53 protein-coding genes (2 of these 53 only partly in view) are annotated in these 57,671 nt (G+C 39.1%); 18 read left to right on the forward strand and 35 right to left on the reverse strand.

The window, feature by feature from the left end:
* Both RGU12_RS08725 and RGU12_RS08730 read right to left on the reverse strand, forming a co-directional pair.
* Positions 1–1,148 carry the 5' portion of a UDP-glucose dehydrogenase family protein gene (locus RGU12_RS08725; protein ID WP_309535723.1) on the reverse strand. Its footprint begins 178 nt before the window's first position, so only the first 1,148 of its 1,326 coding nucleotides appear in the window; its start codon is at positions 1,146–1,148; its stop codon lies beyond the left edge, outside the window.
* A 598-nt stretch (positions 1,149–1,746) separates the two neighbouring features.
* Positions 1,747–3,111: an MATE family efflux transporter gene (locus RGU12_RS08730; protein ID WP_309535724.1), complete on the reverse strand. Its 1,365-nt coding sequence runs from the start codon at positions 3,109–3,111 to the stop codon at positions 1,747–1,749.
* Positions 3,112–3,277: 166 nt separating this feature from the next.
* On the opposite strand from RGU12_RS08730, the gene RGU12_RS08735 reads away from it, so the two are divergent.
* From RGU12_RS08735 to RGU12_RS08745, 3 genes are all read left to right on the forward strand, one after another.
* Positions 3,278–4,618: an alkaline phosphatase family protein gene (locus RGU12_RS08735; RefSeq protein WP_309535725.1), complete on the forward strand. Its 1,341-nt coding sequence runs from the start codon at positions 3,278–3,280 to the stop codon at positions 4,616–4,618.
* 110 nt (positions 4,619–4,728) lie between these two features.
* Entirely contained in the window at positions 4,729–5,982 is a 1,254-nt protein-coding gene (locus tag RGU12_RS08740) for an MFS transporter (protein WP_309535726.1), read from the forward strand.
* 42 nt (positions 5,983–6,024) lie between these two features.
* A complete protein-coding gene (locus RGU12_RS08745; RefSeq protein ID WP_309535727.1) occupies positions 6,025–6,201 on the forward strand; it encodes an SE1832 family protein in 177 nt (58 codons plus the stop codon).
* A gap of 35 nt (positions 6,202–6,236) precedes the next feature.
* Here RGU12_RS08745 and RGU12_RS08750 read toward each other — a convergent pair whose 3' ends face one another.
* Complete coding sequence (locus RGU12_RS08750) at positions 6,237–7,595, reverse strand: TolB family protein (RefSeq protein WP_396232316.1); 1,359 nt, start codon at positions 7,593–7,595, stop codon at positions 6,237–6,239.
* Positions 7,596–7,753: 158 nt separating this feature from the next.
* Between RGU12_RS08750 and RGU12_RS08755 the strand changes: the two genes are divergently transcribed.
* A complete protein-coding gene (locus RGU12_RS08755; RefSeq protein ID WP_309535729.1) occupies positions 7,754–8,119 on the forward strand; it encodes a DoxX family protein in 366 nt (121 codons plus the stop codon).
* Between the two features lie 206 nt (positions 8,120–8,325).
* Positions 8,326–9,819 carry a peptide MFS transporter gene (locus RGU12_RS08760; protein WP_309535730.1) on the forward strand — a complete coding sequence of 498 codons (1,494 nt, stop codon included), beginning with the start codon at positions 8,326–8,328 and terminating at the stop codon, positions 9,817–9,819.
* 183 nt (positions 9,820–10,002) lie between these two features.
* On the opposite strand, the gene RGU12_RS08765 is transcribed toward RGU12_RS08760, so the two are convergent.
* Positions 10,003–11,169 carry a TraB/GumN family protein gene (locus RGU12_RS08765; RefSeq protein WP_309535731.1) on the reverse strand — a complete coding sequence of 389 codons (1,167 nt, stop codon included), beginning with the start codon at positions 11,167–11,169 and terminating at the stop codon, positions 10,003–10,005.
* A 174-nt stretch (positions 11,170–11,343) separates the two neighbouring features.
* On the opposite strand from RGU12_RS08765, the gene RGU12_RS08770 reads away from it, so the two are divergent.
* A complete protein-coding gene (locus RGU12_RS08770) occupies positions 11,344–12,171 on the forward strand; it encodes a DegV family protein (RefSeq protein ID WP_309535732.1) in 828 nt (275 codons plus the stop codon).
* Between the two features lie 42 nt (positions 12,172–12,213).
* On the opposite strand, the gene RGU12_RS08775 is transcribed toward RGU12_RS08770, so the two are convergent.
* Together RGU12_RS08775 and RGU12_RS08780 are read right to left on the reverse strand one after the other, a co-directional pair.
* Positions 12,214–13,704, reverse strand: coding sequence for an alanine/glycine:cation symporter family protein (locus RGU12_RS08775; RefSeq protein ID WP_505307729.1), 1,491 nt, complete (start codon positions 13,702–13,704; stop codon positions 12,214–12,216).
* Positions 13,705–13,875: 171 nt separating this feature from the next.
* Positions 13,876–15,858 carry an LTA synthase family protein gene (locus RGU12_RS08780; protein ID WP_309535733.1) on the reverse strand — a complete coding sequence of 661 codons (1,983 nt, stop codon included), beginning with the start codon at positions 15,856–15,858 and terminating at the stop codon, positions 13,876–13,878.
* Positions 15,859–16,051: 193 nt separating this feature from the next.
* Between RGU12_RS08780 and RGU12_RS08785 the strand changes: the two genes are divergently transcribed.
* The gene (locus RGU12_RS08785) at positions 16,052–16,393 is read left to right on the forward strand and encodes a cupin domain-containing protein (RefSeq protein ID WP_309535734.1); all 342 of its coding nucleotides are present in this window, start codon (positions 16,052–16,054) and stop codon (positions 16,391–16,393) included.
* Positions 16,394–16,432: 39 nt separating this feature from the next.
* Here RGU12_RS08785 and RGU12_RS08790 read toward each other — a convergent pair whose 3' ends face one another.
* On the reverse strand, positions 16,433–17,590 hold the full coding sequence (locus tag RGU12_RS08790) for an ABC transporter permease (protein ID WP_309535735.1): 1,158 nt from the start codon (positions 17,588–17,590) through the stop codon (positions 16,433–16,435).
* Entirely contained in the window at positions 17,580–18,332 is a 753-nt protein-coding gene (locus RGU12_RS08795; RefSeq protein ID WP_309535736.1) for an ABC transporter ATP-binding protein, read from the reverse strand. Before RGU12_RS08795 ends, RGU12_RS08790 begins: the two co-directional genes overlap by 11 nt.
* Positions 18,333–18,522: 190 nt before the next feature.
* Here RGU12_RS08795 and RGU12_RS08800 point away from each other — a divergent pair, with 190 nt between their 5' ends.
* On the forward strand, positions 18,523–19,221 hold the full coding sequence (locus RGU12_RS08800; protein WP_309535737.1) for a LytR/AlgR family response regulator transcription factor: 699 nt from the start codon (positions 18,523–18,525) through the stop codon (positions 19,219–19,221).
* A 287-nt stretch (positions 19,222–19,508) separates the two neighbouring features.
* Positions 19,509–20,255 carry a sensor histidine kinase gene (locus tag RGU12_RS08805; RefSeq protein WP_309535738.1) on the forward strand — a complete coding sequence of 249 codons (747 nt, stop codon included), beginning with the start codon at positions 19,509–19,511 and terminating at the stop codon, positions 20,253–20,255.
* Between the two features lie 37 nt (positions 20,256–20,292).
* Here the strand turns inward: RGU12_RS08805 and RGU12_RS08810 are convergent, their stop codons facing one another.
* Both RGU12_RS08810 and glsA read right to left on the reverse strand, forming a co-directional pair.
* Positions 20,293–21,795 (reverse strand): DHA2 family efflux MFS transporter permease subunit, encoded by a 1,503-nt coding sequence (locus RGU12_RS08810; protein WP_309535739.1) that lies wholly within the window; start codon positions 21,793–21,795, stop codon positions 20,293–20,295.
* Between the two features lie 122 nt (positions 21,796–21,917).
* Entirely contained in the window at positions 21,918–22,847 is a 930-nt protein-coding gene (gene glsA / locus RGU12_RS08815) for a glutaminase A (RefSeq protein WP_309535740.1), read from the reverse strand.
* 81 nt (positions 22,848–22,928) lie between these two features.
* Between glsA and RGU12_RS08820 the strand changes: the two genes are divergently transcribed.
* Both RGU12_RS08820 and RGU12_RS08825 read left to right on the forward strand, forming a co-directional pair.
* Positions 22,929–23,063 (forward strand): hypothetical protein, encoded by a 135-nt coding sequence (locus RGU12_RS08820; protein ID WP_309535741.1) that lies wholly within the window; start codon positions 22,929–22,931, stop codon positions 23,061–23,063.
* 306 nt (positions 23,064–23,369) lie between these two features.
* Positions 23,370–23,642, forward strand: a complete 273-nt coding sequence (locus RGU12_RS08825) for a hypothetical protein (protein ID WP_309535742.1) — start codon at positions 23,370–23,372, stop codon at positions 23,640–23,642.
* A 205-nt stretch (positions 23,643–23,847) separates the two neighbouring features.
* Here the strand turns inward: RGU12_RS08825 and RGU12_RS08830 are convergent, their stop codons facing one another.
* The 22 genes from RGU12_RS08830 to RGU12_RS08930 all read right to left on the reverse strand — a co-directional run bounded on the left by RGU12_RS08830 (position 23,848) and on the right by RGU12_RS08930 (position 44,054).
* Entirely contained in the window at positions 23,848–25,017 is a 1,170-nt protein-coding gene (locus RGU12_RS08830; protein ID WP_309535743.1) for an IS256 family transposase, read from the reverse strand.
* 408 nt (positions 25,018–25,425) lie between these two features.
* A complete protein-coding gene (locus RGU12_RS08835) occupies positions 25,426–26,124 on the reverse strand; it encodes an ABC transporter ATP-binding protein (protein WP_116352795.1) in 699 nt (232 codons plus the stop codon).
* Positions 26,117–26,881, reverse strand: coding sequence for an ABC transporter ATP-binding protein (locus RGU12_RS08840; RefSeq protein ID WP_116352794.1), 765 nt, complete (start codon positions 26,879–26,881; stop codon positions 26,117–26,119). The genes RGU12_RS08835 and RGU12_RS08840 overlap by 8 nt, the downstream gene beginning before the upstream one ends.
* Positions 26,882–26,892: 11 nt before the next feature.
* Positions 26,893–27,906 (reverse strand): branched-chain amino acid ABC transporter permease, encoded by a 1,014-nt coding sequence (locus tag RGU12_RS08845; RefSeq protein WP_309535744.1) that lies wholly within the window; start codon positions 27,904–27,906, stop codon positions 26,893–26,895.
* Positions 27,907–28,770, reverse strand: a complete 864-nt coding sequence (locus RGU12_RS08850; RefSeq protein ID WP_116352792.1) for a branched-chain amino acid ABC transporter permease — start codon at positions 28,768–28,770, stop codon at positions 27,907–27,909. It abuts the gene before it with no gap.
* A 70-nt stretch (positions 28,771–28,840) separates the two neighbouring features.
* Positions 28,841–30,079 carry an ABC transporter substrate-binding protein gene (locus RGU12_RS08855; protein ID WP_309535745.1) on the reverse strand — a complete coding sequence of 413 codons (1,239 nt, stop codon included), beginning with the start codon at positions 30,077–30,079 and terminating at the stop codon, positions 28,841–28,843.
* Positions 30,080–30,468: 389 nt separating this feature from the next.
* Positions 30,469–32,043: a benzoate-CoA ligase family protein gene (locus RGU12_RS08860; RefSeq protein WP_309535746.1), complete on the reverse strand. Its 1,575-nt coding sequence runs from the start codon at positions 32,041–32,043 to the stop codon at positions 30,469–30,471.
* Positions 32,044–32,354: 311 nt separating this feature from the next.
* Positions 32,355–33,149, reverse strand: a complete 795-nt coding sequence (locus RGU12_RS08865; protein ID WP_116352789.1) for an enoyl-CoA hydratase/isomerase family protein — start codon at positions 33,147–33,149, stop codon at positions 32,355–32,357.
* A gap of 44 nt (positions 33,150–33,193) precedes the next feature.
* Complete coding sequence (locus RGU12_RS08870) at positions 33,194–34,678, reverse strand: aldehyde dehydrogenase family protein (RefSeq protein ID WP_309535747.1); 1,485 nt, start codon at positions 34,676–34,678, stop codon at positions 33,194–33,196.
* A 17-nt stretch (positions 34,679–34,695) separates the two neighbouring features.
* The gene (locus RGU12_RS08875) at positions 34,696–35,895 is read right to left on the reverse strand and encodes a thiolase family protein (RefSeq protein WP_309536289.1); all 1,200 of its coding nucleotides are present in this window, start codon (positions 35,893–35,895) and stop codon (positions 34,696–34,698) included.
* A complete protein-coding gene (locus RGU12_RS08880) occupies positions 35,892–36,638 on the reverse strand; it encodes a 3-hydroxyacyl-CoA dehydrogenase family protein (RefSeq protein WP_309535748.1) in 747 nt (248 codons plus the stop codon). The genes RGU12_RS08875 and RGU12_RS08880 overlap by 4 nt, the downstream gene beginning before the upstream one ends.
* The gene (locus tag RGU12_RS08885) at positions 36,628–37,485 is read right to left on the reverse strand and encodes a 3-hydroxyacyl-CoA dehydrogenase NAD-binding domain-containing protein (RefSeq protein ID WP_309535749.1); all 858 of its coding nucleotides are present in this window, start codon (positions 37,483–37,485) and stop codon (positions 36,628–36,630) included. The genes RGU12_RS08880 and RGU12_RS08885 overlap by 11 nt, the downstream gene beginning before the upstream one ends.
* Positions 37,486–37,763: 278 nt before the next feature.
* Complete coding sequence (locus tag RGU12_RS23835) at positions 37,764–37,970, reverse strand: PaaD-like zinc ribbon domain-containing protein (RefSeq protein ID WP_483867249.1); 207 nt, start codon at positions 37,968–37,970, stop codon at positions 37,764–37,766.
* The gene (locus RGU12_RS08890; protein WP_309535750.1) at positions 37,918–38,547 is read right to left on the reverse strand and encodes a Phenylacetic acid catabolic protein; all 630 of its coding nucleotides are present in this window, start codon (positions 38,545–38,547) and stop codon (positions 37,918–37,920) included. Before RGU12_RS08890 ends, RGU12_RS23835 begins: the two co-directional genes overlap by 53 nt.
* A gap of 5 nt (positions 38,548–38,552) precedes the next feature.
* Entirely contained in the window at positions 38,553–38,777 is a 225-nt protein-coding gene (locus RGU12_RS08895; protein ID WP_309535751.1) for a hypothetical protein, read from the reverse strand.
* Positions 38,774–39,106 (reverse strand): metal-sulfur cluster assembly factor, encoded by a 333-nt coding sequence (locus RGU12_RS08900; protein WP_309535752.1) that lies wholly within the window; start codon positions 39,104–39,106, stop codon positions 38,774–38,776. The genes RGU12_RS08895 and RGU12_RS08900 overlap by 4 nt, the downstream gene beginning before the upstream one ends.
* A gap of 2 nt (positions 39,107–39,108) precedes the next feature.
* Positions 39,109–40,050 carry a Phenylacetic acid catabolic protein gene (locus tag RGU12_RS08905; RefSeq protein WP_396232317.1) on the reverse strand — a complete coding sequence of 314 codons (942 nt, stop codon included), beginning with the start codon at positions 40,048–40,050 and terminating at the stop codon, positions 39,109–39,111.
* Between the two features lie 443 nt (positions 40,051–40,493).
* Positions 40,494–40,664 (reverse strand): hypothetical protein, encoded by a 171-nt coding sequence (locus tag RGU12_RS08910; RefSeq protein ID WP_309535753.1) that lies wholly within the window; start codon positions 40,662–40,664, stop codon positions 40,494–40,496.
* Between the two features lie 109 nt (positions 40,665–40,773).
* Entirely contained in the window at positions 40,774–41,742 is a 969-nt protein-coding gene (locus RGU12_RS08915) for an MBL fold metallo-hydrolase (RefSeq protein WP_309535754.1), read from the reverse strand.
* A gap of 12 nt (positions 41,743–41,754) precedes the next feature.
* On the reverse strand, positions 41,755–42,627 hold the full coding sequence (locus RGU12_RS08920) for a PaaX family transcriptional regulator (RefSeq protein WP_309535755.1): 873 nt from the start codon (positions 42,625–42,627) through the stop codon (positions 41,755–41,757).
* A gap of 72 nt (positions 42,628–42,699) precedes the next feature.
* Positions 42,700–43,149 carry an acyl-CoA thioesterase gene (locus RGU12_RS08925; protein ID WP_116352780.1) on the reverse strand — a complete coding sequence of 150 codons (450 nt, stop codon included), beginning with the start codon at positions 43,147–43,149 and terminating at the stop codon, positions 42,700–42,702.
* A gap of 107 nt (positions 43,150–43,256) precedes the next feature.
* Complete coding sequence (locus RGU12_RS08930) at positions 43,257–44,054, reverse strand: enoyl-CoA hydratase/isomerase family protein (RefSeq protein ID WP_309535756.1); 798 nt, start codon at positions 44,052–44,054, stop codon at positions 43,257–43,259.
* A 271-nt stretch (positions 44,055–44,325) separates the two neighbouring features.
* Between RGU12_RS08930 and RGU12_RS08935 the strand changes: the two genes are divergently transcribed.
* Together RGU12_RS08935 and RGU12_RS08940 are read left to right on the forward strand one after the other, a co-directional pair.
* Positions 44,326–45,555, forward strand: coding sequence for a benzoate/H(+) symporter BenE family transporter (locus RGU12_RS08935; protein WP_309535757.1), 1,230 nt, complete (start codon positions 44,326–44,328; stop codon positions 45,553–45,555).
* Between the two features lie 73 nt (positions 45,556–45,628).
* Positions 45,629–45,922: a hypothetical protein gene (locus RGU12_RS08940; protein ID WP_116352777.1), complete on the forward strand. Its 294-nt coding sequence runs from the start codon at positions 45,629–45,631 to the stop codon at positions 45,920–45,922.
* Positions 45,923–45,960: 38 nt separating this feature from the next.
* On the opposite strand, the gene RGU12_RS08945 is transcribed toward RGU12_RS08940, so the two are convergent.
* A complete protein-coding gene (locus RGU12_RS08945; protein ID WP_309535758.1) occupies positions 45,961–48,558 on the reverse strand; it encodes a putative bifunctional diguanylate cyclase/phosphodiesterase in 2,598 nt (865 codons plus the stop codon).
* A gap of 278 nt (positions 48,559–48,836) precedes the next feature.
* On the opposite strand from RGU12_RS08945, the gene RGU12_RS08950 reads away from it, so the two are divergent.
* Positions 48,837–50,372 (forward strand): glycine betaine uptake BCCT transporter, encoded by a 1,536-nt coding sequence (locus RGU12_RS08950; protein ID WP_309535759.1) that lies wholly within the window; start codon positions 48,837–48,839, stop codon positions 50,370–50,372.
* 46 nt (positions 50,373–50,418) lie between these two features.
* Here RGU12_RS08950 and RGU12_RS08955 read toward each other — a convergent pair whose 3' ends face one another.
* Complete coding sequence (locus tag RGU12_RS08955; protein ID WP_309535760.1) at positions 50,419–51,387, reverse strand: cation diffusion facilitator family transporter; 969 nt, start codon at positions 51,385–51,387, stop codon at positions 50,419–50,421.
* Between the two features lie 157 nt (positions 51,388–51,544).
* Positions 51,545–52,915: a 23S rRNA (uracil(1939)-C(5))-methyltransferase RlmD gene (rlmD, locus tag RGU12_RS08960; RefSeq protein ID WP_396232337.1), complete on the reverse strand. Its 1,371-nt coding sequence runs from the start codon at positions 52,913–52,915 to the stop codon at positions 51,545–51,547.
* Between the two features lie 420 nt (positions 52,916–53,335).
* Between rlmD and RGU12_RS08965 the strand changes: the two genes are divergently transcribed.
* The 4 genes from RGU12_RS08965 to RGU12_RS08980 form a co-directional block, all read left to right on the forward strand.
* The gene (locus RGU12_RS08965) at positions 53,336–54,859 is read left to right on the forward strand and encodes a spore germination protein (RefSeq protein WP_309535762.1); all 1,524 of its coding nucleotides are present in this window, start codon (positions 53,336–53,338) and stop codon (positions 54,857–54,859) included.
* Positions 54,860–54,884: 25 nt separating this feature from the next.
* Positions 54,885–55,976 carry a Ger(x)C family spore germination protein gene (locus RGU12_RS08970; RefSeq protein WP_309535763.1) on the forward strand — a complete coding sequence of 364 codons (1,092 nt, stop codon included), beginning with the start codon at positions 54,885–54,887 and terminating at the stop codon, positions 55,974–55,976.
* Positions 55,977–55,996: 20 nt separating this feature from the next.
* On the forward strand, positions 55,997–57,100 hold the full coding sequence (locus tag RGU12_RS08975; protein WP_309535764.1) for a GerAB/ArcD/ProY family transporter: 1,104 nt from the start codon (positions 55,997–55,999) through the stop codon (positions 57,098–57,100).
* Positions 57,101–57,243: 143 nt separating this feature from the next.
* A protein-coding gene (locus RGU12_RS08980; RefSeq protein WP_309535765.1) for a PH domain-containing protein crosses the window boundary here: on the forward strand, positions 57,244–57,671 show its 5' portion. 187 nt of this gene lie beyond the right edge of the window; the window shows 428 of its 615 coding nt (coding positions 1–428); its start codon is at positions 57,244–57,246; its stop codon lies off the right edge, out of view.

The raw sequence follows: 57,671 nt of genomic DNA on the forward strand, positions 1-57,671 counted from the left end.
GTAATAATGGTTAGGTCTGCATGATAAATGGCTGTTTGGATTTCATCTGTATAGTCAATGGAATCCCCAAATAGTTCTTTTACATTTTTAATAGCGATCGGGTCATAAGCGGTGACACTTGCCCCCTCCTGTAGGAGCTCTTTAATGACCGTGATGGAAGCTGCTTCCCGTATGTCATCTGTATTTGGTTTAAAAGAAAGTCCTAATACGGCAACCTTCTTACCTTTTAATGAAGGCATAATCTCCTTTGCCTTTACTACAGGAAACGATTTTTGACGGTTGTTGACTTTAATAACCGCCTCAAGTAGTTCAAAATGATGTCCCAAACTACCTGAAGTATGCATGAGTGCTCTCGTATCTTTCGGAAAACAAGAACCCCCATAGCCAAGCCCTGCTTTTAAAAAGTAGGGTCCAATTCGTTGGTCCTTCCCAATCCCGTATGTGACATCATCAATGTTAGCCCCTACTTTTTCACACATTCTTGCAATTTCATTCACAAAGCTTATCTTTGTGGCAAGAAAGGCATTTGAGGCGTATTTAATCATTTCAGCACTTTTAACATCCGTTTTAATGATTGGAATTTTTAGAGGTTGATAGATGTTTTCAAGCACTCTAGCACTTTCTTCGTTCTCTGCCCCAATGACAATGCGATCTCCATAAAAGAAATCAACTACAGCGGATCCTTCACGTAAGAATTCGGGGTTTGACACGATTTCCACGCGAAGTTGCGGAAGCTTTTTTGAATCAATCATTCGTTTGATTTTTTCATTCGTTCCCACAGGGACTGTGCTTTTTGTACAAATAATCACATCATTTTCAATATGTACAGCGATTGTTTCTATGACGTCATAGACATAATCAAGATTTGCAGTACCATCTACATGCTGTGGAGTACCGACTGCGATAAAAATGACATCTGCATGTGTATACGCGTATCGTGGGTTTGTCGTGAAATAAAGTCTGCCTTCTATCAGGTTTTTCTGTAAAAGTGGCTCTAATTCCGGTTCATAGATTGGAGAATACCCTTCTTGTAGCTGTTCAATTTTTTCAGATTGGATATCAATGCAAATGACTTCATGACCGAGTTCAGCTAAACAAACACTTGTAACTAGTCCGACATAGCCTGCACCCGCAACCGTAATCTTCATCTAACCCCTCCATCGCCTTTTACTACATCCTATCGAAAAATTGCGAATATTTTCTTTAGCTACTGTAAAAGAATTGTTAAGTTTTGGTATAGAGGAATGAAAAAAAGGAAGGGTGGCCCCTTCCTTTTTCGCTATTCTGTAGTTATTGATGAGTATCAAAGACATTTCACGACATGTGTGGTTTCGTTTTGTCTCTGAGAGCAGGTCTCGAAGACATTTCACGATTTGCGAGGTCTGGTTTTGTCCACGAGAGCTAGTATCAAAGACGTTTCATGACATGTGTGGTTTCGTTTTGTCTCTGAGAGCAGGTCTCAAAGACATTTCACGATTTGCAAGATCTGATTTTGTCTAAGAGAGCAGGTCTCAAAGACATTTCATGACTTGCGAGGTCTGGTTTTGTCTCTGAGAGCAGGTCTCGAAGACATTTCACGGCTTGCAAGGTCTGATTTTGTCTACGAGAGCAGGTCTCAAAGACATTTCACGGCTTGCAAGATCTGATTTTGTCTACGAGAGCTAGTATCAAAGACATTTTAAAGTGAAAGTTCGCCCAATTGTCTTTGAGAACGAAATCCTAGCATTAGGAAGCCCTTATCGAAGCCTAGCCCACCATCTTCTCTTCTGAAAACCGTGTGCGTTGTATATGAATGAGTCTTGCCGATAATCCGACACCTGCTGCAAGTAGACCAAATGACAGTCCAAGCCAGTAACCGGCTGCCCCCAAATCTGTGAAGTGAGCAAGCCCCCAACCGGCTGGTAAGCAGATGAGCCAGTAGGCAATCAATGTCATTACAAATGCGATATTGACATCTTTATATCCTCTTAAAGCAGCCTGTGCCGTTGCTTGAATGGCATCTGAAACTTGGAAAAATAAAGCGTAAATCAAGAATTGTGCGGTTAATGTGATAACTGCCGTTTCAGTTGAATATAGGCCCGCCACTTCAAAGCGGAAGAGAATTACAAATAACCCCGTTACAAGTGCGATAATCATTGAAAGTGCAATCCCTAGCCATGAGTAGACTTTCGCATCCTTATAGCGACGCGCACCTACCTCATATCCGACTAAAACCGTCAATGCCATTGAAATGCTCACCGGAATCATATATAGGAACGAAACGATGTTTAAGGCGGATTGATACGCCGCAACGGTTGTAACTGAAAACTTACTAATTAAAATGGTTACAACTGCAAACATGCTTGTTTCAAAAAAGGTGGATAGGCCCATAGGGATACCAATTTTTAAAATCTCCTTACTTTCTTTAAAAGTAAATCCTTTAAGACCGACGAAGACTTTATAAGATGAAAACGGTTCTTTCGCAATCACGATAAAAGCTGTAATGACCACGACCACCCAATACGTTATCGAGGTAGCAAGCCCTGCTCCCCCACCGCCGAGCGCTGGAAAACCCCATGCTCCAAAAATCAACACATAATTTAATAGGAGATTAATAGGCACAGATACTAATAATACAAACATAACCACTCTCGTAATTCCTAACGCATAAATAAATGAACGCAATACATTAAAAATAAACAGTGGAATAATTCCAAAACTCAAGCCTACTAAATAGTCATGCGCCGTTTGGTGAACACTTTCCGGAAGGTTCATCATGTTTAACAATGGATTTAAAAAGATGACTCCCGCTAAGATGACCACTGCCCCAATAATGAAACTTAAATAAATTCCACTCGATACAACTGTTGATACCTCATTGCTCCTCTTTTCACCAAATCTTTGGGCAGCAATGGGTGATACCGCTAGTAAAATAGCACTAAGCCCTGTGAAAATCGGATTCCATATCGAAGAACCGATGGCTACCCCGGCTAAGTCTGAAGAATTAAATCGACCCGTCATGATCGTATTAAAAAAGACCATGGAAAACATACTGAGCTGAGTGATTAAAATCGGGATTAGCATCACAAAAATCAATTTTATTTTTTCTCTAATGGTGTGTGTTTCGTACATGATACGTTCTCCTTCATAATAAATCGAACATAACCATTATTATATGCCATCTCACATTGAAATGAATACTTTTTTACCTTCCCTTTACACTAATTTCATATTTTAATTGCCAATTTTCTGTTATATTAAAAGTAGATTATAAGACTTTTGGAGGATGAACATCCCTATGTCTCGACTTACAGATCATTTACTCGTCATTTCATTTGACTGTCTATCTTCACTCGATTTTCCAATCATCGAAAAGCTTCCCAATTTTAAGAAGCTATTAGAACATGCGTCGTATTGCCGGAATGTTGAAACGATCTATCCTTCAGTTACATATCCATGCCATGCGACGATTGTCACAGGTAAGTTTCCGAGGAATCATGGGATCGTGAACAATACATTTCTTCAGCCTGGTCAGAGTTCACCGGATTGGTATTGGCATCGTCGTCATGTAAAAAGTACAACCTTATATGATGAAGCTAAAAAAGCCGGTATGAAGACAGCAGCACTTCTGTGGCCTGTTACGGCTAAGGCAAATATCGATTACAATATGCCAGAGATTTTCGCAAATCGACCTTGGCAAAACCAAATTTTTGTTTCCTTATTTAATGGAAGTCCACTTTACCAGTTGGAGATGAATCGTAAATTTGGTCACATACGAAATGGGCTTAATCAGCCTGAACTTGATGATTTCGTCCTAGAGTCGACGGTTGAAACGATTAAGACGAAACAGCCAAACTTAACGCTTGTCCATTTTGTCGATTTAGATTCACAACGCCATTATCATGGGTTCTCCTCGGAAGAAGCAATGGCTGCCCTTCTTCGCCACGACGAAAGACTTGGCAGAATTATGAATGCTCTTAAAGAAAGTGGAATCTACGACAAAACGACGATCATCGCATTAGGCGACCATAGTGCATTAGATGAATCCAAGGCAGTAAAACCAAATGTTCTATTAAAACAGGCTGGACTTATTTCCGTCAACCATGAGGGGAAAGTGATAGATTGGAAGGCCTACTGCAAAAGCTGTGACGGCTCCGCATATATTTATCTAAAAGATATAAATGATACTAAAACAAAAGAACAGGTAAGAGCTCTTTTAACAGATTTAAGAGAACATGGAGAGAATGGAATTGAACGCATTCTTTCTAGTAGTGAAGCTAAGGACAAAGGCGCTGATGACAATGCGACATTTATGATAGAAGCGCGCCTTGGCTTCTATTTCAAGGAGAATCTTGAAGGTGAGTATATCGATGAAATCAACGCTGAAGATGTCCGCGAAAAGCGCTATACGCTTGCAAGTCACGGCTACTCACCGGAAAAAGAGAACTACACCACTGTGCTCATCGCATCTGGAAAAGGAATTCGACCAAACATTGAAATTCCAGCCATGCATCTAGTAGACGAAGGCCCAACCTTCGCTCGCCTACTAGGCCTCGACCTCGGAAAAACCGACGGTCATGTTATCGAAGAGCTATTATCGGACGGGGGCCATGGGGGCGGTTCTCGTGGTTCCGACTAAAATTTAATGAATAAGGGACCAGGAGAACCGTCCCGCTGGTTCTAACTAACTTTATTGAATAAGGGACCAGTGGAACCGCCACTCTGGTTCACTTTTAAGGGGGTTTTGGGATGAAGGGGTTTACGAGAGAGGAATCGAGTTGGATGTATTATGATTGGGCCAATTCGGCGTATTCGATTATTATTACAACAGCTGTTTTTCCGATTTTTTACAAGGCTGCCGCTACGAATGCGGGTGTTGATGCTGCAGATTCAACAGCATATCTTGGTTACACCATTGCCATTTTTACATTTATTTTAGCGATGCTTGGTCCTATTTTAGGAACGATTGCAGATTACCAAGGCTACAAAAAGAAATTTTTCACGTTCTTCTTTGCTTTAGGGGTGTCTGCTACAGCTTTATTGGCGTTTGTGCCAAGTGATAATTGGTTGCTCTTATTGATTGTTTATACGTTTGCTGCACTAGGCTCTACGGGAGCTAATGTTTTCTATGATGCCTTTCTTGTTGATGTCACATCTGAGGAAAAAATGGACCGCGTCTCTGCACGTGGTTATGGGCTCGGCTATATCGGTAGCACGATTCCATTCCTGGTAGCAATCGCGATTATTTTACTTGCACAAAAAGAAATTATACCGATTTCAGCAACAGTTGCCAGCAAGATTGCCTTTCTCATCACAGCCATCTGGTGGGGACTTTTCTCGATCCCGATGTTTAAAAATGTCCATCAGCGCTACTTTATAGAGCGTGAACCAAACCCAGTGGCGAATAGCTTCAAACGACTTGGAACGACCTTTAAAGAAATCAAAAAATACCGTGCCGTGTTTTTGTTCTTAGTAGCCTATTTCTTTTATATCGACGGAGTGGGTACCGTGATTTCAATGTCAACAGCCTATGGAACTGACCTTGGAATTAATGCTACAAATCTATTAATCGTGTTATTTGTGACACAGGTCGTGGCAGCTCCATTTGCGATTCTTTACGGTAGATTGGCACAAAAATTCACGGGTAAAAAGATGCTCTATGTTGGAATTTTTGTTTACATCATTGTTTGCGTATATGCGTATTTCTTAAAAACCACATTAGATTTCTGGATCCTCGCGATGCTTGTCGCAACTTCACAAGGCGGAATCCAAGCATTAAGTCGCTCCTATTTTGCGAAGCTTGTACCAAAACAAAATGCAAATGAGTTCTTTGGTTTTTATAATATCTTTGGAAAATTTGCAGCCATTATGGGTCCGTTATTAGTTGGGGTAACAGCGCAATTAACCGGCAAATCAAACACAGGTGTCTTTAGCCTAGTCATCTTATTCATCATCGGTTTTATCATTCTAACGCGTGTCCCTGAACCAAGCGAGGCAAAATAAAGCATGTTATAATGTAAGAAAAACTTGGAAAGAGGCCAATTAATGGATAAAAAAGAAATAGAATACAAACTGCGCGAGCTAAAATTAGACTATGTCCGCCTTCAAAATGATTTGGAAAAATTAGATTCTGTGAACGGTAATATTTCACCGTTGGAGCGTCAAATTGCAGAGCTCGAGGAAGAAATCAGGTCATTGTCTAAACAACTGCGTGAAAGCTAAAAGGAGTTGCAGCCAAAGAGGTTGCAACTCTTTTTTTATAAAAACGCAATTGTTCTTGCGATTGAACTCAAATGCACTTCATCCGCCCATAATATAAAGTAATTATAGGTTGAACCTTCAATTTTTACAGGGGCAGGATATCTAACGATGGCGGCTGCCTGTCGATTCATTTCTGGGGGTTGATCTGCAGACGGATAAACTAAGCATGCCTCATAACCGTTTATTCTTGTATTGTAAATGCGAGGTGATGAACCATATGGCATCAACTTGTGATAGGCCTCCCCCCTGCACACTTCATGAATATCATCCCCACCACCGATTGCGGAAATTTGAAAAAATCCATTGGTCCCTTCATATCTTTCCTTATCTACCTGCTTCCAGTTTGATGGGTATCGGAATCGCACTTTATAGACTTCATTCGTATAGACCACGTTTATAGGAAGTATCTCCCCTGAAGACCAACTCAGATTTCCCATTACATTTTCTCTTGTGAGCAGGACCGGGGACGGATTCTGTAAATCTATCATCCACATTTCGGTAGCCAAGCCTTGCTCTGAGCAGCCTGATAAATAAGCAATCGAACGGTTATCGGGGGACCATGTAACAGGTGTTGCATAGCATGTAGACTTCGTAAGCATCCGCTCGTTTCCACCGCGTTTTCCAACAATCCGTATTTCATTATAATAGCCAGTCCCTTCAGTATAGGCTGTAGCACTAAAGGCAATTAGCTGTGAATTCGGTGACCATGTTGGGGAGTAATTCTTTGCTTGCCCCCCGCCTTGGATTTCGTAAACTTCTCCTGACGTTAAATCAACAGTACGAATCAGTGAAATACTCGCTCCCGGTGTCGTATAAAGGGCAAATATTCCGTCCGGAGATAGAGAAACATCATGTAACGGTCCTTCTGCATTTCTTGTGATTTGCCTTCTCCCAGAGCCATTTGTATGAATACGGAATAGTTGCATGATGCCTGAAGAGTCGACTCCTTGAAAAAGAAGCTCCCTTCCATTTGGAAACCACTGTGCATCAGATGCATTCGGAGCCGAAATACTTGCTGCTCGGTGTGATAAAACATCATACATCATAATGTGATTTCGCGTTGTGTAAGCTAGTGTTCGATGATTTGGTGACCAATCCAAGGTTAGGTCCTCATTTGGACCGATTTGATCAATGGCAGCAATTCTACCAGTTGAAAGGTAGATAACATATACAATACGATTTTTCCCAACAAAGGCAATCTTACTCTCATCCCCTGACCAAAAAGGCTTTGAAAAAGAATCTGCTAACCCATTCGTAAGCTGTACCCGAGATTCATTTTGAAGATTAAAAAGACAAATATCATATTGTCCTCCTCGACTCGACGTATAGGCAATCACCCCATTATAAAAAGACAAAATACTCATCCTCTCTAAAGATGTCTTTTGCCTATTCTATTCATTGAAAGGAAATGGGTTCGACTTACTACTTTCTATGTATTTATTTTTCCCTAGCCTAGTTGTAAGAATAGTTTGTCCCTCCCGGCATAGTGTTATAGAAAAGGAGGGAAAAAATCATGAAAAAATCGTTTTCTAGCTTAAATCTCATACAATACGCTGTTGGCTATGTGTTTATTACAGCTGGTGCGATGAAGCTGCTTAGCAATGAACTAAGCGCAACCTTTATGAATCTACCATTACCTGCACCAGAATTGGTCATGTATGTTGTCGCCATTCTAGAAATCCTTTGTGGTATTCTCATCGTAATCAATAAGGAAGTGAAAAAAGCAACGATTCCATTACTCGTTATTATGATTGCAGCCATCCTATTAGTAAAAATTCCTATCCTACATACAGGCTTTTTACATTTTGCATTTGCGGCAAGATTAGATATTGTGATGCTGGCATTATTATACATTTTATATAATTCGCACCATAAGTGATTGAAAAAATACCCTTTAATAGAAACTTCAAGCAGATTGTAAGCGCAATCTGCTTATTTTATTGAAAAAATAATATATAAAACCCTTTCAGTCCACCGAAAATTAAAAACCTTATAAAATATGGTGTCAAATCAGAATTTTCTTATGTTTGACATAATGAAATTATTTAGATTATTATATCAACATACTATCTTGGAGGTTATGTTATGTCAGGCTATAATAGACAGAAAATTGTGGACAGTGTTCCTCAAAAGGGATTCTTTGGACATCCTAAAGGACTATTCACTCTTTTCTTCACAGAATTCTGGGAGCGATTCTCATATTATGGTATGAGAGCTATTCTATTATTCTATATGTATTACGAAGTAACTGAAGGCGGTCTTGGACTTAGCCAACATACCGCTATGGCAATCATGTCTATTTATGGATCACTTGTTTATATGTCAGGTATTATTGGTGGTTGGTTAGCAGACCGAATTTTCGGTACTTCAAAAGCCGTGTTCTACGGTGGAATTTTAATCATGCTAGGTCATATCGCATTAGCGATTCCTGGAACCATTTCTTTATTCTTCATCTCAATGGTTCTAATTGTACTTGGTACAGGATTATTAAAACCGAACGTATCTAGTGTTGTCGGTGAGATTTATAGCGAAACAGATTCACGTCGTGATGCTGGATTTAGTATTTTCTATATGGGTATCAACCTTGGTGGCTTCCTTGCTCCATTAATAGTTGGAGAAGTTGGAATGAAGCATAATTTCCACTTAGGTTTCTCGATTGCCGCTGTTGGTATGTTCATTGGATTAGTTATGTTTGTTTTAACAAAGAAAAAGAATCTTGGACTTGCTGGGACAATCGTACCGAACCCATTAGCACCAACTGAAAAGAAAAAAGTTTATACACAGATTGCTATAGGATTAATTGTTGTTGCGATTTTAGTTGCAGTTGGAATTCCTACAGGTATCCTAACATTTGATTCATTTATCGCACTTATTGGTATACTAGGTTTCTTAATTCCAACTATTTATTTTGTTACAATGTACCGTAGTGCAAAAACAACTGATGTTGAGCGTTCAAGAATCTTAGCGTATATTCCTTTATTCTTAGCTGCTGTTATGTTCTGGTCTATTCAAGAACAAGGGGCAACGATTCTTGCCAACTATGCAGATACACGAACACAGTTAAACTTTGCAGGTATGGAAATTTCACCAGCTTGGTTCCAATCATTAAACCCATTATTTATTATTGCCCTTGCACCTGTTTTCGCATGGTTCTGGGTGAAGCTTGGAAATCGTCAACCTTCAGTTCCTAAGAAATTCTCTTTAGGATTGCTGTTTGCTGGTCTTTCATTCCTTGTGATTCTTATACCAGGTTATTTTGCAGGAGCGGATGCATTAGTAAATCCATTATGGCTAGTACTAAGTTATTTCATCGTTGTTCTTGGGGAATTATTAATTTCACCGGTTGGACTATCAGCTACAACAAAATTAGCACCTGCTGCATTTACTGCACAGATGATGAGCTTATGGATGCTTTCAAATGCTGCAGCACAAGCTCTTAATGCACAGCTTGTTAAGTTCTATACACCTGAAACGGAAATGGCTTATTTCGGAATCATTGGTGGAGCATCTATCGTTTTAGGTATTATCCTATTATTCGTTTCACCTAAGATTCAAAAGTTCATGAAGGGTGTTAACTAATAATTTGTTTTGTAAGTTTAAAAAGATAATACAGAAAAACAAAAAGCGTGAGACTGGACTCACGCTTTTTGTTTTTCATTTAGGATATGCATTTGGGCTGTTCCTGCTCATGCTTTCAGAGTAGGCCATGTTTTTGGACTAGAAGATGGGATTTTTATGCCCGTGAACAGGCCCTTTTTTATATCATAAATTCTTTATAAACAATCGCACAACATCTGCTCCGCCAATAAATAAGCCAAGTGTTGTACCTAGGTTACATAGAACAATAATCAGTAAGATGCGTGTAACTTTGTTATGCCAGAATCCTTTTACACTATAGACATCGGTTGAAAGTGTTTCAAAGTCCTTCACACTTGGGCGGCGTAAAAAAGCTTGGACAAAGCCTGCTATCCATCCAGCTGCAATTAATGGATGCATGACTCCTATTGGAGCTGCAAAAAAAGCAGTCACAATCGTCAGTGGATGTCCTAAAGCAATCGCAGCACCAATTGCTGAAAACGAACCAGTCCACAAAACTAAGCTTAAGGTTTGCTGTAGGCCTGCTTCTGGATTGGCAATAAAAGTATAAGCAATGATCGCCACAATTAAAATTGGAATTGCCCAACCAATCATTTTTGGCACTTTCGATTTTGGAGGAAGCTGGGTAAGCTTCATTAAATCATGTTCCTTTTTGATTTCTTCCTTGATTCCCGGAACATGCGCTGCCCCAAGTACGGCTACTATTTTTTCTCCAGGGGCATGTTTGATTTTTTGAGCTAAATACTGATCACGCTCATCGATGAGAGGCGTTTTTAATTTTGGAAAGCTTGTCGAAAATTCAGTCAGCATTGAATTCAGCATATCCTGTGACTTCATTTTTTCGAGCTCTTCCTCGGTGATCGTTTCGTTGCTAAATATACTATAGATAATCGACATTAATAATTTCATTTTACCGGTGAAGCCAACAGCATTCCAAATGCGTGAGAATGTTACTTGAATGTTGCGGTCCGCTAAAACGAGCTCGGCTCCGACCTCTTTTGCCGATTCTATCCCTTGTAGCATTTCTTGACCGGCATTGATTCCAAATTGGCTTGCCATTCGTTTTTGAAAGGAGGAAATCGCTAGGTTCATAAGGAGCAATGTGGCTTTTTTCTCCTTGATGACCTTAAAGATGTCCATTTCCTTCCACTTGTTACCTTCCATCATCGACTGATATCTCTGTTCATCCAGTTCGATACAGACTGAATCTGGTTGCTCTGCTTCAATCACTTCTTTAACTTGTTCAGCACTGTGCTTCGAAACATGTGCTGTACCAATTAATATGTATTCCTTACCATCTAGTTCGATCCTCGTAATATTTTCTTCAGACATAGTAAACCTTCCTTATACATGCTCAATTTGTGTATATATTCAATTTTAAACTAGAATGGCATAGATTTGAATTCTTTTATCAAATTAAACCGCTCTGAGTGTTGAAAAACGTTTATTTCATGCGGAAATGATATACTTAAAATAATTGATAGTTAAAATTGTGAGGGATTTAAGATGATTAAACTTGTAACAGATAGCTCAGCGGATCTCCCAATTGAGCTACTTCAAAAATATGATATTACGGTTGTGCCCATGAATGTTTCGATTGAGGGGAAGGATTTCAGAGAAGGTGTGGATTTAACGCCACAGGAATTCTTTAAGAAAATGTTTGCTTCAGCTGAACTGCCAAAGACTTCTCAGCCATCCCCCGCTACTTTTGCAGAAGCATATTCTAAGCTTCAAGCTGATTCAGAGATTCTTTGTTTGACGATTTCATCTGGATTAAGCGGTACCTACCAATCTGCAACCATGGGAAAGGACCTTACAGAAAATACAGTCACCGTTTTTGATACATTGGCAGGCTCTCTAGGTCACGGCATGCAAATTTTAAGAGCAGCTGAACTTGCGGAAAAAGGGCATTCAATGGATGAAATTATTACAAATCTCACTGAATACCGTGAAAACATGAACATTTATATCCTCCTTGATACACTTGAAAATATCGTAAAAGGTGGCCGTTTAAGCAAATTTCAAGGCTCTCTTGCAAAGCTCCTCAATATAAAAGTATTATTGCAACGAGGAAATGGTGGCACCGTTGAAATTTTTGAAAAAATCCGTGGAAAGAAAAAGTCACAAAAAAGATTATTAGAGGTTATCAAGCAATCTAAATCGGATTTTTCTGAGACCATTTTTGGCATCACCCATACAGGTAACATCGAAGAAGCAGAGGCACTTAAAAAGGAAATCATTGCTCAATGTCATCCGAAAGATGTTATGCTTAATTATATGGGAGCCACAATGGGGACCTACGCAGGCAAGGGTGGAATGATTATATCATACTAATAAAAAAGGGACCGTGACTTAAGTCGACGGTCCCTTCCCCATTTATCCTGGGAATGACTTATCCTTATCAGCTAGTGAACCTGATGGGTTATCATCGTGAACATAATCATTCACCCAATAATCCGCATTTTTAATTCCTAGCTTTTCCGGATCAAAGACTGGATCAACTCCTGCCTTACGCTGTTTCTCGTAGTCCTTCAATGTTATTAATGCCGGTTTCGCTAAAATGAGAATAGCAATGACGTTCAGCCAAACCATTAAACCTAATCCAATATCACCGAATGCCCATGCAAGCTTTGCCTCATTCACTGTTCCGTAAGTCATTGATGCTAATAACACAATTTTGAGAATCAACATGGCTACCCGACTGTCCCTACCTCGTATTAAATAGGCGATATTCGTTTCAGCCATATAGTAGTAAGCCATAATGGTTGTGAAGGCAAAGAAGAATAAGGCGATTGCTGTAAATCCGGCACCAAATCCAGGGAGTGCCGTTTCAACGGCAGCCTGAGTAAACGCTGGTCCTGCCTCAACTGTTTCGCCTAAATTGCTTACAATATAGGACTCATCTGGTGCTTGAACATTGTACATCCCCGTGAATAAAATCATGAAGGCAGTGGCAGAACACACTAATAATGTATCAATATATACAGCTGATGCCTGAACCAAACCTTGTTTAGCCGGATGTGATACTTCAGCCGCCGCAGCTGCGTGTGGACCTGTTCCTTGACCTGCTTCATTTGAGTAAATACCACGCTTTACTCCCCATGAAATCGCCATCCCAATAATTCCACCAAATGCCTGCTCTGCCCCAAAAGCACTCTTAAAAATTAAGGCAATGACAGCTGGAAACTGATCAATATTCATAATCATAATAATAATTGCCATTAAAATATAACCTAATGCCATAAAAGGTACTACAAACTGTGCAACATTTGCAATCCTTTTGATACCCCCAAAAATAATTGCACCAATTAAGGCCACCAGAATGGCTGCAGTTACCCATTTGTTAATACCGAAAGCATTGTCAAGTCCAGCGGCAATGGAGTTCGATTGGATCCCTGGCATTAGGAATGCCATTGCGAGAAGGGTTGCAATCGCAAAAACAATACCATACCACTTCCAACCAATTCCTTTTTCTATGTAATACGCTGGTCCCCCTCGATATTGACCGTCTTGCTTTTCTTTATAAATCTGAGCTAATGTTGATTCAATAAAAGACGTAGATGCGCCGATAAAAGCAATGGCCCACATCCAAAAAACAGCACCAGGACCACCAAACGCAATGGCCGTTGCAGTACCCGCAATATTCCCTGTTCCAACGCGGCCGGATAAAGAAACAGCCAACGCCTGGAACGAAGAAACCCCTGCATCAGAGCTTTTCCCTTTGAACATAAGGGTTGTCATATCCTTGATGTGCCTTACCTGTAAAAATCGAGTTAAAATTGAAAATAAAAGTCCTACTCCTAGCATTCCATAAATCATCACCGGGCTCCAAAGGATCCCATTTACCCAATCTGTAAACGCTTGCACACACATTCCTCCTTTTTGTTTTGGAATATTCCGTATATTGAGAATTATAGTCCATTCATATAGACAACTCAATATTATTGTTGAATAACACCCAACTATCCAGAGATAGTAAAAAAGAAATGAGCCCCATTTTAACATATTTGGTCCCACTTCCTATTTAATCGATATTTTTTATTCATTCCCATATACTCTTCGATAATAGTCTAGCTCTAATATTTTCGCAGAGTAATAGAACATTTCCTGAACACGCTGAAGTATGTTCTGGACATCCTCCTCTTTCACAACTTCTCCTGCATTTGGAGTAAACTCATTGGTGATCGCGTTGTAACTTCCATTACCAGTAATGAAGCTTTGATTTTGAAAAATGACAAGCGGATTGGCATCTGAGAAAATATCTCTTCCCATCAATAACCTTGAGTCAAATTCAAGCCCAAGTAAATTAGAAAGAGTTGGGAGAATATCTAAACTAGAAGCAGGTTTTTCAATGACGACTGGCTTCATTCCTTTTGTATACAGGATAAATGTACTTTTATAGAGTTCAAAATTTTCCTCAACCTTATGACCTACAAGTTCGTCAATCGTTTCCTTCTCAAGCCCATATGGATAGTGGTCAGCACTTAAGGCAATCAATGTGCGCTCAGCGATCCCTTTTTTCTCAAGTTCAACCATCAGTGTTTCCAGCGCCCGGTCTAACTCAATTTGTGTTGCCAAATACGCCTTTGCCTGTTCAGAGTAAGGAAGCTCTTCCACAAGCTGTTTATTTTTATTTGCGATAAAGTTTCCCATAAATGAGTATTGCATATGACCACTAACAGTCATGTAATACGTATGAAAAGGCTCGTTTTCTATATAATATGGAATTGTTTTTTCTACCATCTCAAGGTCTGATTCTGGCCATGTCTTTTTTATATCCAAACCATTTCCAAGACCATAATAGTCATAACCCATATTCGGATGTGAGATGTCCCTTCCATAATACGTATAGGTATGATTATGATATGCGGTTGTTTTGTATCCTTGTTTCTTCAATTGATTTCCCATAACATACGGTAAGAGATTACTTCCCGAATGTTTAAAGCTCCAAACCCCACTTTTCGGTATTAAACTATTTAAAGCAACATATTCTCCATCTGACGTACTAACTCCCCAAATCGGATTATAAAAATTTGTAAATCGATAGCCTTCATTGACTAGCTTATAAAGGGTAGGCGTTACCTCCTTATGAACAGCATATGGTGAAAAGCCTTCAGCAGTAATCAGGATAAGGTTATATCCCTTGTATTTACCGGTGTACGCATTCTTCTCAGTGGGTGCAACTGAAGTAAAGTAACGATGCATGTTTCGGATTTCCTCATTTGCTTCGTTTGCAATTAATTCATCAAAGTCTATCACTAGTTTGTTATATTTTATGGGCTTTTGTTCTATTTTTTCTGGCGTTTTTTTTACAATAGACTCCCTTTGTGGTAGTGGTTTATGACTGACTGGTTTAGACGTATTAGGTACCTCGACTTTAGGCGACCACCCTACAAGCAGTCGTTGAAGATCAATGCGCATTTCTGTTAAGATGCCAAACCGCTCAACAGAAAGGTGTGGAAGATTGCTATTGTAATATAAATCATATGCTGAATGAGATCCCTTCCCTCCTGCGTAAATTGTTGCTATTCCAGTAAATTGAAAGAGAATGATGCAAAAAACAACAATTAGTCGATTTAACCAGCCAATTCTTACAAATGTAATCCACTTCTTTTTTAAAAAGACCAAACCAATAACGGGTAGAAAAAATAAAATAAGGAAAATCACGTTTTCAACAATTACATTGAATATATCACTTCTAAATTCCATGATTTGACCTGTATTTCCAAGTGAGTAAATAATGTAATACGATTTAAAAAACTTATAATAAATAATCTGGGATGAATAAATCAGTGAGGCTATACCTAAAAGCAAAATTGCAATAATAAAGTTAAATGTACCATTGAAAAAACTGCAAATTAAAAAGAGGACTAAACAAATGGGAAGTAGAAAAACGAGAGACCTACCATAATCCACAGTAAATAAAACTTCAGCTGTAATAATCCTAAAAATCGTTTCCATAAAGAGAAATGATCCAAAAAAGTAAAATAATAAAGACTCATTTTTCATTAATCGCTTCATTAAAACACCCTTTCGAACAAGTTCAGACCATACTACTTTAGTCGTATTACTACCATTATACTGAAGTTTCCTTTAACTTAGATGTGGTTTATTCTTGTTTCAACAAAAAGATGATATATATCACAGTAATGCTTTTAATCCTACTCTATAATGGGTATAGATGGACGGAGAAAATGATTAGGGAGCGATTCAAATGAAAAAGGAAATGCTCGACAATTTTATTGAATATAATGAGGAAAGACTTACAAAACGCATCATTTTTAAAGAAGGCGGCAGTACTGTTTTCGTGTTAAATTTTATGCCAAAACAAATACTACCTGCTCACAAACATCCAGGTTCAAACGTATATCTGCATGTTCTTACAGGCACTGGTACCTTTACAATTGATGAGCAAGAAGTAAAAGTAAAGAAGAATGATGTCATCGTTATTAATGGTGATGAGATCCTAAGTTTTCTTAATGATGGATCTGAAAATGTGAGTCTGTATGTCACACTTACAAAGATTCCAGATGATAAATACGCACAAGACGTTTGATAAGAAACGGCCAACCCTAATCGGTTAGCCGTTTTTTCGTTAGTTCATCACCCATTTGTCTTTCATAAACATGATTCTACCAACAACAAAGAAGATAATCATACAAGCGATGTAGCTACCAAATGCGAGTAAAATATGTTCATAGTTAATGATTCCGAACATCAATTCTTTTAATAAAGTAAACAAATTCATAATAGGTACAGCGAAATGATAAGTTGTAAGTTCATTCACTCCAATCCCTACTATTATCATGGCAGGGAACATTGCAATCATCATGACAGGACTGCTATAGCTTCCCGCTTCTTTAATCGTCTTCGCAGCAATACTTGTAATCATGATTAATGATGCGGTGAATGCTGCATAAATAATTGAAAGTAAAATCGCGATTCCGATGATTAAATAAGCGTCATCTCCAAATGATACAGCATTTTTTAGATTTTCAGTAAACAAACTAATCTCCAATGCAACTACACCCAATGTAATAATAGCTATCACTGACCCAATTGTTGCAATCGTTAGCCATTTTGCTAATAGCAAGGTCGATCTTTTAACTGGTGTCATTAAGAGAGCTTCCATTGTTTTTTTCTCTTTTTCTCCTGCAAATAAGTCTGATGCAGAAGGTCCAGAACCAACCCCAATTGCAACTGATAAGATTAAGGGAATTAAAAATGCAAGCATTTCAACATTCGGATTCTCATTTGTAAGCTCAATTTGTTCAACTGCAAATGGCTGCATTACAGACGGATTGACTCCGACTTCCTGAAGATTCTCAGCTACAACTGTTTTTTCAAAAACCGCCAAAGCATTCATGATAATCGTATTTAATTGAGTAGACTTTGTACTGAAGGAATCCCCAACAAGAGTTACTGTTGCTTCTTCCCCATTCTGAGTAGCCTCAATGAAATTTGGTGTTAATTGTAATCCGCCCTGTGCATCCCCGTCTTGAATGGATTGTTCCAGATTGGAAGATTTAATAAGGTCTACATTCTCTACTCCTGATAGGATTCGTTCCCCTTCATCCATGGAAGACTCTTCGATTGCAAGCTGATACGTTTCGCCTTCCCCATCTGACATCATATTTTCATAGAAAAACGTCATTCCTGACATCATAAGAATTGGTAATAAGACAGTAAGTATTAGTGTCCGACGATCTCTAAAGCAATCTTTTAATTCCTTAATATATATTTTACGAAGCATAGGTTTCGTTCCCCCTCACAAGTTTACTCATGAATATATAGTTTAAATCCTGACTTCTTTCTGTTTTATAAAGCTCCTCTAAATCACCATGGTAGACAAGCTCCCCCTTGTGCATCATCGCAACGGAATCACAAAGCAAGGAGACCTCCTCCATGATATGGCTTGAGAAAATGATTGTCTTTCCATCTCGTTTGAGTTGATGAACAAGCTGTCTAAACACATTGGAAGATGTAATGTCCAAGCCTGTCGTTGGTTCATCAAAAAGAATAATTTCTGGATTATGAATGAGTGTTCTAGCAATCGCTACCTTTTGTCTCATCCCTTTAGAGAACCCGCCGACCTTTCGATTCAAGTAATCTCGCATTCCAAACATTCGCGCTAGTTCATCAATCCTAACTTTTGTTTCATGTTTGCTTAACCCATAAAGAGCTGCGAAATACTCTAGATTCTCGCGGGCTGTTAAGCGATCATATAATCCTGTTTCACCGCCGAATAAAACCCCAATTCTCTTTTTTACTTCTTCTGGTTTTTTTTGTGTATCGTAACCAGCCACCTTTACATGCCCTTCAGTCGGAGTTAATAGAGTGGCAATTGTTCGAAGGAGGGTCGTTTTCCCTGCCCCATTTTCTCCTAATAATCCAACCACTTGCCCTTTTTCAATCGTAAACTCCACATGCTTTAATGCAGTTATAGAAGTCTTTTTATCTTTGAATCTTTTTGTCACTTCATTGATTTCAATCATTTTTTCCACCTCGTCTTGTTCTTATGTCTATATCATAGCCATATGAATCTACAAAATCTCTAGTTATGTCGCGAATATTCCTTTTTTTGTCGTGAATAGGTCAAATTTCCCTATAAAGGTGTTAAAATAAAAAGATACTATATTTGGAAATTACTATTTGCATGTATTCTTTTGTGAGGTCGATTGCGATATGAAGGTTGGTCTTGTAGATGACCGTTTGATTGATTTGGATAAGTTAAAAGCCATTGTGAGCGGCATTCCTGATGTCGAGATTGTCTTCTCCACTTTGTCTGCCGAGGAAGCCTATGAACAAATTAAAAAAGAAGAAATTGATTTGTTGATCGCTGACATCGAGATGCCAAATTTATCTGGATATGAGCTTGCTGATATTATTCATTCGCATGCGCTCAATATTTCCGTGATTTTCGTAACTGGAAATAGTGGCTATGCTGTCCACGCCTTTGAGCTGAATGTTCATGATTATATTATGAAGCCCTATCCGAAGGAACGATTGGTGAAATCCATTGAGCGATTACTTGAAAAAACAAAGTCAGCTGAGATTCATGGAAGACTTTACTTAAAGCAAAAAAATGAAATACATATTCTGCAGAAAAAGGACATTATTTTTATCGAGCGTTCTGGCCGATCGACAACGATTTATACAAAAACAGGACCGATTAAAACCTACCAAACTCTTAATGATCTGGAGGGAGAGTTGAGAGAACGCGACTTTATTCGATCACACAGGTCGTTTATCATTAATATTCATTATGTAAAAAACTTTTCGCTCTATGCAAAAAACTCGTATATTGTCACATTCGAAGGCATTGACGAACAAGCAATGATTACAAAAGAAAAAGTAGATTTTTTACAAGAAAATTATTTTTAGTGGTTGTTAAAAAGGAGGGGGAAAAAGACCGCGTCGACAAAAACGCCACGTCCTGTGGCATTGTCGACACTAGCACATCCTGTGCGTCGAAAGTTCGAGGCGGCGCAGCTTTGAGTACCGGAGCGTATGCAGCAATACGTGAGGAACGGAAAAGCAAGCCAACGAGCTTCCACAGGATGTGGTGACTTCGACGTTCGACACAGGACGTGTCGGTATTTAGTCGAAGTTCCTCTGCTGATGAGTCATTTTCACCAGACTTTTTAACCTCCTTTAAAGGTGGCGTAATAATGTATTGGGGCATCACATTAGTCTTAGGAATCCTATGCCTTTATTTATTTGTAATGCGATTAACACTTTCAAGAAAAATGAAAATCCTAATGGAAGAGGTAATGCATTTCGATGAGCAGCGTGCTCAATTTAACGAAACCTTCCGCATCGTTCGAAGTGAACGCCATGACTTTTTAAAACATGTATCAGCAATTCATTTTATGCTTGAAACGAACAAAAGCGAGGAAGCCAAACATTATTTGGATGATTTGGTAGAAGGCTATAAGGAGACAAACCTTTCGATTAAAGGGGAACGTGGCGTGGTGGCAGGTATTCTCCATCAAATGTATCGTAAAGCAAGAGCACTGAATATTGAGGTTGTATATGATTTTGATGTGCCTCTTTCGACTTTACCTTTGTCTGACCAACAAATCGTCACGCTAATCGGGAATCTCTTATCAAATAGCATCGATGCTTGTGAAGAATGGCAAAATAAATATAATGAGCAAGCCTTTTTGACGATGCAATTTTATAAGAGAAGTGGTTTATATATTTTACAATGTAAAAATAATTCTCTTCCAATTCCAACGCAGGTCCTTGATCAGCTGTTTGTGAACTTCGGAAAAACGACGAAAGGCGAAGGTCATGAGGGGCTCGGTACAAAACTTATTCAAGATGTCGTCCATGAGGCAAATGGATTTTTAGACTTTGTTCATAAGGATGAGGAATTTACGATTAAAATTAAAATACCAGCTATTAGAGGATAAAAAAGGAGAAATCCATTTTGGTGGATCTCTCCTTTTTTTAATTCTTGGCTAATGTAGGTTTTACGCCTTGTTTCGATTGATTCTTCCCTGTAATATCCTCTTCTTGTTTTGCACGTTTGATAAAGAAGGCAAGAATAAGAGCAAGGAAAATAAGGAAGGTTGACACGAAAAATGTGAAATTAATACCATCAAGCATACCTGTTAATTGAATTTCAGCCATTTGTGTTTCAGTTGGTTGACCTTGAAAATTCTTCAATAAATTTGCTATAGACGATTCTTCTTTTAGTGACATAAGCGTAATTAAAAATCCTGTTCCAATTGCTGCAGAAACTTGGTTCAACGTATTGTTTACCGCCGTACCATGTGGATACAGATTACGTGGTAGCTGATTTAATCCATTTGTCGAAACTGGCATGAAGACCATGGACATCCCAAACATTCTCACCGCATGTAAAATCACAAGATTTGTATAGGTCGTTTCAAATGTTAACTGACTGAAAAGATAGGTAGTAACCGTTGTAATCGCTAATCCCACAGTAGCTAATATACGCCCACCAAACTTGTCAAATAAACGCCCATTAATTGGTGACATAAATGCATTTAAGATAGCCCCAGGCAACAGCATGAGACCTGTATCCATAGGCGATATACGTAAAATCGTTTGAGCATATATCGGTAAAAGTAAAAAGCCTGAAAACATGGCCATATTGACAACCATTGTAATTGCTGAAGCTAACGCAAACATAGGGTAACGATAGACCCCAAAATTAAGCATTGGGATGTCGAGCTTCGATTGACGGATAATAAACCAAGTTAATGAAATAATGCCGATTATAATGGTTCCGTAGACATATGGACTCCCCCAGCCCATATTTCCAGCTGAACTGAATCCATATAATAAGCCGCCAAAACCTATACTTGATAAAACTAAGGAGAAGAAGTCGAGTCTTAAGGTTATTTTTTCCTTTTTATCCTTTAGCATAATAAACCCAAGGATAAATACGACAGCTGCAATTGGAGTGATAAAATGGAAGAGCATTCTCCAGTCATAATGTTCAATAATCCAACCTGATAATGTTGGCCCGATTGCAGGTGCAAACATCAGGATTAATCCGAATACCCCCATCGCGGTTCCCCTTTTTTCAACTGGGAAACTTACTAACATGACGTTCATCAATAGTGGCATCATAATCGCTGATCCAGATGCTTGAATCATACGCCCGGCAAGCAGGATGGAGAAGACATGAGCCGTACCCGACAAAATTGTACCAATGGTAAACAAGCCCATGGCAACTAAAAATAGACGACGTACTGTAAATTTTTCGATTAAAAATGCTGTCGTTGGAATCAGGATTCCGTTGACTAGCATGAAGCCCGTTGTTAACCATTGAACGGTTGAAGGATCAACCTTTAATTCCGTCATAATGGAGGGCAAAGCAACATTTAGTAACGTATTATTTAAAAATGAAATAAAGGCTCCAACCATCAAGACGGTAAGAATACCGTAATTAGGGCGGATATGTTTATCGGAAAAATCCATTTATATTCCCCCTTTTTTAGACGTACAGTTCATTTTTTATACCAGTGTTTTATGTAGGCATAAGCTATAATATATCATGTTCTTCAAGTTTGCAATGAAATTGTATCCACGATGGTTTCGTTTTAGAACATACTTAGGTTATACGTTTTTGACAGAAGTTCCAGTAGTTTTATTCCTGCAATACTATTTCCTTTATCATCTAAAGCTGGACCAAAAATACCGATTCCAAATTTTCCAGGGACGGCCCCCATAATCCCGCCGGACACACCACTCTTTGCGGGTATGCCAATTTTTATCGCGAACTCCCCAGAGGCATTGTACATCCCACAGGTCACCATAAAGGTTTTACAAATGCGCGCTATTTTCATGGGCATGATTTGTTTTCCTGTTTGCGGATCAATCCCATCTAATGCAAAAACAAGTCCAATCCTTGATAAATCCAGGCAATTCATTTCGATTGCGCATTGCTTTGTATAGAGGTCTATTAACTGCTCAACATCACCTTCAATGATATGATGTTGCTTCAAAAAATAACACAGAGCTCGATTGAGATTAGCCGTTTCGAATTCAGAACGTGCAATTTCTTCATTATATTGAATCGTGTCATTGCCCGCCAATTCGCGAATAAATAGTAGTAGTCTTTGAAACCGATCTTCCACTGAATTCCCTTTTATCATATGGGTTACAGCTAGTGCCCCTGCATTAATCATTGGATTCAACGGCTTTGAAGGAGCCATCGTTTCTAGCTTCGCAATCGAATTAAACGGGTCCCCTGTAGGCTCCATTCCAACTCGCGCAAAGACATACTCCTTGCTTCTGTCCATTAAAACGAGAGCAAGTGTTATGACTTTCGAGATACTTTGCAAAGAGATTTTCCGTTCAATGTCCCCAGCGGAATAGCAGCGGCCATCCGGATAGTTGATCGCAATGGACAAGTCAATGGGGTTTGCTTTTCCGAGTGCAGGTATATAGTCTGCTACGCGTCCTTGTTTCGCAATTGGGCGCGCTTCTTTAACCAATTCTTTTAATTCATCACTTGATTGACAAGGCATTTTCATCACCAGTTGTAGTATTTACCAAAGGGAATTCTTCTATTTATAAATGTGTTTATTTTGGTGTTGGAGGGAAAGAATGTGTCTTCAATTCAGAAAAGACAATGGAATCGCACCATCACTCTTCTTCTTTCAACTTGGCGAGGGAACGATTACTGTCTAATCGTACCTTCACTCTTCTTCTTTCAACTTACCGAGGGTGCGATTATTGCCTAATCGTACCATCACTTTTTTATATCCAACTTGACGAGGGAACGATTACTGCATAATCGTACCTTCACTCTTCTTCTCTCAACTTACAGAGGGGACGATTATTGCCCAATCGTACCTTCACTGTTCTATCAAACTTGGCGAGGAACGATTACTGCCCAATCGTACCTTCACTGTTCTATATCAAACTTGGCGAGGAACGATTACTGCCCAATCGTACCATCACCCTTCTATATCCAACTTGACGAGGGAACGATTACTGCCTAATCGTACCTTCACTCTTCTTCTTTCAGCTTACAGAGGGGACGGTTATTGCCTAATCGTACCTTCACTCTTCTTCTTTCAGCTTGCCGAGGGGACGATTATTGCCCAATCGTACCTTCACTTTTCTATATCCAACTTACCGAGGGAGCGATTACTGCCCAATCGTACCATCACCCTTCTATATCCACAGAGCCGAGGGAACGATTACTGCCTAATCGTACCTTCACTCTTCTTTATCCACAGAGCCGAGGGAACGATTACTGCCTAATCGTACCTTCACTCTTCTTTATCCACAGAGCCGAGGGAACGATTACTGCCTAATCGTACCTTCACTCTTCTTTATCCACAGAGCCGAGGGAACGATTACTGCCCAATCGTACCTTCACTCTTCTATACCCAAGTCAAGCCCTTGATTTTGTGTAAAAGTCTTTTTCCTAATGTTACATTGTTAAACAGATTATATTAATTTTTTTGGTATTGAAGGGGGTACCCCCTTCAATACCAAAAAAATTCTCGCGCTTCGTGCCTATCCTTTACCTATTGGAAGTACCTTACCTTCCTGTGTTTCCGCAATATCCATTAATACAGCTCCTATTAGTCTAAAGGCAGATTGTGTATTGGGAAAAATCCTAATTACTCTTTCCCTTCGCCTAACTTCTTGATTCAATCGCTCTAATGAATTAGTTGTATGTATATATTGATGATATTTTCCTTTTTCATTTAAGTATTGTATTGCATCTTCGAAGCCCTCTTCTAATACTGCGATAGCTTTTTCTAGTTTAGGGTTATCGCCAAAACGAGTCAAAAATTCTTCTTTGAATTTCCTTGCATCATCAACTTCAATAGCTTCAAAGATCCTTTTCAAACCAAGTTTTTGCTCATCCATTCCTTTTTTAGGCATTTGTTGAAAGATATTTCGTTTGAAATGTACGGTGCAGCGTTGCCAAGCTGTTCCTATAAATTCCTTAGCAATTGCCTTCCTTAAGCCCTTATGGGCATCAGATATGATTAATTTCGGTGATTGTAGACCACGGGATTTTAGGTACTGAAAAAATCCCTTCCAAGCCTCATAATCTTCAGCATGGTCGACTTTTAAACCGAGGATTTCCCGACAATTGTTTTCAGTAATTGCAGTTGCAATATATACAGCTTTAGATACAACACGATTATGCTCCCTTACCTTAATGTACATAGCGTCTGCAAAAATATAAGGATAATATCTTGTGTTTAGTGGCCGATTAGCCCATGTATTAACAATTGGGTCCAGCTTTTCTGTTAATGAGGAAACAAATGACTTTGAAAATCCTTCTCCACATAACTCTTTTACAATATTCGTTACTTTTCTAGTGGATACTCCATTAACAACCATTTCAAGCATGGAAAGAACAAACGCCTGATCGCAACGTGCATATTTTTCAAAAATAGACGGCGAAAAATCCCCATTACGTGTACGAGGTACTCTTAGGGTAATTCTCCCCATACTCATAATAAGATCACGTTCATAATAGCCGTTTCTATAGTCTCGGCGTTCAGTTGTACGCTCATAAGATCCAGCATTTAAATATTCATCACGTTCTTTTTCCATCACCGTATTTAAGACCAAGACCACCGATGCTTTGACAACAGAGTCTATTTCAGAATTCATTACAGCATCTTTTAAATCTTCAATATTTAGGTTAAACTGAAGTTGAGTCAAATTAATTCCTCCTCATTGTTTTCGTCGCTGTTAACATTGTAGACAAGAGGAATAAATTTGACTCTTTTTCTTTTTACACAATTATATGGACTTTATCTATACCCAACTTGGCGAGAGAATGATTACTGCCTAATCGTACCTTCACTTTTCTTCTTTCAGCTTACCGAGGGGACGATTACTGCCTAATCGTACCTTCACTCTTCTTTATCCACAGTGACGAGGGAACGATTACTGCACAATCGTACCATCACCCTTCTATATCCAACTTACAAAGGGTGCGATTATTGCCTTATCGCACCCTCACTCTATTAACATCCAAACAACTGAGGGTACAGTTTCTGTTCAATCATCTCGCTTTTATTTTACAGCAATAAAATAGCCCATTCCCGCGAATGGGAAGGGCTACTGTTAGCTGCTTAAGGCTAAATGGTGATACGCGATATCCATATTATTTTTAAGTTCTTCCGGATTGTCGTGATAGACAACTTTCCCCTTACTTAAAATATACACATCATCTGCGATACGTAATGCCGTTGAGATATTTTGTTCAACTAAAAGCATCGACATTCCGGACTCTTTTAATTTTAAAAGAACATCCATTACTTCACCAACCATTAATGGGGATAGTCCCTCTGTCGGTTCATCGAGGAGAAGAATCTTCGGGTTTCTCATCAATGCTCGACCAATGGATAGCATCGACTGTTCCCCACCGCTTAGGGTGCCTGCATGTGATTTTTCACGTTCCTTTAATCGAGGAAAATAGTGAAAAATTTTCTCTAGGTTCCAGTCGCCTTTTTTGGAATCAGCGAAAACGGTTAGATTCTCTGTCACAGTTAGGTTCGGGAAAATTCTTCTGCCCTGTGGGACAATTCCAATTCCCTTCTTCGCAATTTGGTGACTTTGGAGTGAGGCCATATTTTGACCTTCGAATAGGATTTCCCCTTGCACTTTACTAACAAAGCCAATGATGGAATGCATCGTTGTTGTTTTCCCCATGCCATTTCTTCCAAGCAGTGTGACAACCTGACCTTCCTTCACCTCGAGGTTTACGCCATGAAGAATGTGACTGGAACCGTAGAAGCTATTAACATTGTTTAGTTTAAGCATGTGCAGCCTCCTCCTGGCCTAAGTAAATTTCCTTAACCTCTTCATTTTCACGAACAGCTTCTGGTGTGCCATCCGCAATTAATTTTCCTGTATGCAGAACAATTACACGATCCATATTTCCGAACAACACATCGATATCATGTTCAATCATACAGATGGTTACTTCTTTTGGAAGCTTATTAATCAGTGCAATAATTTGGTCGGTTTCGACCTGTGACATACCTGCAGTTGGCTCATCTAACAGCAGAAGCTTCGGTTTTCCCGCAATCGCCATCACAATCTCAATTTGTCTTTGAACTCCATAAGAGAGCTCTTGTACCTTCATCTCACTGTAAGGTTCAAGGTTCCATTCTTGTAATAGGGCGTCTGTTTCTTCATGCAGTGCACGGTAGTTTTTAAGACTCACACTTTTCCACCATTGGGTATGTTCTTTTCTCATTTTTTGTAAGACAAGTAGGACATTCTCTTTTACAGTTAATCCAAACATGAGATTGTTTTTCTGAAAGGTACGTACGATTCCATTCTCCGTTCGTTTATAATTAGGAACCTTCGTAATATCCCGGTCAAAATAAGTAATCGTGCCTCCGCTAGGGTTTAAGTCTCCTGCAATCATGTTAAAAAAAGTTGTCTTTCCGGCGCCATTGGGTCCAATTAATCCAACACGTTCGCCAACTGAAATATTTAATGTAATATCTTCAATTACCTTCAAACCACCGAAATGCTTTGAAAGATGTTGTATTGATAGAATCGTCGTCATCACTGTCCCCCCTATCCATTTATTTTTGATTGCTGTTTAATCGGTTCAATTGAATGCTCGATATACTCTTCCTTTACAGGTTTGGGCTTTGCTTTAAATAGATTCTGCGTAATTCTCGTGAACAACCCAGCAATTCCGGTTGGGGCAAAAATCGTAAACAGGATGAATGCAGCGCCAATAATCATCATCCAACTTTCTGTGTATGAGCTAATGATTGTCTCCAATACAACAATAAATGCTGCTCCAATAACAGGTCCCCAAAGCGTACCTGATCCACCGACTAGTACCATGATTAATACAGACCCGGAAACAGTCCAGTACACATCTGTCGGGGCAACAAAACCATTGAAGAATACATAAAGTCCGCCGGCTAATCCACCTAAAGTACCAGCAATCAAAAAGCTAATATTTTTATAGAAGGTTGTGTTATACCCAATCGACTTCATTCGATCTTCATTTTCTTTAATCCCAATGAAGACATACCCTAATGGGGAGTGAAGAAGTCGGTTAATGACAAGAATGACTATTGTAAATACGACTAAAGTAAAATAGTAGATAAACACTTGATTGGAAAGGATGAAATCTCCAAATACACTTGGAGAAGGGATTCCGGATAATCCATTTGATCCGCCTGTTACATCTGTCCATTGATAGATAACCGAATAGACCATTTGAGAACAGGCAAGTGTTAGCATCAAAAAGTAAAATCCATGAGCCTTCGTTGACACCAAGCCAATCAAAATGGCTAATAGGAATGCAACTACCATTCCGAGCACAAGGGTTAGAAACACATTGGTCGATAGATGACTTGCAGCAAGACCTGTTGCATAAGCACCAGCACCGAAAAACGCCGCATGCCCTAATGAGACCAACCCGGTTTGTCCGACGAGGATATTTAAGCTAATGGCGAAAATCCCAAAAATTAAAATCTCGGTAAAAATGTTTACATAATAGAGAGAAACGAAAAATGGAGCAGCAACCATCAAGAAAAATAATAAACTACCTTTGACCCACTGTTTGCCCATTTATGCCCTCCTTCCTATCAATCCTTGCGGACGGATAATTAATACTGCAGCCATTAATGCAAATGTAATGATTAAACTTAATTCGGGAACAAAGAAGCGACTAAAGGTTTCCACCATTCCTACTAAGAGACTCGCGACAATCGTTCCCGATACTGACCCCAACCCTCCAACTACGAGGACAACGAGTGATAAAATCAGTATGTTAAATTCCATTCCTGGAGCGACCCCTAGAATTGGCGAACCAAGGACTCCACCAACCCCAGCTAAAAAGCTTCCAAAGAAAAAGACGAGTGTAAAGACAAGGTGAATATTAACGCCTAGGCCGCCAACCATCTCTTTATCTGATAATCCCGCACGGATGACGGCACCCCATTTTGTTTTTTCCTGAGTATACCAAAGGACCAACGCAATGATGATTCCGACTACAATTAAGGCAAGTCGATAAGAAGGAATCATATTCCCCATCACTTCAACAGATTGGCTTAGGAAAGCAGGTGGTGTCACGGTCATAATGTTTTTACCCCAAATAATGGAGAAGAGATCATGGAAGATATAAGCAAGACCAAAGGTTAACAATACTTGCGAGAGGTGACCAAGCTTATACGTAGGGCGAAGTAGGACCACTTCTAAAATCAACCCAATAATGGCAATAATAAATGGCACAACTAAGAGAGCAACCCAAAATGGCAGCCCTGATTTTACCACGATTGAATAGCCAATATATGACCCTAATAAATATAGCGAGCCATGTGCTAAATTTAATACCCCTAAAATTCCGAAAACGAGACTAATCCCACATGTAATAATGAAAAGGAGAAACCCGTAGCTAAGTGCATTCATCAATTGCAAGACCAATGTATCCATTACTTTCCCCCTATCAAATGTAAAGAAAGAGGCAACACATGTTACCTTTGCCTCCTTCTTTTTTCATTTCTTATTTTCCTGGGTCTACAACTTCTGGTACTGTATCAATTACTTTATTTTCTGTCTTATCACCGTCTAGATAAGTCTCAACGATATATAGGTTTTGAATAATTTGATGTGTTTCCTTATCAAACTTGATTGGACCTCTTGGGCTATTAAGCTCAACATTAGAGATTTCCTCTACTAGTTTATCAGGGTCTGAAACATCTCCATTTAACGCTTCAATTGCTTTTGCCATGATCGCAGCCGCATCATATCCTTCTGCAGATTCAATACTTGGTCTAGCATTAAACTTCGCTTCATACGCTTCAACAAACTTTTTATTTTCAGGAGTGTCTAGGCTATAATCCCAGAAAATAGAAGCAATGATTCCTTCTGGAGCCGTTCCTTGCTGTGGACGAGTGTCCTCAGCCGTTAGCCATCCAGAACCAATTAAAGGAATCTTTCCTTTTAATCCATACTGCTCATATTGTTGAACAAAGCGGATTGCATCTGTACCAGCAAAGAATGCGTAGATTCCATCAATATCATCACGATTCATTTTTCCTAGATAAGAAGAGTAGTCATTATTTCCAAGTGGCGCAAATACTTCCTCGACGATTTCCCCGCCTGCTGCTGTATACGCATCTTTAAATGCTGCTGTCGCTTCATGACCAAAGGCATAGTCAGCAGCTGTTAAATAGATTTTTTTACCAATATTGTCATAGGCCCATTGACCCATTGAATGACCAATTTGGTAGGATGAGAACGATGAACGCCAGATATAATCACTGCGCTTTGATCTTGTTAAGTCATTACCACCTGCATGTGATACTAGGAATGGTAATTTATTCTTTTCTACCTCATCACGAATCGCATAAGCAACTGCTGTACTGATTGGACCTGTTAAGATATCTATTTTGTCCTGTTCCATTAACTTACGAAGTTTTCGTAGTGAAACTTGAGGATCTGCCTCTGTGTCTTCATGCACAATTTCTATCTTCTTTCCTGCAACTTCCCAACCGATTTCCTCAAAATAGAGTTCCATCCCATTCATCACATTTTCGCCAAGTGATGCGTATACACCTGTTGATGGTAATAGCGCACCAATTTTAATAGGCTCGTCACTTGTAGAATCAGAGGTTGTTGGTTCTTCTTTTTCCTCTTTTTTATTGTTATCTTTAGTCGTACTAATTGCCCCTGAGCTACATGCCGAAAGTAATAGAACAAATGCCAACATGATCAACCAATTTCTCTTTACTAGTTTCATGGTAAACCTCCCTTTTTTTAGAAAGCATAATCTGACCCTCTTTGGTGGAAATTCCATTCACGCAAATTTGTTTATGTAGGATATTCCCCCTTCTCACTTTCTAATATTCTGAATATTATTATAGTTATTACTATTCAAATATTCAATACTTATTTCTAACTTTCATTAAAAAAACGTAATAAATTTTTCATGAATAGACACAAAAAAATGGAGGAGGGACGGAACAAGTCTCGACAAAAGTCGAGTCTACATTCCATCACGACCTCTATTTCATCGGTATATATGGTAAATAACACCATTTAAACGAGTCTTTTTCATTGATTGGTTATGAAAGACTAAAGTAATATAATACATTATGTTAATTTTACTTTCGCATACGAAACAACTAATTATTGTCTTAGTTTAAAACGCTGCATTTTCCCCGAAGCGGTTTTTGGGATTTCATCCATAAACTCTATGATTCTTGGATACTTATAAGGTGCTAGGTTTGCTTTTACATACTCTTTTAATTCGGCTTTTAAGTCTTCAGTTGGGGCTATACCTTCTTTCAAAACAATACAAGCCTTTGGAAGATCCAGATTATCCTCCGTCTTTACACCGATTACCGCAACCTCAAGTACGGAGTCATGCTTAAGTAAAGATGCTTCTACTTCAACAGGTGATACCCAAATTCCACCGACCTTCAGCATGTCATCAGATCGTCCTGAATACCAAAAATAACCCTGTTCATCCTTATAATATTTATCCCCTGTGTACATCCATTCACCGTGAAACTTCCTCTGATTCTCAGCGATATTGGCCCAGTATCCGCCAGTTAGACTCTCTCCCTTAATGACTAAGTCACCAACCTCGTTTGGCCCGACCTCTTTTGCTTCGTCATTGACAATTTTCGCCTCATAGCCAGGGACTGGCTTTCCTGTACTACCAGCGCGAATGTCTCCAATTCGATTAGAAATAAAGATATGTAGGGCCTCTGTTAATCCAATTCCATCTAAAATATCTAGATTAAAGAGTTCCTTCCATTTATTCACGAATGTATCAGGAAGTGCTTCACCTGCAGATACACAAACTCTTACTGAAGATAAATCGGGAATTTTCCCTGTTCGTTCTACATAGTTAATCAAACTACCATAAAGTGTTGGAACGCCAAAAAAGATCGTAGGTTTCGTCTTTTCAATTGTTTCAAACACTTTATCTGGTGTAGGCCGATCCTTTAAAAGAACCGTTGTACCTCCAGCTCCCAATGGGAAATACATCCCATTTCCAAGCCCATATGCAAAGAAGAGCTTTGAAGCAGAAAAGGTAATATCATTTTCATCTATCCCTAAAACTTGTTTCCCATACGTGTTGTACGCTGCTTCCATACTTCGTTGATGGTGAATAACACCTTTCGGATTTCCTGTGCTTCCCGAACTATATAACCAAAATGCTGGATCATCCTTTACAGACATGAATGATTCAAGTTCTGTTGACTTATTATGGATAAGTTCATGGAAATCAATTTCATTTGCATCTACGGATGTGTTTTCTGTGACGACGATAACATGTTGAAGAAAGACAAATCGATCTCTATTTGCCTTAATTTTGCTCCAAAGATCCTCGTGTATAACAAGTACCTTTGAGCGACTGTGGTTTAATAGATATTCATAATCCTGAGGCTGTAGCATGGTGTTAGTTGGGATAGGAAGTGCACCAATTTTTACTGCACCGAAAAAGGATACGATATTCTCGGCAGTATCATGTAGAACCATTAGCATGCGGTTCTCATTTTGAACACCTAACTCTTTGAGAGCGTTTCCAAATTGGTTAACTCGATTAAGTAGTTCTTGATAGGTGACCCGTTCGGCTCCACTCACAATCGCCACCTTTTCCCCTCGTCCATTTCGTACATTTTCTTCAATAAATCTGTCGGCAGCATTGTACTTCGTTGCGATTCCTCTTAAATCCGAAGCTACTTTTATCACATTCTTCCTCCTTACCTATCTTGTGGATAGTAAAAATTTCAGATAGTGGAGGTAATTGTTTACCTCCACTTTTTCGGAGTCAATCGTAGATGATATTTGATATTATCACTGTGTTAATAGTGTAAATTAGCCGTAAAGATGTATAAAAATGATTGATTAAACTTGGTAGTTGATTAGATTCTATTCTGAAATTCTAGCAAATAATAAACTGGTAGTATTTATTATCATTTACACTGTGGATATAGTGTTTTTTAGCCTACTTGTAGGATGGCAGCTTTGCCATCATGCATTCTCTTAACGTACAATCGTACTTATTTACCTTGCCAATTTGGTTCACGTTTTTCGATGAATGCACTTAAGCCTTCTTGGGCATCTTGTGAACGGAATAATAGATTTTGAAGCTCCCCTTCGTAACGGATTGCAACGTTAAGTGGCATTTCTTTTCCATTCATGATAGAAAGCTTAATGTTAGACGTTGCGTAAGTAGCGCTACTCGCGATTTTCTGTGCATATTCTAATGTCTTTGCTCTTGTTTCTTCTTGTGGGAATACACGATCGACTAGTTTAATAGCTAACGCCTCTTGTGGTGTCAAAGTTTCACCAGTGATGTTCAAATCAAGAGCTTTAGAGTGCCCAACTTGTCGAGCAAGACGTTGTGTTCCACCTGTTCCTGCTAATACACCTAGAGAAACTTCTGGAAGTCCGATTTTTCCTGCTTGGTCTCCCATAAAACGCAAGTCACATGCAAGAGCCATTTCTAATCCGCCACCAACCGTATGCCCTTCTAAGCAAGCAATCCAGATTTGTGGAGAACGAGCAATTTTATCTAGAGTTTCATTACAGAATAAGCAAAATTGTGTTTTAAAGCGTGGCTCTGCTGATTTTAAGAAATTGATATTAGCACCCGCTGAGAAAAACTTCGGCATATCACTCATTAAAACAACCACTTTAATGTCATTATCAAAACGGATGTCATCAATCGCAGCATTTAACTCTTTGTAATACTCAAGATCATAGGCATTTGTTTTGTTTACATGCATGTGGACTTCAGCAATACCATCCGCTTTTTTCACCGTAAGTGTTTTCGTTTCTAAATTAACAGACATTTTACATTCCTCCAATATTTTTATTTGAAAATTATTTAAATAAACTATATTCTAAAAATGTTTAGTGGACGCTCTCCGTTATAAGAGACAACACTCTTTGTTTCACTGTAAAGATCAAGTGTTTCAACACTTAACTCTCTTCCAAATCCTGATTGCTTATACCCACCAAATGGTGTTCCAGGGAAGGCTGAAATTGGACAGTTGACCATGACGATACCTGCACGAAGACCTTCTGCTATTCGGTGTGCTCTTCCGTGGTCTTTCGTCCATACGGCTGAACCGAGTCCAAAAATGGAATCATTGGATAATTTGAGCACTTCGTCTTCATCACTAAATTTCATGATTACAACGACCGGACCAAAGACCTCTTCTTGCGCAATTCTCATATCATTCGTGACATTTCCAATAACGGTTGGCATATACCAATACCCTTTATCAAATTCGCTGCCTTCAGGTCTTTTTCCTCCATAAAGAATTTCTCCACCTTCTTCAATCGCAAGCTTTACATAGCCATCGACAACGTCTTCATGGTCCTTAGAAATCAGGGCTCCCATATGAGTTTCCTTATCGAATGGATTGCCGACCTTCAGTTTTTTAGCCTTTTCAATAAATTTCTCGACAAATTCATCATAAATGGTTTCATGCACGAATAACCGTGAACGTGCTTCACAAGATTGGCCTGTGTTATAGAAAATTCCATAAATAGACCCTACAACTGCACCTTCAATGTCTGCGTCATCAAAAACGATATTAGGAGATTTCCCTCCTAGCTCTAAAGTAACTCGCTTTAAGTTGGTTGAAGCTTTTGCCATAATATCTTTTCCTGTTTCCGTTTCACCAGTAAAGGCAACCTTGTCGACACCAGGATGAGTCGTTAAGTATGGACCGATTACAGAGCCACTTCCTGTAATAACATTCACTACACCCGCTGGAACACCTGCCTCATGACAAATATCTGCAAGCATATAAGCAGTAATCGGTGTATGTGATGCTGGCTTTAGGATAACCGGACATCCTGCTGCGATGGCAGGTGCGATTTTCCATGCAGCCATCATTAATGGGTAGTTCCACGGAATAATTTGTGCACAAACTCCAACTGGTTCTTTTACCGTATAGTTAAAAAATCCATTCGGAACTGGGTTGGTACGCCCGCCAAAGGTTGTAATGGCTCCCGCATAAAAATCGAAGTCTTCAATTGCCTGACCAATTTGGCCCTTTGCAGCCGCCACTGTTTTACCACTATTTAATACTTCTGCTTCGACCAGATCATTGAAGCGTTCCCGCATGATGTCGGCAATTTTATTTAGAACTCTTGCTCTTCTCGCTTGAGGCATCTTCGGCCATTTACCATTTTCAAATGCGTTTCTAGCCGCGTCAACAGCACGATCCACATCATCCTTCGTTGCCTTTGCCACTCTCGCTAAAACCTCACCAGTTGCAGGGTTATAGGTTTCAAAAAATTCATTGTTGCTACTATTTGAGTATTCTCCATTAATCAATAGTTGGTACGTCTCTTTTAATTGCACCATAGATGTTGTTTCACTCCCTACATTTTCTCAATAATCGTTGCGATTCCTTGGCCAACGCCGATGCACATGGTAGCTAAACCATATCGCACATCACGTTTTTGCATCTCATGAACAAGTGTTGTAACAATTCGTGAACCGCTACACCCTAGTGGATGTCCTAATGCAATCGCACCACCATTGACATTCACTTTTTCCATATCGAGCTCTAGTTCTTTTATACATGCAACAGATTGTGCTGCGAATGCTTCATTTATTTCGATTAAATCTAAATCCTGAACGGTTAGACCCGCTCTTTGCAATACTTTTCTAGTTGCTGGAACTGGACCAATTCCCATATAGTCTGGGTGGACTCCGCTAACAGCAGAAGTGACCACTCTTGCAATTGGTTTCAATCCAAGCTTTTTGGCGAGTTCTTCTTCCATGACGAGAATAGCACTTGAACCATCATTGATCCCCGATGAATTCCCTGCGGTTACAGTTCCATCTTTCCGAAAAACAGGTCTTAGCTTCGCGAGTGTTTCCAATGTCGTTTCAGGTCGTGCATGCTCATCCTCTTTGAAAAGAAGCGGTTCTCCTTTTCGCTGTGGAATTTCAATTGGCACAATCTCATCATTGAATCTTCCACTTTGAATCGCTGCTGCTGCTCTTTGCTGGCTTAAAAGGGCAAGACCATCCTGCTCTTCTCGTGAGATCCCATATTTTTCTGCAACATTTTCTGCGGTTTCTCCTAAACTAATAGGGGGATACATTTCATTCATCACAGGATTGACCAATCGCCAGCCTAACATCGTGTCATGTAAGGTTTGGTTCCCTTTCGCATTTGTCACATGGGGTTTCATCATAACGTAAGGTGCACGGGTCATACTTTCGGTTCCTCCTGCAATGAAGACGTCCCCTAAACCTGACTTAATCGCAGCTGCCGCCTGATTTACTGCCTCTAACCCGGAGCCACAAAGGCGATTTACCGTTACCCCTGGAATGGAAACAGGGAGTCCAGCAAGAAGCAAGCCCATTCTCGCCACATTTCGATTATCTTCCCCAGCCTGGTTCGCACACCCGAAAAACACATCTTCGATTAATGACGGATCAAGGTCTACGCGAGCCATAAGCTGTTTAATGACATGTCCTGCAAGATCATCTGGTCGTACACTTGTGAGTGAACCGTTTAGTTTCCCAATCGGTGTCCGAACAGCGTCAATGATGACAGCTTCTCTCATATTGAAAGCTCCTTGTTTCGGTTTTGATAATGGTAAAAGCATTTATCAGTTTCTCCACCAATCCACCCTGCGTACACAAGTTTACGAATAAGTGGGGCTGGTCGATAACGCTCTTCCCCTAATTCTCGATATAATCCACTTAATACGGCATATATGTCATCAAGCCCAATTCTCTCTGCCCACTCAAGCGGACCCTTTGGATAATTGGTGCCTTTTTTCATCGCGACATCAATGGCTTCCGCCTCCGCAGTCTGCTCTGTTAATGCATAGGCCGCCTCATTGACAATCATTGATAAAATTCTAGGGAACACAAAGCCTACTTCATCCTCCACAAGTTCAATGTCTTGATTTATCAACGAAAAAATGACTGAAGCTGCTTGCACATACCTTGGGTTAGCCTGTAATGGCAATGCAACTTCGATTAAGTTACCTTCTTTAAAATTCGCAAATGTCCCAAACCCTATTACTCTATCAGGGTAGTTCAACCACGAAGCAACCTCAGTAGCTGTCACACCAAGAGTAGTGGTTAATATTAAAGTGGTAGGAGAAACACTTGCTTCAATTTCTTGCATTCGACGTTTCTTTTCATCCTTATCAAGGTTGGTCGTTTCAATCACAACATCCACTTGCTTATCCATTCGGTTTGGATCAACGAAACGGACTTGCTCGATTTCTTGAAAAGAATGGGAGAGTTCTTTTGCTAGTAAATTATCCCCTACAATGACGATTGTTTTAGTTGTCATATTCGAAGAACCCTCCTTTTGTTTTTCTTCCTAAGCTACCTGATTGAACCATTCGCTCCTGATAGTAATGAGGACGGAATCTACTTTCTCCGTGAAATCCTTCATACACCGATTTGGTTGTTGCGAAATTGATGTCAATCCCGATCAAATCCTGTAATTCAAAAGGACCCATTTTAAAATTCCCAGCGCGTTTCATAATACAATCAATTTGCTCGACCGAAGCGATATTATCATTCATAATTCGTAAAGCTTCATTGTAAAATGGTCGTGCCACTCGATTCACAATAAAACCTGGTGTATCCTTACACATTACAGGACTTTTACGAATCGTTTTGGCAAATTCCACTAGGGTTTCAACAGTTGAGGAAGCTGTTTTTAAGCCCTCTACGACTTCTACAAGTGGCATAATTGGTGCCGGGTTAAAAAAGTGTAAGCCAGCGATTCGTTCTGGATTTGCGCTTTGTCCAGAGATTTCTGTAATCGAAAGTGAGGAAGTATTCGACGCCAAAATCGAATCTTTCGTACAGATTTCTTCCAGTTGTGAAAAGATAGAACGTTTGATTTCCAGCTTTTCCGGCGCTGCCTCAATTACCAATTGGCAGTCGGCAAATGAGGTCATATCCGTTGTAGTAGACAAATTCCTTTTTGCTAGTTCTGAGGTGGTCAGGCTTATTTTTTCTTTGACAACTAATCTATCAAGCTTTGATTCTATTGATTCTTTAGCACGGGCCACCGTTTTTTCGTCAATATCAAAGAGCATGACAGGGTACCCATTTTGAACGAGTAACTGAGCGATCCCCGCTCCCATGGTGCCAGAACCAATAACACCTATCTTTTTTATTTGCATGTTTTCGACCCCTTTTAGAGGATGTTCAAAAAGTCCGGTGAATTTGACGCATCGATATAGGAACGACTAACTGCCGACACGTCCTGTGTCGAACGTCGAAGTCACCACATCCTATGGAAGCTCGTTGGCTTGCTTTTGGATAAATGCATACGTTCCGGTACTCAAAGCTGTACCGCCTCGAACTTTCGACGTACAGGAAGTGCTAGTGTCGACAAGACATAAGGCCGTGGCGTTCTTGTCGACGCGGTCCTATTCATCCTCCTTTTTGAACAATTATTTTACTTTGCCGCGTCTTCCTTTTGCCATCGAATGTATTCGAATACGCTTTTACATTCGTTACAATAGTATTGACGAACTAATTGGGCTGTACCAAAGGATGAAATCTTTTTTACATCATTAGATGAGCAAAATGAACATTGAACGTTCTCTTTACTAGCCGACATTTTGCTTCGCCGCTTCCCTTGATATTTCTTGGATGGTTGCATTGAATTGTTCTACTAATCTCGTTTCCTTTGAAATAATGTTTTCAGTGACGAGATACATGTCATTTTCTACTTTAATTAACCATTCCTTTGCTTCCTGAGCCGTTTTATCAATTGCTTCTCGGCATCTTCTCGGAATCGAACCTTTATCTAGTAAAAGCTGTTCACACCAGTTCTCTGAGTAGATGAGATGCTCCTGCTGCTCCTTTAGCATTTTTGTAAAAGGCGGGTTGACATTCGGGTTATTTGCTTCAATCATAGCCCTCATAACTAAATCTACTGCAACATTTGTGACATAAAGCCCAGCTATGAGTTCAATCCAGTTCCCAATCTTTACATTCTGTTGAAACGCCTTTCCTGTTTGGTCCTTCACTTCCGCCTTCACACCTGTTAGGTCAGAAACCCATCGATAGAGAAGTCTAGAATGACCTAGTTCCTGCTGAGCCATTGCGATTGATGAAAGTGTTCCTTCTAATGTAGGGCCGCTGATACCGATTTCGACTAAGCGGTCACCTAAAACAAATTTATTATCTGCAATGGTTTCACCTAGTTCTATTAACGAGATATGTTCATTAGTCACTTTTCTCACTCCTTTGCAAATAATGGTTCTGGGCTTCGAACACAAACAAGGTTTTCTTTTTTCACCACATACATTTCAACCCAGTCTTCTTCATCGTAAATATGCTGCGCATAAATTTTTGCTAAGTCATCATTAACTGCTTTGAATGTCCCCACATGAATAAGTTCATCTCCACGATTGATTCGAGTGAGAAGAAGGTAATCATGTTTCGCCGCTACTTCTACTGTCATGAACTTACCCCCCAGTGCTTTAACTTTTTCTTTCCTTCTTCACTTAGGTTTTCCGTTGTCCAAGGTGGATCCCATACAACCTGTATCTTCACATCTGTAACCTCTTCTTCTTTTAGCAAACGCTCTTTGATATCGTTTTCAATCCACTGCATACAAGCACATCCGGTGGAGGTATACGTCATTTCAACCTCTAAGTCGTTTCCATGTTGGGTGATGTTATAGATTAAACCCATATCTACAACACTGATTGGAAACTCTGGATCCATTACTTCTTTAAGAGCATCCCAGTACTTAGTAGTCGCTTTTTCGCTTTGGGTAATTCCACTCATGTTTATGCCTCCTCTGCTCTCATTTGTTCTAACTCCCAAACTCCCTTTTGGATTCGAGCAACAAACTCTTTATTTTGAGGTCCTCTTTGCTTAAAACGTTCGATTGCCCCTTCCCATGTGTCAGGCTGGTCTGTTAACCATTTTCTATTTTCTGCATCAAATTTACATGGGAATGGAACATCAATGACATATTTACCTTGCTCCTCATCGTAATGAGCCGGAACCTTGATTCCAATTGATTCACAGAATGGAACAGCAGTTGATAACCACTTTTGTCTTAATTCGTCATTACTTCGGCCTTTTAAGCGATAATCCAATTGTGCCGAACGGCTTTTAAGATTATCGGCAACACCGAAGAATTCGAGTGCCATCAAGAACATCCAATCCACAGCATCTTGTACTTGCTTTGCTGTTTCCGGCTTCTTCATCGCATTTCTCATAATGATTTCCCCGTTTCGGAGGTGGAACAATTCTTCTTTATCAACCTTTACTAGCGCACGCTTCCAAGGCCCATAGGAAGTATGTTCATACGCATCACCCAAAAGCGTATATCCAGAACGGTCAAACAATCCGTTAAAGACTCCTAATTCAACCCAGTTGTCTAATTTAAAATCAAAAGCATATGGATTTTTCCATCGGTTTGCCGGTCGGCGATAAAGCATCTCATCAACATCTTCACCAAGGTCTTCCAGCAAGCGATAGGCGATATGAGCATGACCGATTTCATCTTGCATGACTGCTAGAGCGGTAATTTTATAGTTTAAATTTGGGGCTTGATTGTAGACTGTTAATAGTGGTGGGACGCTAAGAAGTTCTGTATCTCCAACAATCGCAAGCGTTTGTTTCAGTGCTTTCAAATATTCGTCATTCATATCCTCCATGCGTTCTACTATAAATCCATTTTGCACCTTTTCCAGTAATACCTCAGCTTCCTTTATACTCATCCATGAACACCTCTTTGTATTACGTTTTTTAAACTATCGTTTATATTATGTAATATAGAATATTATAAATTGTTTGTCAATATGTTTATGTTGTTTTTTAGACGTTAATTTTAAATTCGTAATGGATGGGATGGGGAGGTGGGGTAAATACAGGGTTTGTTAGATGACGGGGTTGGTATGTGGGGGGCGCGTTTGGAGGGAGCTTTGGTTTTGGTTCGGTTGGTCTATGAAGACATTTTTACGCATGAGGCAGATTCATTCCGGTCTTCATTCGGGTTATGATGACATTTTCGCGCTTGGGGCTGGTTCGTTCGGGTCTTCATCGGGGTTATGATGACATTTTTGCGAGTGGGGCGGGTTCATTCCGGTCTTCATTCGGGTTATGATGACATTTTTGCACGTGGTGCGGATTCGTTTGAGACTTCATACACAATTGAACGGGATTATACGTCGGACCACTCGTAGTTTTCCCGTTCATCAATCCGATGAACGGGATTACCCGCCAGTCTCCTCAACGTTTTCCCCTTCATCCACTCCATGAACAGGATTTCCCCCATGTCGTCCGCACCCTTTTCCCCTTCATCCTCCCCATGAACAGGATTTACCACTTCCAACCCGCCCCTCTTTCCCCTTCATCACGGAATCATTATCACTCCATCCAAACAAAAACCCCAAGATTGCTATTTTCATAACAACCTCGGGGTTCAAATTTTTTTATCTAGATTAACTTCGCCCACCATTTACATAAACAATCGGATTCTGATCCTGTTTCGTAATCCGCCCCTCACGCTCAAGATAGTTTAAGTGAGCAATGGTTTCTGCGATAGCAAAGCGCCATTGATGAGGGTTGAGCTCCCTATGGGAAAACAATACTTTTGCGATCTCATATGTCGTTTTATCATCTGCCAAGCTTTCGATATACGCAAGCCGCTCGTCATGATGCTGAATTAACTCGTCAATGCGTTCATTTACATTGAGAACAGGTGAGTGATGAGCAGAATATATCTTCTTAATCGGATATTTGCTAATTTTACGTAATGAGTCTATATATTCATGCAATGGATGCTGGCTAGCACCTGGCCAAACACTAATATTCGGTGTAATTTTTTCAAGAATATGATCGCCACCAATTAGGATGCCTTCTTCTTCTTGAAAAAAGCAAACATGCCCCTCACTATGACCAGGGGTATGGATCACGGACCATTGTTTACCACCAAACTCAATCGTATCGCTAATGGGTTTTGCAATAGGCAATGGGAGTACATTTTGACCGAGCTTTTCCATATGTTCGGAGATCCCCTCTGCTAAGTCTTTTGGGACACCATGCTGCAGGACCATTTCTTTCATTAGCGCAACCTGCTTGCTGCCTTCACCCCAAACACGATCAATCATCCTTGCATCTATATCATTCATATAAAGCTCAGCACCTGATTGCTCTTGCATCCAGCCGGAAAGGCCGGAGTGATCAGGATGAAAATGAGTTAGATAAATCGTATGAATATCACGTGGCGTGATTCCAAGATGAGCAAAAACCTCTTGCCACGCTTCTCTTGCAGCCCGATAATTTAATCCTACATCAATCATGACATAACCATCATTCTGTTTAAAAAGATAACAATAAACATACTTCATCGGAAATGGAACTGGGATTCCAATCCGATAGCCACCAAACTCAATTTTTTCAATATTCATGGCTCACCTCGGTTAGATGTAGATCTCTCCAAATGGATTGAGTGCTTTATCACGTTCGACCTGAATTTCACGATCTGGTGCTTCCTCAAAAACGGACTCAAAGTAACGAATAGAAGGTATTGATAAAAGCTGATGAATATTCCAGAAAAGTTCTCGAGCCTTTATACCAATCCAGCCCTCCGGAAGCAGATCCCTTGGAAAACCTGGATCTTGAAAAAGAAATTTCCGGTATTCATGCACGAGTACAGTTCGCTCAATAAAACATTCCTCATCCTTCAAAGTGTTGTTTAACGCTTTTTCACGCAGTTCTTCAAATTTAGGCGTGAACTTATCTATGAATGTTTGATATTCATCACTTACCATATTTAAGTCCCAGCCGATATCGATAATGCTTTGATTGTCATGCGTTACAATTGAAGACGAGGTGAATAAAAACGCATACTCTTCAATCCCGTAAACTCTGATCATTTCTTTTACTTGATCCTCAACGGGATTAGGCGTCACGAGTGTGCTATTTGTGAGGTTACCAAATCCGGTCCAAATCAGTTCTTTACGAATCTTATTGCGGATTTCGCGCTTTTCTTCTGGAAACGAATATGTAAGGATTCTCCACTTCTGATCCCACATGTGATTTTGAGTGGCATATACCCTGCTAACCCCTTCGTCAACTCTCCCTTGAGAAGTTGCGGAGTAATAGCTCTTCTTTCCTACTTTTCTCACTTCTAGCAAGTTATTTTGGACCATCCGAAAAATCGCCCCCCTCACAGACGATTCAGATACCCCAAACTGCTTCATGAGTTCAATTAAACTACCAACCCAAATTTCTCCTCCATAATATTTAATATATTCACCATATAATGTAAACATTAAGGACCTAGGTTTCATCGAAGTCACCACACTTACAATTTTTTGTTATATTTCAATATTGTTAATTTTTATTATAGAGGATTTTGGAAATTATGCATTAAAAAGAGGTCTTTTACCTGATTCATTTGTGTGGAGGTCCTCTTGTAGAATAGAGCGAACGTCCTCAGGTATTGGCACCGCTTTAATTTCCGCAGGCGTTTGTTTTACCCACCCACGTATCTCATATCCATGTCCCGTTCTCGTTTCTCCTCTATATACTTCATGCCGCAGCTTGATTGTTTTTGTTTTAATTTCTTCAACCTCTGTTCGAATCGTTATAATGTCATCATATAACAATGTTTTTTCAAAGCTGCATCTTGCATCAAGCATTGGCAGGATAATTTGTCGTTCTTCTTCTAATGTGTTTGGTGATAATCCACAGCTTCTAAAAAATTGGTGCCCTGCGATGTCAAACCATTTGAAGTAATTAGGATAGTACACGATTCCCGCTTTGTCGGTATCTCCCCAGTTAACAATGACTTGAAATTCATTTGATCTCACACTATATCCTCCTATTGTTGAAAAAGGCTCGAGGAAGTTCGCCGAGCCTTGGCTATTTTAAAATAGCGATATCGGAAGTTCCGATATCGCCTTTGATTTAGTTAAATTTATTTTCCACTCCAGTCAGCTTCACGCTTTTCAATAAATGCACTTAAGCCTTCCTGGGCATCCTGCGAACGGAATAAAAGATTTTGAAGCTCCCCTTCGTAACGGATTGCTACGTTAAGTGGCATTTCTTTACCGTTCATGATGGATAGTTTAATGTTAGACGTTGCGTAAGTAGCGCTGCTCGCAATTTTCTGTGCATATTCTAACGTCTTTTCTCTTGTTTCTTCCTGTGGAAATACACGATCTACTAGATTAATAGCTAATGCTTCTTGAGGAGTTAATGTTTCACCAGTGATATTCAAATCAAGAGCTTTTGAATGGCCTACTTGGCGAGCAAGGCGTTGTGTTCCACCTGTTCCTGCTAATACACCTAGAGAAACTTCTGGAAGTCCGATTTTTCCTGCTTGGTCTCCCATGAAACGTAAGTCACATGCAAGAGCCATTTCTAATCCGCCACCAACAGTATGCCCCTCTAAGCAAGCAATCCAGATTTGCGGAGAACGTGCAATTTTATCTAACGTTTCATTACAGAATAAGCAGAATTGTGTTTTAAAGCGAGGCTCTGCTGATTTTAAGAAGTTGATATTTGCACCCGCTGAGAAAAATTTCGGCATGTCACTCATAAGTACTGCAACTTTAATGTCATTGTCGAAACGGATATCATCAATTGCAGCATTTAATTCTTTGTAATAGTCAAGGTCATAGGAATTTGTTTTGTTTACATGGATGTGGACTTCAGCGATTCCATTGGCTTTTTTTACTGTTAGGTTTTTTGTTTCGTTTACTGTTGTTGTCATTCTTTATTACCTCCCAAAATTATGTATTACGTTTTTAAAACTTTCGTAATTAATTACAAATATACTGAATCTTTTTTAAATTATCAAATCTGCATTTTTCTCATTTTCAAGGGAAAATAACACCCTTTCTCTTATTTGCTCTTTCTACCTGCCTTTTTGGAGGTTTTTTAGACGCTCGTAAAAAATACGTAATTTTTATATTAGTTCTGTGTTATTATGGAACTAATTACATATTAAAAAACGAATATTAAGAATATTTAAGGAGGGTTCAATGAAGGATAATAGTAGATTCAAAGATCTGAATGAAAATCTAACTATCAATACCGTAAGTTCCGGTATTGTCGCAGCCATTTTCGGATGTACAGGTCCTGCACTTATTATTATTGGAGGTGCATCAAGTGGTGGTTTAACCCATGAGCAAACAATCAGTTGGTTATTTGCCGTGTATTTCTTTGGTGGTTTATTGGGATTATTTTTATCCATGAAATATAAGCAACCCATTGCTGGGGCTTATTCAATCGCCGGTGCCGTGTTAGTTGCAGCTGCTTTGTCGCATTTTTCATTACCAGAAGCAATTGGTGCCTATCTTGTTGCTAATCTAATGGTTCTTATACTTGGTGTTTCCGGATTAATTGATAAAGTGATGAACTGGATACCTGTGCCCATTGTTATGGGGATGATTGTCGGTGTTATGATGCGGTTTGCGATTGAGATGATTGCATCTGTTGAAGTTTCTCCCCTATTAGCCGGCTCAGCCATCATCGTTTATCTATTTTCTTCACGATTTATAAAAAAAGTACCGCCTGTGTTATCAGCATTAGTTGTATCTGTACTTCTCGCCCTTGTCATAAATGAATTTAATTTTTCAAATGTCCAAAGTTCGTTTGTGCTGCCCCAACTAGAAATGCCAGCGTTCAGTGTGAATGCGATTATGTCCCTTTCTATACCACTTGCCATCTTAATTATCTGTACAGAGAATGCACAAACGACTGGAATTTTAATGGCGAAGGGATTTAAACCGCCAAGTAGTGCGATGGCTGTTTTTGGCTCTATTTTTGGATTTTTTGCTTCTTTTTTCGGAGCCCATGCCGTTAATACTGCGGGGCCAATGACAGCCATTTGTGCCTCTGATGAATCAGGTAAAAAAGAAGGTCGATATGCTGCTTCTGCTCTAAATGGTGTGTTATTTGCCAGCTTTGGCGTGTTTGCAGCTTATGTCGTTCCCATTGTGATTGCGATGCCAGCAGTAATTGTGAGTACGATTGCTGGTTTAGCGATGATTGGTGTACTGTTAAGCTCCTTGAAGATTGCTTTTTCAGACAGTAAGTTCCAAATGGGCGCCTTTTTCGCGTTTATTATTGGCATGTCAGGTGTCAATTTCTTTAACATCGGTGCGCCACTATGGGCAATAGTTGGCAGTATCTTAGTCTCCCTTTTAATTGAACGACATGATTTTGAAAAGAAAATCAAAACTGAACAGAACTTGAAACCGGGGGTTTAAGAACTTTGGATGTGTTGTAAATAGATGGACATACTAATCACAACCGAAAATTTCTCATAAGGGGTGAATCAGGATGAATATTGATATAACATCTATTTATGAAAACATGCCGGATTTTTCGAATCATATGGAAGCGAGAGAATGGTTTAAAAACGAGTTTCAAGACAGGTTTTTCTTAAGGACGCATAGTGATAACGACGGAAAAATGACGTATTATTACCACATTGTAAAGGACCCAGAAACGTATCAAAGATATATGGAGAGCTTTGCAAGTAATGAAAAACGAGATATCACCGAAATGTCGACATTTGAAAGCTACACGACTGTTGAAATTAGTGAAAACGGAGATGTAAATATAACATTATAGAAATAAGGAGGCTCCAAATGGAACCTCCTTACCCTGATCTATCCTGGAATCTTTTCCTTAATAAATTCAACCATATCGTCTTTGCTAATCGGTCGGCTGAATAAATAGCCTTGGATTTCATCACAGCCCATATCCATAAGCATTCTGCATTCATCCCACGTTTCTACACCCTCTGCAACAACATTTAGCTTGAGCCCGTGTGCAATATCAAAAATCGCCTTGACCAGTAAAGCTTTTTTCTCATTTTTATCGATATTATGGATGAACTTTCGATCAATTTTAATTTCATCGAGTGGAAGCTTTAATAGTTGGTACAAGGAAGAGTATCCTTTTCCAAAATCATCAATAGAAATCTGAACACCCAGCTCTTTCAGCTTTTGAATCTGTTCAGCAACTTGCATTTGATCCGAAATAAACACACTTTCGGTAATTTCAAGTTTTAAATATTTTGGTTCTAATTCGGAAGTCTCCAAAGCCTTCTTAATCATGGACACAAGATAATCTTGTTGGAAGTGCTTTGCCGAAAGATTTACAGAAATCGGGACATGTAGAAGATCTTCAAGCTGCCATTGTTTATTCTGCCTACATGCATGAACAAGAGACCATTCATCAATTTGTGAAATTAATCCAATTTCCTCTGCCACTTCAATAAATACCCCAGGGGAAATTGGGCCTAAAACAGGATCATTCCAACGAAGTAAGGCTTCAATGCTTGTAATTTTACCAGCAAATGACTTAGGCTGATAAAATTGCTCGAACCCTTCTTTATCGACTGCCGTGCGCAAGGAATTCTCAATGATAAGACGCTCCTGGAATTTATATTTCATCGATTCATCGAAGAACTGAACAGTGTTACCACCCTTTTCCTTCGATATATACATCGCAATATCTGCATATTTCACTAATGTATCCAAGTCTTCTCCATCCTCGGGGTACATGCTTACCCCGACACTTGCGGTGATGTAATGAATTTGACCGGCTATCGTAAAATAGGATGAAAATTCTTTTACAATTAAGTCTAATGTTTCATTTACTTCTTCTTTCTTTTCAACCGAGTGTACGACCACAAATTCATCCCCACCAAGACGAAACACTTGTCTGTTATCAGATTGTAGCTTCTTCAGCTTATTTCCGGTGGCTTTCAGAAGCATATCGCCTGCATCATGTCCTAATGTATCATTGATTTGCTTAAATTGGTTAAGGTCAATAAAGATAATCGCAATTTCATGATCAACATTAAGACGGATTTGCTCGCGAACATAATTTTGGAAAAAATAGCGGTTCGGCAAATATGTTAAGCTATCATAAAAGGCAAGCTTATGGAGCTTGTCCTCTGATTCCTTCAGCCTTGTCGTTTGCTCCCGTAGAATCAGGTTCATTTCGATACTTTCTTGGAATAGCTCTTTCAGCTTATCCGCCATCTTTTTTAGATTTTTACTTAAAACACGAAGCTCGGAAATCGTGCTTTGAGGCCACTCTATATTTTCTAAGCTACGAAGCTTTTGTGGTAACCCGGTCGTGATTGTTGTAAGCTGCCTTAAGTTGTTCGTTAGAAGTCGGCTAATGAACATCACAAAAAAAATCGCTGACAATGCAAGAATAAATAAGTATTTAAGCTGGTCTAGTGAAGTATTAAAGAGCTGTTGTTGATATTGAGAAATCGGGAATTGCAGCATGATTCGAAATGAATCCGTATCCCTTGTATAAAAATAAAAGGCATCCATCCACCTTGTAATCTGCTGTGCATCATTTCTAGCAACTGGCAAGGCCTCATAAAGCCTTGGTGAAATCTCCCTAATCTCATACTTTTGATACTCGAAATCCATCATAGCCGTCGAAGCAATGATTTGATCTGACTGATCAAAGATGATAATATCGCTCTCTTTATTTTTATTACGCCAAATAATATCTTCAATTTGATTCACATCAATCGTACCATTGTTTTTTTCCAATTGAAGAAATTCATTTTCAATGCGATTAACTCTCGTTTCGCCTACAACACTTAAGTCCTTTTTTATTAGATCAAACGTATTTAAGGCATTTGTAACAACACTTATAAAAAACGGAACCAGAATGGTAAAAATGGTGATCTGGGATAAAAACTGATGAATAGACACATTATTTTTATTAAGTCGGTTTTTAACCAATTTATAAAATGGAAAATAGGCCAATAACACATCTGCCACTAATACATTGAATAATCCGTTGGTAATATCCTTACATATTAGAAAGTAAAGGGAAGTACCTGACAATGATTCCCGACCACTAAAAAATAACAGTGTTATTCCAATTAACAGCCAGAAAAACACATCAACGAAAAACATTTTTGCTTTTCGACCACGCCAGAAAAATGCACCCACAAAAATGATTTCAACAAGCATTAAGATTGCATAAAATGGACTGTTTGAAAAAAAGGTCGTAAAGAAGATTGCAAGCAGCCCTGTTACAATCGCAGCGGAATAGCCAAATATGCGTAGTATTAGAAATAGAAAAATACTTGCAAAAGAAAATGTAATCCCATACAAAAGTGATAATCTGAAATGAGAGGCGAACAGGACCAATCCCATCAGGGCTACTAATAGGATTATGTCGCTATTCAGTTTGCCTTTGCCTTTTAATTGCATAAATCCTATCATAAAGTCTCCTCTAGTTCATCCTAAATATGTAAAACGACATTTTTCACTATGATTATGATAATAATATCATACATTCGACTGATTATTCCTATATTTTCTCTCATAATTTGGCAATCTCTTCATTCAATAGGGCATTTTTTCCTTTTAATTCAGTAGATTACAAAAAAATCGAATGGTTGGCGAAAAATGATAAACTTTGTTACCCTAAAAAGAGCAAATTTTTTAGGAGAGTGGGAAAGATAGTGAATACATACGCACGATAAAGAAAGGATTTTATGATGAAAAAAATATCAAATGTTTTTTGGATTTCAGTTGCAATTACACTCGCAGCTGTCATCTATGGTGTTGCGGCACCCAAAAGTTTCGAAGAAGTAACAAGTAATATACAAGCATTTATCACTTCCGCTTTTGGGTGGTATTATCTAATTTTAGTTACAGTCATAGTAATCTTCTGTATTTTCCTTATTTTTAGCCCTGTTGGCACAATTCCACTTGGAAAACCCGATGAAAAACCCGAGTATTCAAATATCTCCTGGTTTGCTATGTTGTTTAGTGCCGGGATGGGAATTGGACTTGTCTTTTGGGGCGCCGCAGAACCACTTTCCCATTATCTGACTCCTCCAGTTGCAGAAGGTGCTACTGATGCTGCTCAAAAAGAAGCAATGCGTTATACATTTTTCCATTGGGGGATTCACGCCTGGGGAGTATACGCGCTCGTGGCACTTGCCTTAGCTTATTTTAATTTCCGCAAAGGCGAACCTGGGCTCATTTCAGCAACCTTAAAGCCTGTTTTAGGAAAAAAAGCTATGGAAGGAAAACTAGGTACACTGGTTGATGTGTTAGCTGTGTTTGCAACGGTTGTTGGTGTTGCAACCACATTAGGATTTGGAGCTGCACAAATCAATGGAGGGCTTTCTTTTCTACTTGGGATACCTAATAATTTCTTCGTTCAATTCATCATTATTGCGATTGTTACCGTCTTATTTATGATGTCTGCATGGTCGGGATTAAGTAAAGGTATTAAATATTTAAGTAATGCCAATATGATTTTAGCAACTGTCCTGCTCATTTTAATGTTCGTAGCAGGTCCTACAATTCTAATTCTTGACATGTTTACAGATTCAATTGGCGGATATATACAAAATATTGTTCAAATGAGCTTCCGAATAGCTCCACTTAATGAGGAACACCGCTCTTGGATTAACGGTTGGACGATTTTCTACTGGGCTTGGTGGATTTCATGGTCGCCATTTGTAGGAATTTTTATTGCACGTGTATCAAAAGGAAGAACGATTCGACAATTTATGATAGGTGTTTTATTGCTTCCTGCTCTTGTAAGCTTTCTATGGTTTGCGGTATTCGGTACTTCTGCAGTAGAAGTCCAAAAGGAAGGCATTGTTGACCTTTCCCAATTTGCTACAGAAGAGGTTCTTTTCGCAATCTTTAATGAATCTTCTCTTTCGGTTATTTTATCGGTGGTGGCTATTATTCTTGTAGCGACATTCTTTATTACGTCTGCTGACTCTGCAACATTTGTTTTAGGGATGCAAACCACATACGGATCACTCACACCGCCAAACAATGTAAAACTAACTTGGGGTATTTTACAATCAACCGTTGCTTTAATATTATTATACAGCGGTGGTTTACAAGCCTTACAAAATGCCCTTATTGCAGCAGCTTTTCCATTCTCCATTATAATGGTACTAATGATGATTTCACTGTATCGTTCATTAACAAAAGAGAAGAAGGAACTTGGTTTATATTTGAAACCAAAACATAAGACAAAAACGGCTACTCCACAGCAACAATAGTTGACTAAAAAACCGGAATCACTTTTGATTCCGGTTTTTGCGTGTTTTATTGTGGAATAAGTCCTTGCGCCCATGTCTTCACTCCGTCATCTTCCACGAATTCGATGATGACGTCAGTCACTCCTTTTATTGACTGAATCTTTTCTTCAATTCGGTCTTTGATTTGAAACGCTTCTTTAACCGTTAGATTCGGTTCAATTTCTAATTTCATTTCAATGTGAAAATCCTCCCCCTCTTTCATTGCAAATAAGGTTCGGATATCTTTTATTTCTGGATTTGTAAAAATATACTCCGCAATTTTGTTTTCTAGATCTTCGTCTGCTTCACCAAGTACTCCTTTTGCATTGTCTAAAAATACCTTGCCTACGACATAAAACATCATTATACCGATTATAATAGAGGCAATTCCTTCTGCAGCATGAAAACCTCCATAATAGGAGAGTAAAATCCCAATGATCGCTATGAGTCCACCAAGGGTTGCTACTAAATCCTCCATAAATACAAGCTTTGTTGCTGGCGTTGCTTTTCCTAAATAACTAAAGCTTTTGCCTACAGCTGCAAAGCCGCTTGCCTCCACATGTGCTTCGTGCAGAACTTCCTTCATTGCCTTAAAAAGAACGTAGGACTCTAAGAGAGCGGCCAATCCTAATACAGAAAGATTAATGGCAATACCTTTTGATTCGGTTGGGTGTTGAATATGAAGAAATCCTTCTTTGATCGTTTCATAACTCATAATCCCAACGATGAGAACAGCACCGAGTAACACGAGATTAACGAGTCGACCAAAACCATTTGGATAGTTTTCAGTCGGCATTTTTTTACTTAAGGCACTCCCTATAAACACGAAAAATTGATTGGCGGCATCCCCTAAGGAATGCATCGTTTCTGCAAACATCGCGACATTCCCAGTGAAAAAGAACGCAACTCCTTTAATAATCGCAATAATCGTGTTTACAATGGACGCAATCAAAGAAGACTTGTTTCCATTCTTTAATAAACCTTGTTTTTTCGACATAGTGACCTCCAGTCGCTGATTCTTGATAATAATCGTAGTATTTATTACTTTTGATAAATTTATTAGGGGAAGTGCGGGATAGAAGTGTCCTTCATATTTTCGGATAAAAAAAATGCCTCCCCCAGTAAGCTACTTTTTAACCTACTGGGAGACGCACTTAATTTTCCTCTCTCACAAGCAAAGCCACCGCTTCTACATGAACTGTATGTGGAAATAGGTCCACTGGCTGCACGGCTTTTAATGTATATCCAAATGGTTCGAGTTCTTTAATATCTGTTGCGAAAGTTTCTGGATTACATGAAACATAGACGATTCTTTCAGGCTGTGAACGACCAATTCTTCTCATCACTTTCCCACCAGCACCAGAACGTGGAGGGTCAAGTAAGAGCAACTCCGGTCTTCCAAAGCTTTCAAGTACCTCATCAATTCCTTTTCTAGCATCTTTCGCTAAGAAAAATGTGTTTGATAAACCATTGTCACTTGCATTTCGTTTTGCAGATTCAATTGAACTTTCAACAATTTCAATTCCAGCAAGCTTTTCAACGCGACTTGCGAACGGTAGAGAGAAAGTTCCTACCCCACAGAAAAGATCAATCATTTTTTCTGTTTTCTTCGGCTCACCCATTTCAATCGCAAGGTCAACCAATTTTTGAGCTTGGGTTGGGTTTGTTTGGAAGAATGTATCAAACCAGACACGGAATCGATACCCGTCCATTTCGTCGTAAATAAAGTCGCGACCCGCTAATACATGTGTTTTTTCGGATTGTGTACGGTCAGCCCAGTCCGTATTTTTAAGCCATAATAAGCTTTTTACCTCAGGGAATTTTTCTTCGATGCGTTTCACTAAATCATCCGCGGCTCCTTGAAGATGCCCATCAGGTGCTTCGGTTGCGAAAAGGGCTAACATGATTTCACCAGTAGCAAAGGATTGTCTCACCATGAGATGGCGAAGAAGTCCTTCGTGCTGATCTTTGTTATACCCTGATAGCTGATGATCTTTTGCCCACTGCGCAACTTCCATTGCACCTTCGACCATTTTTTCTCCTGCAATTAAACATGTTTCAAGGGAAATAATCTTTCGGAAGTTTCCTTGTTCATGTAGGCCAAGTGCCCCTTCAGGTGAGAAGGTAAATTCCATTTTATTGCGGTAATGCCAAGGCTCGTCCATTCCTATGGTGTCTTTGACAAGGTCAGGATTGAAACCTTGTGATTCCACTTGTCGCTTCACATAATTCGTTTTGTACTGAAGTTGACCTTGGTAATCCCAGTGCTGCCACACACAGCCGCCACATTTTTCAAAATGAGGACAAGGTGGTGTAAGTCTTTGTTCATTTGATGTTAGGATTTCATCTACCGGTGTTCTCCAGCGCTTGCGATCAGGCTGGTCAACAGTCACACGAACTTGCTCGCCAATTAATGTTTGTGGAATGGTAAGTTTTAGCTTCTTTTTATTCCCATGCTCATTCTCACGCCAAACCGTTGCCCGTCCTGACCCTTTTTCATCTAAGCTTTTTATTTCAACAATCATTGTCTCTGGTTTTGTTACTGTCACTTGCTGTTCCTCCTCTTAAAACTACCTATCTATATGGAAATGTCGGTTTTCACATTTTATTTTGGCATTTAAACATAGGTATAGTTCATTTCTATCCCATTTTACAGCATACTAACCAAGTATAAAGCACAAACTGCAAATTTGGAATTCCTACAACCCTAGAAAGTATTAACATTCACTAGGTTTGGCATCAAAAAGTTGGAAATTGCTGCCCCATGGTGTGGATTGGGATCTGGATCACCGCATTTTGCGGCAACACAGAACATCTCACCCTTTGGTCTTTCGGCGAAACGCTCTAAACAATATACAGGTGTTAGATGGTGAATATTCCCTTCTTTGTTGTTAAATACTATTCAGAAAGAATTCGGAACTATTCGTATGGGGTTAGGTGGAGGTATGTTTCGTAAAAAGAAAGTAAGTAAACAGTTCAAGAAAAGTTATGAAACGGTTGAAAAAACGATAGAAGAAGTAATGGAAAAGGCGAAAAAATCGAGTGATTTTTCCACAATCGCACCAATTGAGAATAACGATAAGATTGTTTTACGTTTTTTTAAAACATTAATTGATAGCAAAATCCTGCAACAATCCTTATTACCATTTTTAAAGGAGAAGGCTGCAGACATAGAAAATCTCTCTGATTTGAAAAATATTATCCCTATAGAGGATGTTACACTCTCAACAGACCCTAAAAAAATTGAAGAAGCTCTTCATCAAGGGGCCGTTGCCATATCCTTCAAAAATCAATTGGATGAATTCGTTCTAGTTAACATTGGTAATGCGAGATTAGGGCAACGTGAAACAAATGATACACAAAATGAATTTAGCGTGATTGGACCAAAGGTTGGGTTCATTGAAGATATTGGGACAAATCTTCATATGCTGAGAGAACATCTAGATTCACCTGATCTTATTTTTGAAGAAATGGTCATTGGAACAAGGTCCAGAATAAAGGTTGTGATTGCATACCTAGATGGCGTTACGAATCCAGAGTATGTAAACACTGCAAAACAAAGGGTACTTGATCTTGACGTTGATACGATATTTGATAATACTCAGTTGGAACAAATGATATCCGATAATTCGACATCGCCCTTTCCTTTATTTATTTCTACTGAGAGAGTAGATCGAACCGTTGGAGCACTTTTGGTAGGGCAGATTGTCCTGATTAGTGATAAGTCCTCCTATGCCGTGATTGGTCCAGTAAATCTAATGGATTTCTTTTCAAATCCGGAAGATTTTTATCTTCCAACGTTGATTGCATCTTTTTTTAAATTAATACGGATCTTTGGTATGATATTTTCTATTTTTGCTACTTCCTTTTATGTAGCCATCCTAACATACCATTTTGAGGTCATACCTAAGGACTTACTTGGTCCTATTATCAATTCAAGAGCCAATGTTCCGTTCCCTCCCTTCATTGAAGTTTTATTTTTAGAAGTAACTATTGATCTTCTAAGGGAAGCTGGGGCACGACTCCCCACTAAAATTGGACAAACACTAGGGATTGTTGGAGGCATTGTAATTGGCCAGGCTACTGTTGAAGCAGCATTAACCAGTAATATTTTATTAATTATTGTGGCTCTTTCAGCCTTAGCGTCCTTTACAACGCCCATTTATAAAATGTCTTCTGCCGTGAGAATGTTGCGATATCCGTTTATCATATGTGCTGCCATTTGGGGAGGCTTAGGTATCTATGTAGGAATTCTTTTTCTAATCGGTCATTTAACTCGACTAAAATCATTTGGGGTTCCATATATGGTCCCACTTTATCCTTATAGAAAAGGGTGGGCACTTGGTTCCTTTATAAGACCTGATTTTACAAAACAAAATTCACGTCCGAAGTACGTTAGACCTTTGAGCAAGGAACGTTTTGCTCCCGCTAATGACCAAGATCCTGAGGAAGGATTGAATTCAGAATAAATTTTTATAAGGAAGCAGAGATAAAATGGGTAAATGGAGAAAAAGTTTCATATTTGTCTTAGTTTTTGTTTGTCTAACTGGTCTAGTAGGCTGTTCAAGAACGAAAATTGTCGATAAATTGAGCATTGTCCATGTTTTTGGCTTTGATATAGCTGATAACGGAGAAGTGATTGGCACCGCCTTATTTCCTGAATACACCCATAGTAAGAGCAGCACTAAAATTCATTATTTACAGGAGAAATCGGATGCAGTTGCTCTGTTATCCCCCAGGATGGCGACCCATACCAGTACCCCGGTTGAGTTAGCCAAAATAAGGGTTATAGTGATTGGAAATGACTTTGCCAAAGCTGGCATTCGTGATGTGGTAGATCGACTTCTTGTCCAACCACAAATAGCTACCAATATCCAAATTGCTGTTTCTACCCACAGCGCTGAAGAAACCCTTCAGACCTTTAAAAAACAGGGTGACCTGACATTAGCTGAACAGATCAAACAAAATATGACGGGACAACTGATCCCTCGAATGAACCTTCATGTCTTCTTAAACCACTTTTACGGTGAAGGAGTAGATCCGTATGTACCAATGCTAACGATAGATGAGGACGATAAGCTCCAGGTAGATAAAGTTGGTATTTTCAAAGATGATAAGCTCAAGCTTCACTTAAATATAAGAGAAACGTTTATTTTCTCCATTCTAGAGGATTATCGAACACAGGCAACTTATGAAGTAGACTACAATCATGAAGATCGGAAGGGAAATATTGTCATTCAAGGATTCAGAAGTAAAAACTCGTGGGAGTGGATAAAAACTAAGCAACAATTAAATCTTAAACTAGATCTCATCTGGAGTATCACTGATCGTCCTGAACGATTTGATTTAGAGAATCCAGAAGATATTAAGGCAATCAGAGAATTGATTGCAAAAAATGTAAAAAAAGACACAGAGGACCTATTGGATACATTTAAAGAAAATGGAGTTGATCCGCTAGGTATTGGAAATATCGTTCGCTCTCAGGATAGAAACTGGGATGAAAAGTCTTTTTATGAACAATACCCTTCTTTACCCATCAATGTTGATGTGCATTTGGAGATTATACATTCAGGCCTTCAAGGCTAGCTAGACTAGGATGGTTAAAAATGAACAGTAGAATGAGCGAAAATAAACTGGTATCACCCTATTTCCTTTTCTTTTTAATTCATGCCTCTCAAACAGGAATAGCTGTACTAAAATATCAAGGAAACGTGATTAACGGAGCTGGTCATGATGCATGGATTTCTATACTTGTCCTAGGTTTAAGTCTTCATCTATTGTTTTTTATGATGTTATTTATCCTAAAGCAGTCTACCGCTGGGGATATTCTTTCATTTCATAAAGATATTTTTGGAAAGTATGTAGGGGGAGCATTAAACTTTGTTTTAGCTGTTTATTTTTCCCTAGCTGGATTAGGAATTTTGTATTCCTATATTGATGCCCTCCAAATTTGGGTATTCAATGGAATTGCTAGCTGGGAGTATGCAATTCTTCTATGTTGCCTTATTTACTATCTCGTCTCAGGGGGATTTCGAGTCATAACTGGAATTGCATTTTGGGGAGTGATTATACCTGGATTCTTGACCTTATCCTTTTTTTATTTAATAGGCTTTGTCGAAGTTACATACCTTTTACCACTGCTCCAATATAATATAAAAGACTATTTGATATCTGCTACCGAATCTGTTCCATTATTTTTAGGTTTTGAAACAGCACTGGTTTATTTTCCTTTCATTAAAAATGGGAAAAAAGCGAGCAAATGGGGGCATATTGCTTTATTATGGACAACCCTATTATATGTTGGTATAACCCTTTTAACGTTTATGTTCTTTTCTCAAGGTAAATTGCAGCACTTAACATGGCCAACGTTAACCATGATTAAGATTATTCAACTTCCTTTTTTAGAGCGATTTGAGTTTATTTTTATATTCACATGGCTTTTAGTTATAGTACCTGTTATCTGTATTTACCTTTGGTCTGCTGTCAGGGCCATTAAACATACAATTCCAAAGATAAAGCCGACTTATATCCTAATCGTTTTTCTAGTTGCTTATTTATTCACCAATAGCTTCCTGATCGATATGTATTACACACAGTTAATTTCAAAAATGATTAAATATAATGGAATGTTATTTCTATTCGGTTACATCCCTTTGCTATTCATTATTAGTCTCATTCGTCAACAAATAAAAAAGCAAAAGAAAGCTTAAGAGACTCTACACGATCTGTTGCTCCACCTTTTTTGGTTGATTTTTTTCAATAGTACTTCAGCAGGAAAATTTCTAGTTATATCCACTCAATAAACCCGATATAATGAAGTCGGAGCTAGAAGTTAGATGAAGGGGGAGTTTTCATGTTAAAAAAGTTTGCAGCAGATGCATTAGGTTTATCTGACATTGGAAAAATTATTGGCCCTGAGGATTATGACAAGACGGACGCAGATGATTACATACGTCATGAGGATAATGAGAAGATTTATTTTTTAATCAAAACAAAGGCAGATGAGTATTGTTTCACAAATATTGCATTCATCCATGTTGACGGTGCGAATGCTGTTTCTTCTAAAAGGGTTTTAAAGCGCTACCCCTATTCACAGCATAAAATTACAAATGTGTTCCTTGAAACAGCTGGTAGGGTGGATTTAGATATTGAGATCAAATTTAATCTAGGAAACCAGGCCTATAGTATTGACGTTGATAAAAGACAGCTTGATAAATTAAATGATTTATATAAAGCACTCGTATATATATCTGAGATCATCCATGAAAATAGCGTCATGTA

This window comes from Ferdinandcohnia sp. QZ13, from assembly GCF_031324165.1.
GTDB lineage: Bacteria > Bacillota > Bacilli > Bacillales > Bacillaceae_L > Ferdinandcohnia.

Bases quoted from the DNA above. Each gene is read 5' to 3' on its own strand.
- RGU12_RS08730 (WP_309535724.1), bottom strand. From the start codon at position 3,111: ATGTACGAAACACACACCATTAGAGAAAAAATAAAATTGATTTTTGTG.
- RGU12_RS08735 (WP_309535725.1), top strand. From the start codon at position 3,278: ATGTCTCGACTTACAGATCATTTACTCGTCATTTCATTTGACTGTCTA.
- RGU12_RS08740 (WP_309535726.1), top strand. From the start codon at position 4,729: ATGAAGGGGTTTACGAGAGAGGAATCGAGTTGGATGTATTATGATTGG.
- RGU12_RS08745 (WP_309535727.1), top strand. From the start codon at position 6,025: ATGGATAAAAAAGAAATAGAATACAAACTGCGCGAGCTAAAATTAGAC.
- RGU12_RS08755 (WP_309535729.1), top strand. From the start codon at position 7,754: ATGAAAAAATCGTTTTCTAGCTTAAATCTCATACAATACGCTGTTGGC.
- RGU12_RS08760 (WP_309535730.1), top strand. From the start codon at position 8,326: ATGTCAGGCTATAATAGACAGAAAATTGTGGACAGTGTTCCTCAAAAG.
- RGU12_RS08765 (WP_309535731.1), bottom strand. From the start codon at position 11,169: ATGTCTGAAGAAAATATTACGAGGATCGAACTAGATGGTAAGGAATAC.
- RGU12_RS08770 (WP_309535732.1), top strand. From the start codon at position 11,344: ATGATTAAACTTGTAACAGATAGCTCAGCGGATCTCCCAATTGAGCTA.
- RGU12_RS08780 (WP_309535733.1), bottom strand. From the start codon at position 15,858: ATGAAGCGATTAATGAAAAATGAGTCTTTATTATTTTACTTTTTTGGA.
- RGU12_RS08785 (WP_309535734.1), top strand. From the start codon at position 16,052: ATGAAAAAGGAAATGCTCGACAATTTTATTGAATATAATGAGGAAAGA.
- RGU12_RS08790 (WP_309535735.1), bottom strand. From the start codon at position 17,590: ATGCTTCGTAAAATATATATTAAGGAATTAAAAGATTGCTTTAGAGAT.
- RGU12_RS08795 (WP_309535736.1), bottom strand. From the start codon at position 18,332: ATGATTGAAATCAATGAAGTGACAAAAAGATTCAAAGATAAAAAGACT.
- RGU12_RS08800 (WP_309535737.1), top strand. From the start codon at position 18,523: ATGAAGGTTGGTCTTGTAGATGACCGTTTGATTGATTTGGATAAGTTA.
- RGU12_RS08805 (WP_309535738.1), top strand. From the start codon at position 19,509: ATGTATTGGGGCATCACATTAGTCTTAGGAATCCTATGCCTTTATTTA.
- RGU12_RS08810 (WP_309535739.1), bottom strand. From the start codon at position 21,795: ATGGATTTTTCCGATAAACATATCCGCCCTAATTACGGTATTCTTACC.
- glsA (WP_309535740.1), bottom strand. From the start codon at position 22,847: ATGCCTTGTCAATCAAGTGATGAATTAAAAGAATTGGTTAAAGAAGCG.
- RGU12_RS08835 (WP_116352795.1), bottom strand. From the start codon at position 26,124: ATGCTTAAACTAAACAATGTTAATAGCTTCTACGGTTCCAGTCACATT.
- RGU12_RS08840 (WP_116352794.1), bottom strand. From the start codon at position 26,881: ATGACGACGATTCTATCAATACAACATCTTTCAAAGCATTTCGGTGGT.
- RGU12_RS08845 (WP_309535744.1), bottom strand. From the start codon at position 27,906: ATGGGCAAACAGTGGGTCAAAGGTAGTTTATTATTTTTCTTGATGGTT.
- RGU12_RS08850 (WP_116352792.1), bottom strand. From the start codon at position 28,770: ATGGATACATTGGTCTTGCAATTGATGAATGCACTTAGCTACGGGTTT.
- RGU12_RS08855 (WP_309535745.1), bottom strand. From the start codon at position 30,079: ATGAAACTAGTAAAGAGAAATTGGTTGATCATGTTGGCATTTGTTCTA.
- RGU12_RS08865 (WP_116352789.1), bottom strand. From the start codon at position 33,149: ATGTCTGTTAATTTAGAAACGAAAACACTTACGGTGAAAAAAGCGGAT.
- RGU12_RS08870 (WP_309535747.1), bottom strand. From the start codon at position 34,678: ATGGTGCAATTAAAAGAGACGTACCAACTATTGATTAATGGAGAATAC.
- RGU12_RS08875 (WP_309536289.1), bottom strand. From the start codon at position 35,895: ATGAGAGAAGCTGTCATCATTGACGCTGTTCGGACACCGATTGGGAAA.
- RGU12_RS08880 (WP_309535748.1), bottom strand. From the start codon at position 36,638: ATGACAACTAAAACAATCGTCATTGTAGGGGATAATTTACTAGCAAAA.
- RGU12_RS08885 (WP_309535749.1), bottom strand. From the start codon at position 37,485: ATGCAAATAAAAAAGATAGGTGTTATTGGTTCTGGCACCATGGGAGCG.
- RGU12_RS23835 (WP_483867249.1), bottom strand. From the start codon at position 37,970: ATGCAACCATCCAAGAAATATCAAGGGAAGCGGCGAAGCAAAATGTCG.
- RGU12_RS08895 (WP_309535751.1), bottom strand. From the start codon at position 38,777: ATGACAGTAGAAGTAGCGGCGAAACATGATTACCTTCTTCTCACTCGA.
- RGU12_RS08900 (WP_309535752.1), bottom strand. From the start codon at position 39,106: ATGAGTGGAATTACCCAAAGCGAAAAAGCGACTACTAAGTACTGGGAT.
- RGU12_RS08905 (WP_396232317.1), bottom strand. From the start codon at position 40,050: ATGAGTATAAAGGAAGCTGAGGTATTACTGGAAAAGGTGCAAAATGGA.
- RGU12_RS08915 (WP_309535754.1), bottom strand. From the start codon at position 41,742: ATGAATATTGAAAAAATTGAGTTTGGTGGCTATCGGATTGGAATCCCA.
- RGU12_RS08920 (WP_309535755.1), bottom strand. From the start codon at position 42,627: ATGAAACCTAGGTCCTTAATGTTTACATTATATGGTGAATATATTAAA.
- RGU12_RS08930 (WP_309535756.1), bottom strand. From the start codon at position 44,054: ATGACAACAACAGTAAACGAAACAAAAAACCTAACAGTAAAAAAAGCC.
- RGU12_RS08935 (WP_309535757.1), top strand. From the start codon at position 44,326: ATGAAGGATAATAGTAGATTCAAAGATCTGAATGAAAATCTAACTATC.
- RGU12_RS08940 (WP_116352777.1), top strand. From the start codon at position 45,629: ATGAATATTGATATAACATCTATTTATGAAAACATGCCGGATTTTTCG.
- RGU12_RS08945 (WP_309535758.1), bottom strand. From the start codon at position 48,558: ATGATAGGATTTATGCAATTAAAAGGCAAAGGCAAACTGAATAGCGAC.
- RGU12_RS08950 (WP_309535759.1), top strand. From the start codon at position 48,837: ATGAAAAAAATATCAAATGTTTTTTGGATTTCAGTTGCAATTACACTC.
- RGU12_RS08955 (WP_309535760.1), bottom strand. From the start codon at position 51,387: ATGTCGAAAAAACAAGGTTTATTAAAGAATGGAAACAAGTCTTCTTTG.
- rlmD (WP_396232337.1), bottom strand. From the start codon at position 52,915: ATGATTGTTGAAATAAAAAGCTTAGATGAAAAAGGGTCAGGACGGGCA.
- RGU12_RS08965 (WP_309535762.1), top strand. From the start codon at position 53,336: ATGTTTCGTAAAAAGAAAGTAAGTAAACAGTTCAAGAAAAGTTATGAA.
- RGU12_RS08970 (WP_309535763.1), top strand. From the start codon at position 54,885: ATGGGTAAATGGAGAAAAAGTTTCATATTTGTCTTAGTTTTTGTTTGT.
- RGU12_RS08975 (WP_309535764.1), top strand. From the start codon at position 55,997: ATGAACAGTAGAATGAGCGAAAATAAACTGGTATCACCCTATTTCCTT.